Origin of the sequence: Micromonospora sp. WMMD1219 (assembly GCF_049315215.1) — a bacterium.
In the GTDB taxonomy this organism is placed as follows: Bacteria; Actinomycetota; Actinomycetes; order Mycobacteriales; family Micromonosporaceae; genus Micromonospora; species Micromonospora tulbaghiae.
In genome coordinates this window covers 4,496,585-4,554,255 of the sequence record NZ_CP186057.1, presented here as the reverse complement: position 1 = coordinate 4,554,255, position 57,671 = coordinate 4,496,585, and the positions used below count along the sequence as shown (strand labels likewise).

The following is a 57,671-nucleotide window of genomic DNA, read 5'->3' as shown; positions in this document are numbered from 1 at the left end:
AATTGTCGAATCAATGAGGTGCGGTGGTGCCGCGCGGACGGCACGGACCGGGATCAGGTGACGGCGCGGCCGGCCGTCAGCAGGCTTCGACCGGATCGGGCGCCGGGCGGCCCATGACGACGTCGGCGGCGGACGGGAAGCATCCGACACAGGCGTCGTTGATGCGGTAGTGGCGTGCGGTGCCGACCGGCTCGACGAGCACGAACCGCACCTCGGTGAGGATCTTCAGGTGCTGGGAGACGGTGGACTGGGCGAGCCCGACGGCGGCGACGATCTCCCCCACGCTCATCGGCCGGGCGTGGCGGGCCAGGTACTCCACGAGCTGCACCCGCGTCGGGTCCGCGAGTGCCCGGAACCACGAGGCGTAGGTCTGCGCGGTGCCGCGGTCGAGGAGGTCGCCCACCATCACTCCCTCTATCGTTCATCGCCGATTAACGATCGAAGTGTAGCAGGCGCGGGAACGGTGACCCGCAGGGCGGTGGCCCCTTCTCAGCGGGGAGCGGTCAGCGCGTAGGCGGCGGTGCGGGCGCGGTCGTGGAGGCGGTCGATCCGCTGCGCGGTTGTGGACACCCGGGCACAGGAGTCGCAGAACCGGACCCCTGCCAGGACCGACGGCCGGCGGCGCGGGAAGCCGAACATGGCGAGCCTCATTTCCTCGGGGCACCCTGTCTAGATGCCTGTCTAAACAGAGATTTGCACGCTGATTAGATAGATGTCAACCTAGGGGCATGCCGAAGCACCAGGCGCCGATCCCACTCGTCGACCTCGACGCCGACGTGCCGTGCTGCCCCCCGCTGGCGCAGCGCCGGGTCCCGGCCGAGACGGCCGCGGTGCTCGCACCCGCGTTCAAGGCCCTCGGCGATCCGGTACGGCTGCAGCTCATGTCGATGATCGCCTCCGCCGACGGCGGCGAGGCCTGCGTGTGCGACCTGACGCCGGCGTTCGACCTGACCGGGCCGACGATCTCCCACCACCTCAAGACCCTGCGCGAGGCGGGCCTGGTGGACGCCGAGCGGCGGGGCACCTGGGTCTACTACCGGGCGCGGCCACAGATCCTGCGCCAGCTCGCCGGCCTGCTGTCGATCGAGCCGACCGCCGCGACGCAGCGGTAGACCGCCGCGCGGCGCCCCGCGCTTCGATCCGCTCGATGCCGGCTTGACGCTTCCAGATTGCTCAGCGATGATTGAGTCAATGGACATTGATCCTTCATCCCTCGCCGCCCGTGCGCGGATCCACGCCGCGCTCGGCGATCCGGCCCGCCTGGCCATCGTGGACGCGCTCACCCTGGGCGACGCCTCCCCCGGGGAGATCGCCCACGCCCTGGACATGCCGACGAACCTGGTCGCCCACCACGTCAAGGTCCTCACCGACGCCGGCCTCGTCGCCCGGGGCCGGTCGGAGGGCGACCGGCGGCGCACCTACCTGCGACTCCGACCGGCCGCCCTCTCCGCTCTCACGCCGCCGCCGCTGGCGGCTGCGCATCGGGTCGTCTTCGTCTGCACCCACAACTCCGCCCGCTCGCAACTGGCCGCGGCGCTGTGGAAGCGACGCACCAACGGCGACGCCGCGTCCGCCGGCACCAGGCCGGCGCCCCGGGTCCATCCCCGCGCGGTCGCCGTGGCCCACCGCCACGCCCTCGACCTCGACCCGGCCGGCACCGCACACGTCGACGACATCGTCCGGGACGACGACCTGGTCATCGCCGTCTGCGACAACGCCCACGAGGAGCTCACCGGGCCGGTCCGCCCCCGTCTGCACTGGTCGGTGCCGGACCCCGCCCGCGTCGACACCGACGAAGCGTTCGAGGCGGCCTACGCCGACCTCGCCGACCGCGTCGACCGCGTCGCCCCGCACACCGCGGCGACCTCACCCGACGCGCACGCGCCGGCACCGACGACCCACGGGAGACACCCATGAGCACCGCGACCAGAGCCGACCACGCCCCACCGGTGGTGGCCCGCCTGTCGCGCCTCGACCGGTTCCTGCCGGTCTGGATCGGCCTGGCCATGGTCGCCGGCCTACTGCTCGGCCGGATCGTCCCCGGACTGGACGACGCTCTCGACGCCGTCGAGGTCGGTGGCATCTCCCTACCCATCGCTCTCGGCCTGCTGATCATGATGTATCCGGTACTGGCCAAGGTCCGCTACGACCGCCTCGACACCGTCACCGGTGACCGGCGTCTCCTGGTCTCGTCGCTGATCCTCAACTGGATCGTCGGTCCCGCCGTCATGTTCGCCTTGGCCTGGGTGTTCCTGGCCGACCAGCCGGAGTACCGCACCGGTCTGATCATCGTCGGTCTGGCCCGCTGCATCGCGATGGTCATCATCTGGAACGACCTGGCCTGCGGCGACCGGGAGGCAGCGGCGGTCCTCGTCGCCGTCAACTCGGTGTTCCAGGTCCTCGCCTTCGGCCTGCTCGGCTGGTTCTACCTGTCGGTACTGCCCGGCTGGCTGGGTCTGGACGGCGCCGCGCTGGAGGTCTCCGGCTGGGACATCGCCGGCAACGTGCTCGTCTTCCTCGGCATCCCACTGCTCGCCGGCTACCTCTCCCGCCGCCTCGGCGAACGCGCCAAGGGCCGCGACTGGTACGAGCAGCGATTCCTGCCCAGGATCGGGCCCGTCGCCCTGTACGGACTGCTGTTCACCATCGTCGTCCTGTTCGCTCTGCAGGGCGAGGCCATCACCGGCCGACCGGTCGACGTGGCCCGCATCGCCCTGCCGCTGCTGGCCTACTTCGCCCTCATGTGGGCCGGTTCCTACCTGCTCGGCCGGGCCGTCGGCCTGAACTACGAACGCACCACCACCCTGGCGTTCACCGCGGCGGGCAACAACTTCGAACTGGCCATCGCGGTCGCGATCGGCACCTTCGGGATCGCCTCCGGTCAGGCCCTGGCCGGCGTCGTCGGCCCGCTGATCGAGGTCCCGGTCCTCGTCGGCCTGGTCTACGTGTCGCTGTGGGCCCGCGCCCGCCTGTTCCCCGCCCCGGAAACCCGGCCATGAGACGCCTCGACTGCGCCGCGGCACGCCGCGCGGCGACCACCGGAATCAGGGAGACCCGATGAGCGACAAGCCCAGCGTCCTGTTCGTCTGCGTGCACAACGCCGGTCGTTCCCAGATGGCCGCCGGGTGGCTGCGCCACCTCGCCGGCGACACCGTCGAGGTCCGCTCCGCCGGCAGCGCACCCGCCGGCGAGGTCAACCCTGCCGCCGTCGAGGCCATGCGGGAGGCCGGCATCGACATCACCGACCAGACCCCCAAGCTCCTGCGGTACGAGACGGCGGAGTCCTCGGACGTCATCGTCACCATGGGCTGCGGTGACGCCTGCCCCGTCTTCCCGGGCAAGCGGTACGAGGACTGGAAGCTCGAAGACCCCGCAGGCAAGGGCCTCCACGCGGTACGCCCCATCCGGGACGAGATCCGCACCCGGGTGGAACGGCTGCTCGCCGAACTGCGCCGCAGCGCCTGACATCCGCCCTGACTGTTCCGCGGCCGGACGGCGGTCGTCAGCTCCCGGCGTGCAACTGACGGTGATCCGCTCCTGGTTGCACCGGCAGGCGGCCGCCGTTGGTGCAACGATGCAAGCGTGGGAACTGCGAAAACCTCCACCCCTGCCATCTCGCCGCTTGCCGGCGAGCCGATCAAGCGTGCCGATGCCGAACGGCTCGCGGGAGTCCTGAAGGCGTTCGCCGACCCGGCTCGGTTGCGCCTGCTCAGCCTGATCCAGTCCGCTCCGGAGGGCGAGGCGTCCGTCAGCGACCTCACCGCGCCGCTCGGTCTCTCCCAGCCGACCGTCAGCCATCACCTTCGGATCCTCACCGAGGCCGGCCTGCTCGAGCGTGAGAAGCGGGGTGTGTGGGCGTACTACCGCCTGGTGCCGTCCGCGATCTCGGCGATCGCCGAGTCGTTGACGCCGCCTCGTAAACGGCCGACGAAGAAGGTCCGCTGAGCGGGGGACTGCCGGGCTGCCGCGCGTGCCCGCCGGCCTGACCGGGTCGTGCCCCGGAACGTCAGCCGGCCACCGGGAAGTTGGATCGGACGAGCGCGTCCGGGTCGTGGCGGCGCTTGACCGCCCGGAGCCGGTCGAGGGCGGGAGTGAACGCGTCGGCCCGATCGCCCCGCTGCTGAGCGTCCAGCCCCGGCACCTGGGCGGCGCCCTCGCCCGGGCCTCCGACAGCCCGCACGGCCCCGTACGCGCTCTACCTGTTCGGTGTCGCCACCGACCCGGCGGCGGTCACGGCGCGCCAGCGGGACCTGCCGTCGGCACTGCCGCTGGCACCGTGCCCGTTGGGCTGCGCGGCGATGCCCAGTCCGACCAAGCGGGCATACCGGACGAGCGCGACGACGTCGTCGGCGAAGGGTGCATCCGCATGACGGATTCGTGGGCCAATCCGGCGCGACTGCTCGGCAGCGACCTGCATCTGGAACTGGCCGGCGCCGGTGGCCGCCGGTCCGCGCTCACCCGTGCCCTGCAAGAGGCCGTCCGGGACGGGAGGCTGGGCGCCGGCACCCTCCTGCCGCCGTACCGTTCCCCGCTCCCCCACCGGTCCGGCGGGCCGGCCCTTGAGGACCGCGGCCCGACCCGGTAGAAACGGCGGGGCCGACAGGAGAATCAGCCATGACCGATATCGACGGGCGGTTGTCCGCGACGCCGCGTACGACCCTGCGCCGGATGAAGGAGAAGGGGCACCGCGACCGCGCCGCCCTCTTCGACGTGGTGCGGGCCGCCTTCGTCTGCCATCTCGGGGTGATCGTCGACGGCGGCCCGATGGTGGTGCCGACCGTCTACGGCTTCGACGACCGGCACCTCTACCTGCACGGCTCGGTGGCCAGCCGGAGTCTCACCACCGACGCCGAGGTCTGCGTGACCGTCACAGTGGTCGACGGCCTGGTCCTGGCGCGGTCGGTGTTCGAGCACGGGATCAACTACCGCAGCGCGATGATCTACGGCCGGCCCCGGTGGGTGACCGACGCCGAGGAGAAGCTGCACGGCCTGCGGCTGCTGACCGAGCACGTGGCCCCGGGCCAGTGGGACCACGCCCGCCGGCCGAACCGGCGGGAACTCGCGGCCACCACGCTGCTGGCGCTTCCGCTGGCCGAGGCGTCGGTCAAGACGCGCAGCGGCCCGCCGGACGACGGCGACGGCCCGGACGCCGCCCTCGGGCTGTGGGCGGGCGAGCTTCCCCTGGTCGCGCGCTGGGAACAGCCGGCGACCGACCCGGCGCTGCCGCCGACGACGCCGGTGCCGGCGCACGTCGCCGCGCGCGCCGGCACCCGCGCCGACCAGGCCTGACCGGCCGGGCGGCCCCCGGCCCGCCTACCGGAGCTGGCGGGCCACCTCCGCCAGCGGCAGGCGGGGCTGGACGGCCGCGCGGGCGGCCACCACCGCGAGCGCCCGGGGCACTCCGGCGCAGTACGCGATGATCTCCCGCACCGCCGCGCGCTCGGCGGTGAGGCGACGCTCGCCGAGGCGGGCGGCCAGCAGGTCCCACGCCTCGCCGGCGGCCAGTTCGTCGACCACGACCGGGCACGCGGCCTCGCCGACGACCAGGCCGGTGAGGCGGTCCCGGCTGGTCACGACCACCATGCAGCCGGGTACGCCGGGCAGCAGCGGCCGCACCTGGTCGGCGTCGCGGGCGTCGTCGAGCACGATGAGCATCCGGCGTCCGGCGAGCGCGCTGCGGTAGAGCCCGGTGCGCGCCGCCGGTCCGCACGGGACACCACCGGGGACGTCGAGCGCCTCGATGAGGCCGCCGAGCGCCTCCGCCGGCGCCACCGCCGCTCTGCCCGGTTCACTGCCGCCGAGCTGGACGTGCAGCACCCCGTCGGAGAACCGGGCCGCCGACCGGTGCGCCCAGCGCAGCGCCAGCGCCGTCTTGCCGATGCCGGACCGGCCGGACAGGACGCACACGACCACGCTCGACATCCGCCGCGGTCCGCCGTCGAGCAGCCGGTCGAGTTGCCGCAGTTGTGCCGTACGGCCGGTGAAGCCGGGAATCTCCAGCGGCAGTTGCATGGGGCGGATCCGGCCCGACGGCGCCGGGTTGGCGGGCAGGCCGAGGACCTCGCGGAGCAGCCGGACGGTCGCGGGCCGCGGACGGGTCACGCGCGACGACTCCAGGTTGCGGATGCTCCGGACGCTCAGTCCGGTACGGGCGGCCAACTCCTCCTGTGTCAGGTTGGCCAGTCGCCGTGCGGTAGCGATTTCATGACCCAACGTATCCATGTAGCCGATCACAGCGTCGTCTCCGTACCGGTTCTGGTGGATTCATGCCGGTGGACCACCGAAGCCGAGGCTGCTGAGCGGGCAGTCAGCAGCGACATTGCCGGTGATCTGCCGGTGAAGCTCCTGTTGGCCAGACGAGGTTAAGTCCACAGTGGGTCCGACGCTATCGACCGGAGTCGAATCGACGGTCGACGAGACGGGCCCTTCCCGGCATCGGTGCAGCGTCGCAGAAGCAGCACTTCCGGTCACTCTCCGCAAACCTCAGAACCGTCCGGCGCGGGCCCGGAGGGCAGCGCGCCGACCAGGAGGACGAACATGCGAAGGTACGTCAGCGACACCGCCGAACTCACCGACGAGTACGGCATCCGGATCGGCCGCTGGACGCAGTACCGCGATCTCGGCCCGTTGCCGTTCGACGCCATGTGGTGCGTGATCCCGCCCGGTGGCAGCAGCAGCGAGGACGTCCACCCGGAGGTCGAGTTCGCCGTGGTGACCCGCGGCACGGCCATCTACGAGGCGGGCGGCGAGAAGGTCGAGGTGCCGACCGGCGGCGTGATCCTGCTCGAACCGGAGCAGCGGCACGTCATCCACAACCCCTCGCCGGAGCAGCCGCTCACCATCCTCAGCATCTACTGGATGCCCCGGCCCGACGAGGCCGGGCAGGCCGGTGCGGACGGCGGGCAGAGCGGGGCGGACAGCCGGCAGAGCGGGGCGGACGGCGGAGCCGGCCGTGACTGACGCCGCCTCCGCCGCCGGGGCGGTGCTGGTGGTGACGCCGCCGCCGACGCCGAACGGGCCGCTGCACCTCGGGCACCTCAGCGGCCCGTACGTCGCCGGGGACATCGCCGCCCGCGCGCTGCGGGCCGTCGGCCGGCGGGTGGTGACCCAGTGCGGCCTGGACGCGCACCAGAACTACGTGCTCGCCCGGGCGCAGGCGCTGGGCGAGGCTCCCGCGGACACCGCCGCCCGCTACGGCTCGTCGATCCACGCCGCGCTGCGCGCCGCCCGCATCCGGTACGACGTCATGGCCGACCCGCTGGCCGACGCCGACTACCGCCGGGCGGTGGCGAGCCTGCTCACCGAGCTGGTGGAGGCCAAGGTGGTGGAGGTCGCCCCGGTGTCGCTGCGCGCCTGCGCGGCCTGCGGGCGGACCCTGCACCACGTCCGGGTCGCCGGGCGCTGCCCGTCCTGCGGCGCCGGCGCGAACGGCGGCACCTGCGAGGGGTGCGGCGGCTTCTGCACCGCCGCGAACCTGGTCGACGCGCGGTCGACCTGCTGCGACGCGGCACCCGAGCCGGTCACCCGCACGGTCCCGGTGCTGCGGCTGGACGAGCACCGGGAGCGGCTCGCCGAGTTCTGGTCCCGCGCGGTACTGCCGCCCCGGCTGCGGCGCCTCGTCGCGTCGTACCTCGACGGCGGGCTGCCGGAGGTGCCACTGGCGTACCCGTCGGACTGGGGCATCGAGTGGGACGACGGCCTGCGTATCGACGTCTGGGCCGAGATGGCGTTGGCCAACCTGGTGCTGCCCGCCCGCCACCTGCGGCCGGACGCGGACACGCTGGCCGGGTACCTGGACGCGTGGCGGGACGTGGACGAGCAGTGGATCTTCCTCGGGGTCGACAACGCGTTCTACTACGCACTGCTCATCCCTGCGGTGCACCTGGCCGCCGGGCTGCCCGACCGGCCGACCGGGCTGGTGGTCAACGAGTTCTACCGGCTCACCGGCGCCAAGTTCTCCACCAGCCGCGAACACGCGATCTGGGCGCACGAGTTCCTGGCCACCGAGGACCCGGCGGTGGTCCGGGCGTTCCTGAGCTGGGACCGGCCGGACAGCTACGAGTCGGACTTCCGCCCGGAGGCGTACGAGGCGTTCACCGCCCGGTACGCCGCGACCCTGGCCGGCACCACCGCCGGCCTGGACGGCGTACTGGCCGACACCGAGCTGACCCGCGGCGAGCAGGCGCTGCGCCTGGAGCACTTCGACCCCGCCACCGCGGTCCGGGCGGCGCTGGCCGCGTACCCCGGCCGGCCGGAGCGGGCGGCCCGGCTGCTCGGCATCGTCGCCGGCGCGGAACCGGCGGAGTCCGATGGGTGAGCCGCGCGTGCTCGTCGTCGGCGCGGGCGTGAGCGGTGTCCTGCTGGCCCGGCGGCTGCGGGACGCGGGCGCCGAGGCGGTCCTGATCGGCCCGCACGGCGGCGGCCCGGACGGGCGGCCCGCCGACGCGACGGCCGCGTCCGGTGGGCTGGTGCGGGCCTTCGAGCCCGATCCGGCCGCCCGGTCCCTGGCCGCCGCGAGCCTCGCCGAACTGCGGGCCGATCCGTCCCTCGCGACCGCCGCCGGGTGGCGGCGGACCGGCTCGCTCTACCTGCTCGACGCCGGGTCGGCGGCCGGCGTGGACGGCGCCGAGGTGCTCACCCGGGACGAGGTCGCCCAGCGGTTCGGTTTCGCCGGGCTGCCGGACGGCACGGTCGGGATCTGGGAGGACCGGGCCGGATACCTGGACCCGGACCGGCTGCGCCGGACCGTCCTGCGTGGCCTGGACCGGACCGAGACGACACCGGTGGCCCGCCTCGACGATCGTGCGGTCGAGCTGCGCGACGGCCGCCGGCTCACCGGCGACCTCGTCGTCGTGGCCGCCGGGGCCTGGACCCCGCGGCTGTTGCGCGCCGCCGGGTTGCCGACCTCGCTGCGCACCAAGCACATCCAGTACGCCCACCACGCCACCGGCCGGGACGACCTGCCGTGCTTCGTGGACGAGAGCAGCGGCCTCTACGGCCGGCCGGCCGGTCCCGGGCGCGTGCTGCTCGGGCTGCCCAGCGACAGGTGGGACGTCGACCCGCCGGCCCCCGAGCCGGACGCCGCTCTGGCGGCACGGGTCCGGGCGGTGGCCGCACGACGGCTGCCCGGCGTGGACCTGCGACCGGCCGGGCCGCCGGTGAGCGCCGCCGACTGCTACAGCGAACCCGCCGGCCTGGCCCTGCGCCACGTGGCCGGCGGCGTGCACACGTTCACCGGCGGCAGCGGCGGCGCCGCCAAGACCGTCCTGGCCGCCAGCCGGCTCGCCGCCACCGCCCTGCTGAACACCCGAACCGCGATCCCTGTCCCCCACGGCCAGACAGAGGCAGACTGATGACGCAGACCTTTCACACAGTGGGAATCGGCGCCGGGCCGGCGAACCTGAGCCTCGCGGCGATGTACGACACCCTCGCGCCGCACGACATCGCGCTGTTCGAGGCGCGGGACCGGCCGGGCTGGCACGACGGGATGCTGCACAGCGGCGTCCGCATGCAGACCGGCTGGGTCAAGGACCTGGTCTCGCTCTACGACCCGACCCACCCGCTGTCGTTCCTCAACTACCTGGTCACCACCGGCCGGGTGTACGCCCTGCTGGGCGCCGGGTTCGACACCATCCCCCGGATCGAGTACCAGCAGTACCTGGTGTGGGCGGCGGGTCAACTGCCGCGCATCACGTACGGCACCCGCGTCGACCGGGTGGAGTTCGACGGCGCGCTGGTCAGCCGCAGCGGCGGTGCGGCTCTCGCCCGCTCCCGGCACCTGGTGCTCGGCAGCGGGACCGTCCCCTTCGTACCGGAGTTCCTGGACGCCCTCGACCCGCGGCATCTGTTCGTCGCCGACGAGCTGCACCAGCGCCTCGCCACCGTGCCGGACGAGCCGGACCTGCCGTGGATCGTGATCGGCAGCGGCCAGACCAGCGCGGAGTGCGTCGCGGCGCTGCTCGCCCGCGGGTGCCGCGACATCAGGTGGATCGGGCGGCGGTCGTGGTTCGCCCCGCTGGAGGACTCCCCGTCGGCGAACGACCTGTACCGGCCCGCCTACCAGGAGGCGTTCCTCACCCTGTCCCGGGACGTGCGGGAACGCCTCGTCTCCGGCCAGATCCTGACCAGCGACGGCATCTCCCCGGGCACGTTGCGCGGCATCTACCAGCACAACTACGAGGAGCGGCTGCGTACCGGGCGGTTCCCGGTGACGATCATGCCGAGCCGTACCGTGACCGGCGCCCGGCAGCTCGACGGGGAGGTCGAGCTGGAGTGCCTGACCGCCGGCAGCGGCGAGGAGCGGCACCGGGCGGTGAACCTGGTCGTCGCGGCGGGACGCCGGCAGGCGCCGCTGCCCTTCGACCCGGAGCTGACCGCGCTGATCGACCTGGACGAGCGCGGCGAGCCGGTCATCGAGTCGGACTACTCGATCCGGTGGAAGCACGCCGACGACCACAAGATCTTCGTGCTGAACCGGGGGCGGTACGTCCAGGGGCTCGTCGACTCCAATCTGAGCATCCTGCCGATCCGCAGCGCGATGGTCCTCAACTCGATCGCCGGCCGTACCGTCTGCCGGTTCCGCGACGACTACCTCAGCACCCGATGGGCGTGAGCGCGATGACCACATTCGACTACGACGACCGGATCTTCGTCTCCGTCGACCACTCCGGTGACGCCGACCCGCTGCGGGGGCACTACCACCAGCGCGGCGACCTGGTCTGGGCGGAGATCTCCGGCGGTCCGGTCCGGCACGGCCGGCTCGCCGGCACCTGCGACGCGCAGGGGGTGGTGCGCTTCGCGTACGTGGAGGTGCTCACCGACGGCAGCATCGTGGTCGGCGAGTGCGAGTCCCGGCCCGAGCGGCTGCCGGACGGCCGGATCCGGCTGCGCGAGCGGTGGCGCCGGCACGGGCCGCGTCGGGACAGCGGCGTCTCGGTCATCGAGGAGGCCGCCCCGGCGCGCGTCGAGGCGAGGGAGGAGCAGCGTGTCTGACATCCAGATCGTCAGCTTCGTCGCCGCGAGCCTGCTCATCATCATCGTGCCGGGCGTCGACTTCGCCCTGGTCACCCGGCAGACCGTCCGGTACGGGCGGCGGGCCGGATTCGTGGTGCTGGCCGGGCTGTTCGCCGCCGCCCTGGTGCACGCCTCGCTCGCCACCGCCGGCCTGTCCGCCCTGCTGGTCTCCTCACCGGCGCTCTACACGGTGCTGCGCGTCGCCGGCGCGCTGTACCTGCTCTACCTGGGCGGCACCATCCTCTGGGCCACCCGGCCGCGCCGGAGCGCCCCGGTGGCGCAGCCGGTGCCGGTCGGCGCGGGTGGGGCCGGTGCCGGCACTGAGGCCGCCGCGCCGGTCCGGGACGTCCCGGCCGCCGACGAGCCGCACGTGGCGCGCCGCTCGTTCGTCATGGGCGTCACCAGCCAGCTGCTGAACGTCAAGGTGGTCGTCTTCTACGTCTCGTTCGTGCCGCAGTTCGTCAAGCCCGGCGACGGCGCGGCGGCCCGCACGGCGGTGCTGGCCGCCACGTTCATCGGCCTCGCCGTGCTCTGGTGGGCCTGCTACATCCTGCTCATCGACCGGTTGCAGCCCTGGCTGACGCGGCCGTCGGTGCTGCTGGTGATCGAACGGCTGACCGGGCTGATCCTGATCGTCCTGGCGGTGCGGATCGCGCTGAGCCACTGAGCCGCACCACAGGCGCCCGCCGGCCCGGCCGCATCCAGCCGGGCCGGCGGCGCTGTGGTGTCAGGCGTTGCGCGGACGGTGGGCGACGGTGAGGACGTGGGTGGTCGGCCAGTCCAGCGGCCGGCCGTCCAGGTCGGTGAGGGACGCGACCGGTGCGATCCGGTTGTCGATCACCCAGTCGTTGCGGACCGGCGCCGAGGCCGGGCCGATCTCGAAGCCCGCCTCGGTGAGCAGCGCCGTCCAGTCGGCGAAGCTCAGGCCGCAGAACTGCTCCTTCGTCTCCGACAGCCAGTTGTCCGTGTAGTCCTTGCGGGTCAGGTAGTCCATCGCCGCGCCCAGGCCGAGGCGTACCGCGCCGTCGGCGAGCGGCTCGTAGTCGAAGCCGAACGCGAAGTCCACGGCGAACTGGTCCAGCCGCGCCCGCGTCGACAGTCCCGAGACGTACCGCCGGACCTCGGCCGAGGTCAGGTCGGCCAGGTCACGGCGGGGCGAGGCGGGGTTGTCGCCGTCGTCCGCGGTCAGCCGCAGGATCACCGGCCGGCCGGGGTCGTCCGGTCCGCACACGTCGCTGTTGATCCAGACGCCGCCGGGCACCGTGTGGTCGTGGATGCGACGGGCGAACTGGAGCAGCGACTCCCGCTGCCGCCCGTACGACCAGATCTCGTGGGTGAGCGCGAACGTGAGCGTGGTGTCCACCGACCGGTCCTTGAACACGGCGCCGCCGAGGACGTTGCGGTGGAAGAAGTAGACGTTGGCGTTGCGGAACACGCCCTGCGCCTTCTTGTGCAGGCACTCCTGGTAGAGGTGGCGGGCCACCTCCACGCCGATCAGGTCGCTCTCCCGCAGCGCGGCCTCCCGGTCGGCCAGCTCCAGGACCGCGCCCGCGCCGCAGCCGATGTCCACGATGCGTCCGGGCTGCACGTACCGGCGCACCGAGTCCCACTTGCGTTGCGCGGCCGAGGCGAACGCCTCCACGTAGGTCCGGTAGTCGCGGGTGACCGTGAGGCCGCCCTCGTCGCCGACGAGCGGGTCGTTCACCACCGACCGGATCGCCTCGACGAGGCGGTAGCGCTCGAACACGTCGATCGTCGCCGGGTGGGTGAGCGTACGCCAGGTCTCGTCGCCGGCGGCCAGGCGCAGCAGCACGTCCCACGGCCGCTCGGGCGCCTCGCTCAGGCCCGGGTCGGCCTCGACCTGCGCGATCGCGAAGCCGAGCCGCTCGTACAGCTTCGCGACCTCCGGCGTGGAGCAGGCCACCACCGTGTCGGCGGGCGTGAGTTCGAGCCCGGTGGCCACCGCGATGCTCTTGAGCGTGACCTCCGCGAACGCGTCGGTGTACGCGGTGTCGAAGATCGGCACAGCCAGCGAGCGCAGCCCGGTCAGCACGCTGAACCGCTCGATCGCGGCTTCCCGCCTGTGGTACGCGACCGGGTTGCGCCGGGTGTTCTCGTGGTTGGCCGACGTCACCGCCCAGACCACAGTGGCCTCGTCGCCGGCGAGCCGGCTCAGGTAGTCGGCCTGGAACCGGGTCAGCAGGTGATGCCGCCCCGGGAACAGCACGAAGCGGGTCGGCAGGTCGGTCATGGGCACCTCGCCTGGGCCGTGGAGCGGTCGGTGATCATACCGGGACGCGCCAGGACCGCCACAGATGGCCGTACCGGCCGTCGGCGGCCAGCAGCTCGTCGTGCGTGCCCTGCTCCACGATCCGGCCGTGGTCGAGCACGACGATCCGGTCCGCGGTGACCGCCTGGCTGAGCCGGTGCGCCACGATCAGCGTGGTACGCCCCCGCGTCGCCGCGAGGGCCGCCCGGTCCAGGTCACGCGCCCCGGCGCTGCCGGCCTCGGCGGTCGCCTCGTCCAGCACGGCGACGGCGGGCGCGGTCAGCACCAGCCGGGCCAGGGCGACCTGCTGGGCCTGCGCGGCGGTGAGCCGGTGACCGCCCTCGCCCACCGGTGTGGCAAGACCCTCCGGCAGGGTACGCAGCCAGGTGGTGGCGCCGACCCGGTCCAGCGCGTCGAGCAGCTCGGCGTCGGTCGCGTCCGGGGCGGCCAGGCGCAGGTCCGCGGCGAGCGGCCCGGCGAAGACGTGCACCTCCTGGCTGACCAGTGCCACGTCGCGCCGGGAGACGGCCTCGTCCGCCCCGGTCAGCGGCGCGCCGTCCAGGCGTACCGATCCGTCGGTGGGCGCGATGATCCCGGCGGCGATGCCGGCGAGCGTGCTCTTGCCGGCGCCGCTGGCGCCGACGAGCGCGACCCGCTCCCCCGGCGCCAGGCGCAGCTCGACGTCGGCGAGCACGAGCGGTCCGTCGTCGTAGTGGTGGCGGCGCACCGTGACGTCCAGCGCCGCCGGGCCGCGCGGGCCGGTCGGCGGGGCGGCCGGGCCGGAGGCGGTGGCCGGGCCGGTGTCGGGCAGGTTCGCCACGCCGACCAGGCGGGCGAGGCTCGCGCCGGCCTGCAGCACCGAGTCGGACTCCAGCAGCAGCAGGCCGATCGGGTTGAACAGCCGGTGGAAGTAGAGCGCGGCGGTGGTCGCCGCGCCGACGGTGACCAGGTCGTCGCGGACCAGGAAGAACCCGGCCACGAGCACGGCGGCCAGGCCGAGGAACTCCGACCGGTTGATCCGCAGCCCGAAGCGGGTGTGCAGGTTGAAGATCTCCAGCGACAGGTCGCGCGCCACGCCGGAGCGCTCGGCGATGGCCGCCACGTGCGCGTCCTCGGTCCGGTACGCGCGCACCGTCGCCGCGCCGCGCAGCGCACCGGCCATCGCCTGCGTCCGCTCACCGGTGGCGACCCGCTCGCGGGCGTAGTACGGCATCGAGCGCCGCAGGTACCAGCGCAGCGCCAGCGCGTACGCGGGCGCGGCCACCAGCCCGGCGAGGCCGAGCCGCCAGTCCAGCGCGACCAGCCCGAACACGGTGAGCACGACGGACAGCAGCGCGCCGACGAACGCCGGGCCACTCACCGCGATCACGTTCGTCACCACCGCCACGTCGTCGCCGACGCGGGCCAGCAGGTCGCCGGTGCCGGCCCGCTCCAGCGTCGCCGACGGCAGGTGCAGCGCCCGGTCGAGGACGCGCTCGCGCAGCCGGGCCAGCACCGTCTCGCCGAGCCGGGACGCGAGCGCGGCGCCGAGCGCGGTGAGCAGGCCGGTGAGCACGGCGGCGGCGGCGATCACCGCCACCCGGCCGGCGATCCGGGAGACCGGGGCGTCGGCGATGACGTCGTCGACCAGGCGGCCGAGCACCCACGGCGCGACCAGGCCGCCCGTGGCGGCGGCGACGAGCACCGTCGCGGCGGCGGCGCTGAGGCCGGGCCGGTCGCGGAACTGGGCGCCGAGCGTGGTCCAGGTCTGCCGGGCGGACGCGACCGGCAGCAACGTCCGGCCGGGGGTACGCGGGTCAGCGGTCACCGCAGTGTCTCCTCGCGGTAGCGGGCGTCGGAGGCCAGCAGGCGTTCGTGCGGTCCCTCGGCGGCCACCCGGCCGTCGGCGATCACCACCACCCGGTCGGTGATCCGCAGCAGGGCCGGGCTGCTGGTGATCAGCAGCGTGCCCCGGGGCACCACCCGGCGCGCCTCGGCCAGTCCGTCGGCGAGCTGCGCCTCGGTGGCCGCGTCGACGGCGGTGGTGGGATCGTGCAGCACCAGCACGGGCGGGTCGGCGTGCAGCGCCCGCGCCAGCCCGAGCCGCTGGCGCTGTCCACCGGAGAGGTTCGCGCCCCGCTCGACGAGGCGGTGGTCGAGGCCGTCGGGGTGCGCGTCCACCACGTCCTCGGCGGCGGCGGCCCGGACGGCGGCGTGCAGCCGCGCCTGGTCGGCGGGGGCGCCGGCGGCGAGGTTGGCCGCGACAGTGCCCTCGAACAGCGTCACGTCGTGCGGCTCGACCAGCACGGTGCGGCGCAGCGCGTCGACGTGCAGCTCGTCGGCGGGTACGCCGTCGACACGCACGGCGCCCCGGCGCGTGTCCGACGGCACCCGCCCGGACAACAGCGCCACCAGCGCCTCGGCGTCGGCCGGGTCGTACGCGAGCACACCGACCACCTCGCCGGGGCCGACGCGCAGGTTCACCCCGTCCAGTCCGGCGTGCCCGACGTCGTCGAGGGTCAGCCGCGGCCCGTCCGGGTGTGCCGGGGCCGGCGCGTCGCCGGGCCGGGTCAGCGGCTCGGCACCGAGCACGCGCGCCACCCGGGCGGCGGAGGCGCGGGCCATCGCGAACAGCTGCACGCACCAGCCCATGGTCTGCACCGGCTCGGCGACGAACTGCGCGAGCCCGACCACCGTGACCAGCTCGCCGATGGTGAGCCGGCCGCGCAGGGCGAGCCAGCCGGCCACCCCGGCGACCGCCGCGAGGAACAGGCCGTTGGCGGCGGTGGTGAGCCCGAGGTGCAGTCCCTTGGTGTTGGCGGCGCGCAGCGTGACCGCGAGGGCGTTGCGGCTGGCGGCGGCGTACCGGCCGGCGGCGTGGTGCTGGGCGCCGATGCCGCGCAGCACGCGCAGGCCGGAGACGAGGTCCACGGCGAGCGCCGTGGTCTCCGCGAGGGCCTCCTGCTGGGAGGTGCTGCGCCGGGACAGCAGCGGCGCCATCCGTTGCAGGACCAGGACCAGGACCGGTACGCCGACGAGCACGCCGAGTCCGAGGGGGACGTCGATGACCAGCAGCGCGGTGGCCGCGACGGTGAGCGCGGTCACCGCGGCGACGCCGAACCCGGCCACCCGCACCACGAGCGCGGAGAGTTCGGCGTCGGAGGCGGCGACGGAGAGCAGTTCGCCGTCGCGCAGGCCGGAGCGGTGCCCGCGCGGGTCGAGCGCGCGCTCGGCGATCTCCACCCGCAGCAGGTGCGCCTCCCGCTCCACCGCGGCGTACGCCTGGCGGGCGCCGTTGCGGTAGGCGAACGCGAGCACGGCGAACAGGGCCGCGAGGCCGGCGACCGAGTACGCCAGCGCCCACGGGTCGCCGGTGACCACGGCGCGGTCGATGATCAGGCCGATCGCCACCGGCACGAGCGCCTCGGCGACCTGGTGCAGGCCGAGCAGCGTCACGCCGATCAGCACCGGCCGTCGCTGGCGGCGCAATGCCTGACGCAGCACGTACCGGGCCGTGACGGCGCCGCCGGCGGGGAGCGGGGACACGAGGGGATGCCTCCAGTGATCGAAGTGAGGACAGCCTAACCTCAGCCTCGGCGGCCGAGTCGGGTGGCACGGCTCACCACGCTCTCCGCCAGCGGGGCACGGTGACCGCCGGTAATGTTGATCAGGCCGAGAGTGCACCCATATGTCCGCTGCCCCGAGGAGCGACCATGCTCGATCACGCGTCCCGCCGCATCGACATCGCCCGCCTTCAGGAGACGCTCGACGGACCGTGGGCCGAGGTCCGTCAGGCTCACCGCAAACACCTCGACGAGCGGTTCCTCCCTGTGTACGGGGAGACCGGTGACCAGGCGCGCGAGCGGATCACCCGGCTGCTCGGCGAACTGCCGGTCGAGCTGGGCATCGCCGCGGGCTTCCCGCCCGAGTACGGCGGCCGGTCCGACATCGGCGCCTCGATCGTCGCCACCGAGATGCTCGCGCAGGTCGACCTGTCACTCATGGTGAAGGCCGGCGTGCAGTGGGGCCTGTTCGGCGGCGCGGTCGCCGCCCTCGGCACGAAGCGGCACCACGACGCCTATCTCCGGGACATCGTCGAGGGACGGATCTTCGGCTGCTTCGCGATGACCGAGACCGGCCACGGCTCCGACGTGCAGCAACTGCGCACCACCTGCGAGTACGACCCGCAGACGCAGACCTTCGACCTGCACACGCCGCACGAGGCGGCGCGCAAGGACTACATCGGCAACGCGGCCCGGGACGGGCGGATGGCTGTGGTCTTCGCCCAGCTGATCACCGGCGGGCGCCGCCACGGGGTGCACGCGTGGCTGGTGCCGATCCGCGACGAGCACGGCAACCCGATGCCCGGCGTGACGATCGGCGACGCCGGCCCCAAGGCCGGACTGCTCGGCGTGGACAACGGGCGGCTCAGCTTCGACCACGTACGGGTGCCGCGGGACATGCTCCTGGACCGGTACGCGCAGGTGGCCGAGGACGGGACGTACTCCAGCCCGATCGAGAACGACTCCCGCCGCTTCTTCACCATGCTCGGCACGCTGGTGCGGGGCCGGGTCAGCGTGGGTGGCGCCGCGTCGGCGGCCACCAAGGCGGCGCTGGCCATCGCGGTGCGGTACGGCGACATCCGCCGCCAGTTCAGTGACGCCGAGGGCGACCGCGAGGTGCTGCTCAACGACTACCTGGCCCACCAGCGCAAGCTGCTGCCCGCGCTGGCCACCACGTACGCGCTGCACTTCGCCCAGACCGAGCTGGTCGCCGCGCTCGACGAGATCCAGGGCGGCGACGGGCCGGTCGACGAGCACCGGCAACGGGAGCTGGAGTCGCGGGCCGCCGGGCTCAAGGCGGCGCAGACCTGGCACGCCACACGCACCATCCAGGCGTGCCGGGAGGCGTGCGGCGGGGCCGGCTACCTGTCCGAGAACCGGCTGCCGAGCCTCAAGGCCGACACCGACGTGTTCACCACGTTCGAGGGCGACAACACGGTGCTGCTCCAGCTCGTCGCCAAGGGGCTGCTGACCGGCTACCGGGACGAGTTCGGCTCGCTGGACGGCTGGGGACGCGCGTCCTTCGTCGCCGAGCAGGTACGCGAGATGGTGCTGGAGCGCACCGCCGCCCGGGCGCTCATCGCGCGGCTGGTCGGCGCCGTGCCCGGCCGGGACGACGAGGTCGCCGTCACCGACCGGGGCTGGCAGCTCAAGGTGTTCGAGGACCGGGAGGAACACCTGCTGGACAGCGCGGTCCGCCGCCTGCGCGGTGGCGCGTCCAGCAAGAAGGACCGCCCGTTCGACATCTTCAACGACGTCCAGGACCACGTCCTCGCCGTCGCCGCCGCGCACGTCGACCGCGTCACGCTGGAGGCTTTCGTCGCAGGCATCGACGCCACCGCCGACCCGGCGGTCAAGGAACTGCTGTCGCGGGTCTGCGACCTGTACGCGCTGAGCGTCATCGAGGCGAACAAGGGCTGGCTGCTGGAGCACGGCCGGCTCACCCCGGCCCGGTCGAAGGCGATCACCAGCGTGGTGAACGGGCTGCTCAAGGAGCTGCGCCCGTACATGCGCACGCTCGTGGACGGTTTCGCCATCCCGGACGCGTGGCTGCACGCCGCGATCCTGCGCGAGGAGCCCGCCCGGCAGGACGAGATGGCCGCGCACGACGTCGCTGACCCGCAGGCCGCCGGCGCCGACTCGCCGGGCGGCGTCGCCGACTCGCCGGCCGCCGCCCCGTAGCCGTCCGGCCGGCCACACCGGCGCTGCCACGGCCCCCGGTCAGCCTCCGGGGGCCGGCGCGGGGCGCGTCCGTGCCGGTGGCCCGGGTGTCCCGGCCGGTTCGCCGTCGGCGGTCCGCGACGCGGCGTACCCGCCGGCGCCGATCGCCAGGTACAGCCCGCCGAACAGCCAGAACGCGGCGAACAGGAAGCCGCGCTCGGCCATCGCGAGGATCATGACGAGCGCGCCGGCCAAGGCGGTCACCGCGTATCCCGCCCGGATGCCGTACGCGCACAGCGCGCCGGCCGCGATCGGTCCGGCGAGGGGTCCGCGGCAGGTCCCGCACGGCCTACCGGACCGGCGTCGCGGGGTCTGCCAGAGCGTCCGACACGAGCCCGAGGCATCGACCGACGTATATTGACACATTTCGTTGCGGCGGTGATAGTAACTGCAAAAGCTCCCGCCGGTCCCCCGCGGGGACGCATCGCGGCGGCGCCACACCGACGTGGCCGACACACCGCCACCACCACCATCCAGGGAGCGCCGTCACGACGTCCCCCGGAGGGCGCATGAGAAGACGATCGAAGATCTACGCGGGCCTGGCCGCCGCCCTCGTCCCGCTCGCCTCCGTGGTCGTGGCGCTCGGCGCGACACCGGCCGGCGCCGCGATCGGCGGCTCGGGCCCCTACCCCGCCGACTACGAAACCTCGTCGAGCCTGCCCAACCACACCATCTTCCGGCCCCAGACGCTCCCGTCCGAGCGCCTTCCCGTCCTGGTGTGGGGCAACGGAGCGTGCTCGGCCAACGGGCTGTCGCAGGGCACCTTCCTGCGCGAGATCGCCTCGCACGGCTTCCTCGCCATCGCCAACGGCGCGCCGAACGGCTCCGGCTCCACGAACGCCCAGATGCTCACCCAGTCCATCGACTGGGCGGTGGCGGAGAACTCCCGCTCGGGCAGCAAGTACTACAACCGGATCGACACCACGAAGATCGCCGTGGCCGGGTTCTCCTGCGGCGGCCTGGAGGCGTACGCGGTCTCCAACGACCCGCGCGTCACCACCACCGGCATCTTCAGCAGCGGCCTGCTCAACGACGCCGACGACTACCAGTTGCGGCGACTCACCAAGCCGATCGCGTACTTCGTCGGCGGGCCCAGCGACATCGCGTACCCGAACGCCATGGACGACTGGGGCAAGCTGCCGTCCGGGCTGCCCGCCTTCATGGGCAACCTGAACGTCGGGCACGGCGGCACGTACGACCAGCCCAACGGCGGCGAGTTCGGCCGGGTCGCGGTGCTCTACCTCAAGTGGCGCCTGAAGGGCGACGTCAGCGCCGGCGCCAGCTTCGTCGGCCCGGACTGCGGCCTGTGCCGCACACAGTGGAGCGTCCAGCAGAGGAACCTGACGCTGGACGGCCCGCCGCCCACCACTCCCCCGCCCACGACCCCGCCGCCGACCACTCCGCCGCCGGGCGGGGCCTCCTGCACCGCCGTCTACGCCGTCCAGGACCAGTGGAACGGTGGCTTCGTCGCCAACGTGACGGTGACCGCCGGGAGCACCGCGCTGACCGGCTGGCGGGTGACGCTCGCCCTGCCGGGCGGCGCCGCGATCAACTCACTCTGGAACGGCGTGCCCAGCGGCACCAGCGGCACCGTCACCGTGGCCAACCAGAGCTACAACGGGCGGCTGGCCGCAGGGCAGACCACCGCCTTCGGATTCCAGGGCACCGGAACCGGCGGTGGCGCCACCGCCACCTGCGCCGGTAGCTGAGCACTCATGTCGGCGGGCCGGCGCCGGAGGCCGGCCCGCCGAGGTGAGTGTCGCCTCGCCGAAACACCCGGCGGGGCTGACCGACCCGGCCGCCGACCGCGCCGGGTGCCGCTCCGCCACGGGCAGGGGCCGCCCGCGCAGAGGGCCGGGTACGCGCGCCAGGATCGGCGAGCCGGGGCTGAAGTCGTCCTGCCGGTTCCACTCGGCCGGGTCGATCGGCACGCCGAGCACGTTGGCGGGCATCGCGGAGGCCACGAACCGGACCCGCTCGCCGGTCGCGGTGCCGCGGTGCCGCGGTCCGGCACGGTGAAGTAGTCGGTCGGGAACGGCAACAGGCAGGCCGCCGGGTCGACCGGGTCGCAGGACCACTGCCCGGCCGGCGCGGGAGGTGCGGCCGGCGCCGGCGTGGCCCCACCCGGCGGCCTGCGGCGGCTGTCGCTGCGCCCTCCTCGACGCGAGCACGACACGAGCGGTTGTGACCGCCGCCTCCGCTCGGTCACCAGCCGCCGGCATCACGGCCCTACACACATCGTCAGTGGTCAACGAACCATCCCGGGCACCCCCGGCGGGCCGCTCACGCCGCCCGGCACCAAGTAGACAATCGCCGGTCCCGGTGCAAGTCTTTGCCGCGTGCGACCCTCCCCAGAAGTCAGCGGTGCCGGCGGTACGGCAGCTGACCCGCGGCCCCCTGTGGACGGTCCGGCTCCCAGCACCCAACGCCCCGAGGACCTCACCGCCCTACGCCATCTGCAACAGGTCCACGCGCCCGTACTGCTGGCCTTCCTGACCCGCCTGACCCGCGGCGACATCCACCGCGCCGAGGACATCGTGCAGGAAACCGTGCTCCGGGCCTGGCGCAACCCCGAAGCGCGCAACGCCCAGGGCCACTGGAACCGAGCCTGGCTGTTCACCGTGGCCAAACGCATCCTCATCGACCAGATGCGCTCCACCGACGTCCGGCCCACCGAACTACCGGTCAGCCACATCCAGGATCACGCACACCCCGACGACGCCATCGAACGCCTCCTCGACGCCCGCGAGGTCCGGGCCGCACTCGACTCCCTACCCGAACGACTACGCATCACACTGGTCGAGATCTTCTTCCGGGAACGGTCCGTGTCCGAAGCCGCCGACGCACTCGACGTCCCCGCCGGCACCGTCAAATCACGCACCTTCTACGCGCTACGCGCCATGCGGGAAGCACTCACCAACCGCGGCTTCGACTTCGGACACCAGCAACAACCAGCCGACCACCACAACCCGGACAAGAAAACGCCAAAAAAATCCAGAAGGACGTGAACCCGAACGGCCGCCGAACCGTCATGTGCGCGAGACCTCTCCCCCACCACTGAGCTAAGAGTGAGTCGATGAGAAAATCCGCAAGTGGCCAGCGCCGCCCGTGGCAACGGCTCGTTTCGTCAACGCGCAGACGCGTCGAGATCGTGGCACTGGTCGGCATCATCGTGGCGTGCGGGGCCGTCGGCCTGGAAATGGCCGCCACCGCGGACCCGGACAAGCTCGCCGGTGAGCCGGTGCCGGACGGCGACGTGCCCGCCATCGTGGAGGCGGCCCTGTCCTGCCCCACCCTCAACCCGCCGAAGCTCGCCGCACAGATCATGGCCGCGTCCGGTTTCAAGGGCAGCGCCGAGCGGATCGGCGGCCTCGACGACGCCGCGTGGCAGAAGTGGCGGCCCTCGCCCAACGCCAACCGCGGCGACCGGCGGGCGAACATCATCGCGGTAGGCCACCGGACCTGCGAGAACGTCGGAAACCTGCGCTCAGCTGACATCGACGGCGACCTCTGGCCGGCCGCTGTCGCGGCGGAGCAGACCGGGGTCAAGGCGGTGCTCGACGCCCGCGGCGTTCCGAAGGAGGCCAAGCCCTACGTCGACAAGGTAAAGGCGTACGCCGCCTGGTATGCCGAGCAGCCGCAGTTCTCCGAGCAGGCCGTCACCCGGCCGGTCAGCACCGCCGCCGCCGAGGCGGTCGAGGTGCCTGCCGCCCTGGTGGAGCCGATCAAGGCCGCCGGGAAGATGTGCCCGCAGATCACGCCGGCCCAGATCGCGGCACAGCTGCGGACGTTGTCCGGCTTCGACGTGAACAAGCGGACGTCGGACCGTCAGGGCGTCGCCCAGTTCACGACCGCCATGTGGGAGCAGTACCGGCCGGGCACCAACACGTCGGTGTGGCGCCCCGCGGACGCGATCGCGGCGCTCGGCGTCGCCATGTGCGACATGACGCAGCAGTTGTCCGAACTCGACAGCGGGGACCCGTACCGGCTGGCGCTGAGCGCGTACCAGTGGGGAATCGACCCGGTGCGGCGGGCCGGCGGCCTGCCGCGCGTCAACGTCAGTCAGCTCGCCGACGAGGTTCCGGCCCACATCGCGGAGTACGAGAGGGATGGCCGGCTGTCCGTGACCTCCGCGAAGCCGAGCCCCTCGCCGTCGGCGAGCCAGAGCCCGCAGGCCTCGGCGAGCCAGAGCCCGAGCGTCCGGCCCTCGTCCGAGCGCAGCAACCCCGCCGAACAGCAGCCGAAGGGCCCGAAGCTGTTCGCGTACGAGGCGGGTGCCACCTATCGGCTGGTCAGCTCGTGGGCCGGCGCGGTCGTGGAACTGCCCGGCATCAACATGGACCTTCCGGAAGGCACCCGGGTCCACCTCTGGAACGATGAAGGGTACGCCGACCAGCGCTGGAAGCTGTACCCGGCGCCGGACAAGCGACACGTCATCATCGTCAACGCCTGGAGCAAGCAGGCCCTGGGGGTGGAGGACCGGTCCCTGCAGCAGAACGCGAAGATGGCCGTGTACGCACGTGACGACAACGACGAGAACCAGCAGTGGCTGCTGGAGGACGTCGGCGCCGGGAACGTGGTCATGACCAACCGGCGCTCCGGCCAGGTGATGGAGCTGCTCGGCGAGGACCTGGGACCGACGAGAGACAACGGCACCACCTGGAACGGATACTGGGTCGAACAGTTGGAGCGCCGTGACAACCAGAGAGACCAGAAGTGGCGATTCATGAAGCAGTGACGCCGACCGGCCGCGGGCCGGGAAGCTGATCGGCATGACGGACGTACCCGCCGTGGACGGCCATGTGACGGACCTGCTGGGTCCGCACTACATGGGTGCCCTCGATCCGGCCGAGAGCGACGCCGTCGACCGGCACCTGCGCGACTGCGCGCAGTGCCGGTCGGCGGCCCGCGAGGTGTGCGAGGTCGTCGCCGCCCTCGCGCTGCTCAGCGACGATGTGGCAGTCGAGCAGGTGCCACCGCCGGTCACCCGGCCGGCGGTGCCCGCCGCGCGCCGCGGTCGCTCCGACGCCTCCCGGCCGGCCGGGAGGCGTTCGGGCTCGGCCGGGCCCGGGCGGCAGCCGCGGACCCGACGCCAGCAGCTCGCGCTGATGCGGGTCGGGCTTGCGCTCGCGGTGGTGCTGTTCGTCGGCTTCGGCACCCTCTTCGTGCTGGACCGGACGACCGACGAGCCCGGACCGGAGGTGGTGACTGTCGCGGCGACCGGGAGCGAGCCCCGCACCGGTGCGACCGCCTCGGTTTTCGCGTCGGAGAGCGACGGCAGTGTGCTCGTCCGGGTCACCGCCACCGGCCTGCGCGCGGGCACCCGCTACGAGCTGTACGCGGTGACCCTCGACGGCCAGGCCCGCAAGATCGCGGAGTGGACCGGCACCGACACCGTGCAGGAGTCCTCCGGTGACCTGCCGGTGGGCTTGGCCGACCTGGCGTTCGTGACGATCCGCGTCGTGGACGGCCCGCCGGCGGTCACCGTGCAGCTTCCGCGGCCCACACCCGCGACACCACGCTGAGAGACGCCGCCCTCACCGGCGGCGCCCTGGCGCGTCGGCACCGCGGTGCCGACGCGAATTCGTCCGGCCGTGAACCGCGATCCCGTCTCGGCCGTCGTGTGTGCAGATCCGCCCTGGGCGACGACAAAGGGAAGTAGAGAATGTTCTGGATCACCCGGTCGGCACGCGGTGCCTGCCTCGCGGTGTGCGTCATGATTGCCCTGGTCGTGGGAACCATGACCCCGGCCTCGGCCGCCGACGAATACGTCAAGTTCTACGCCGTCCAGTCGTCGTACCAGGGTAAGCCGGAAAACCTCACCAGTATCGCCACCCGGCTGCTCGGCGACGGGGCCCGGTCCGTCGAGATCCGCAACCTCAACGCCGGACGACGCCAACCCGACGGTCGCACCCTCAAGGACCCGGACCAGTTGCGGGCCGGTTGGCTGCTGGTGCTGCCCTGGGACGCCGTCGGCGAGGGCGTCAGGTACGGCGTCCTGCCCGACAAGGCACCGACCACACCGGTCGAGACGAAGCCCGGCACGCCCAAGGCCACGCCCAGCGGCAAGGCCAGCCCTGTCGTCCCGCCCGCGCGGGTCGCCGGGGCCGGCGCGGTCCCGGGCAAGCGGCCGCAGCAGCGCCGTCCGAAGGCGGGCGAGTGCGCGACCATCGCGGCGTCGAGCAACCGGTCCGACTGGGCGAGTCTGCGCCTGGCCGCCGACCAGGCCTGGCCGCAGAGCCGCGGCAAGGGGCAGCTCGTGGCGATCATCGACTCCGGTGTGGACGGCAGCCTGCCGGCCCTCAGCGGTCACGTGGCGGTCGGGATGGACATCGTCAGCGGCAGCGGGCGTGGCGACACCGACTGTATCGGCTCGGGCACCGCCATGGCGGGCCTGGTGGTCGGGCAGCCCGCAAAGGGCAGCGACGTCAAGGGTGTCGCCCCGGACGCCACGGTGATGCCGGTCCGCCTCGTGGCCAACGACACCAAGGTCCAGCCCGCCGACGGCGCATCGGCCATCGAGGCCAGCGTCCAGGCGGGTGCGACGGTCATCGCGCTGGGCAACTACGTCGACACCACCAAGCCGGAGGTGGCCGAGGCCGTCATGGCCGCCGTGGAGCGGGACGTGGTCGTGGTGGTCGGCGCTTCCCGTGCGTCGGTTCCGGTCAACCCGGAGGCGAAGATCGGCCCCGGCGTCCTCCGGGTGGCCGGCGTGGCAGTCGACGGCCAGCGTGCCGCCGACTACCGCGGGGGTGGCATCGACGTGGTCGCCCCGGGTGTCAACGTGAGCAGCGTCGGGATCACCGGGACCGGCGCTGTCGCGGGTAGCGGCACCCAGTACGCGGTGGCCTTCGTCGCCGGCACCGTCGCGTTGGTCCGGGCCGCGTACCCGGACCTGAGCCCGGAGCAGATCGCGCATCGTCTCCAGGTGACGTCGGACAAGATGGGCGCCGGCGCACAGCCCGACGGCCGGTACGGCTGGGGCATGATCAATCCTGCCGCAGCGGTGACGAAGGTGCTGCCCGAGGAGGCCGAGGCCGCCGCCTCGGGACGGGAGTCGGGCGGGCAGCTCACCTCCGGCAGCTCTAGCGGACGGTCGACGTTGCTGGCCATCGTGACGCTGGTCGCCCTCGCGGCGGCGGTGCTGCTCGTGTTCCGCATCCGCCGGCTGCTGAGCGACGACAAGGGGGACGGTGGTGGTGAGGGCGACGACGACTCTCGTCCGGTGACCGCCGTGCCGCCGGTTCGCGGCGGTGCGCTGCCTCCCATATCCGCGCCCCGGATGCGGTCGGTGTCCGGTAGGCCGGACACCGCTCCGCCACTGCAGGAGAGCGGCAAGCCCGCCCCGGACGATGAGCAGGCCGGTGGCAGCGCCTCCACCGCCAGCGACCGCCCGGGCACACATCACGAGACCGTGGCACTGCCGAAGGCGTCGATCGGAGCCAAGTCGCCCCAGCAGCGTCCAGACGCGTCATGACAGGCACCGGGCCTGCCGCCGTGCCGCCACCGCGACGCTGACTCCTGCGCCTGTTGCGGGCGTGGGGACGTGGTGGTCGTCCCCACTTGGAGGACTACAGCGCGGTAGCTCCCGGTGGAAGGCTCGGCTGTGAGTGAACCGCGGGCCGACAGGGCACGTTTCACACATCATTGGTGGAAAGTCGGGTGAACTGAGGGTCTGATGCGGGTGGACGATGTTTCCGGTACCGACGCCCATGTGGCGGACCTGCTGGCCCTCTATCATCTCGACGCGCTCGACCGGCGCCACGGGGAGCAGGTCGGCCGCCACCTCGAGTCGTGCCGGCAGTGCCGGGCGGCGGCGACCGAGGTGTGTCAGGTACTCGCCGCCCTGGCCCTGCTCGGCGACGACAAGGATCAGCTGCTCAACCTCTACGGGGCCCTGGGAACGGCGGTGCCGCCGGCCTTTCCGGCCCGGTTCGCACCGCAGGAGCCGGCAGACCCGCCGCACCGCGACGCCCGCGAGACCGACCGACGCCGGTTCCGGCTGCGACGCGGTGGCGCGCGACCCGGAACGGCCACCGGGGAGGCGCCGGCTGCCGCTGAGCCCGGCGTCGGTCGCGGGAAGCCCGCACCGCAACGGGTGGAACCCTCGCCCGCACCGCCGCCCCCCGCGCCGCCACCGGTCGCTCCCCCGCGGCTCGTGCCGCCACCGGCACTCTCCCTACCGGCCGCACCGCCGCCACCGGCCACGCCGTCACCGGCAGCGCCCCCACCGGCACCGGCCACGCCGTCTCCGGCAGCGTCCGTATCCCCACCGGCGGCGCTGGCGCACAGGACTCCGCAACGGGCCGCGCCTCCGGCCGTACCCGGGTCGCAACCGGCCGTCCCACGACCGGTCGCGCACCCGACCCGCCCCGACCTGGACCGCTCGCCGGAAAGCCGGCGTTCGGACGGCGGCCGGCGGGCCGAGTCCGCACCGAAACGTCTTCTCCCCCGGCGGGCGGTCGCCTTCGCGGGCCTGAGCGCCCTGCTCGCAGGCACCCTCACGGTGGCCGGAATCTCCGCCAAGGCCCTGCTCACACCGCCGGGCCCGGAGGTGCGGACGGCCACCGTCCGGACCGCCGCCGCCTCCGCGATGGACCAGGACTCCGGTACGAAGCTGTCGGTCTTCGTCACCCAGGAAGGCGACCGGGTCACCGTACGGGCCACCCTGAGCGGCCTGGACGAAGGCGCCGGCTACCGGCTCTACGGCTACACCTTCGACGGCCGGCAGCGACCGCTGGTCAACTGGACCGGCCGGGCCGGCGTGCAGGAACTCGACGGTGAACTGCCGGTCGGCATCGCCGACCTCTCCCACTTCGCCGTGACCCGCGGCGCACGGGTCGTCGTCACGGCATATCTGCCTCGCGACGCGGGTACGGTGGCCACCACCGGCAGCTGAGCCGGGCCGCGATCTGAACCGGCCACCTGCCCCGTTCGCCCGGGGGATGTCACAACTCTGACGACCACGAACGATCCGGTTCGACTCGTCGAGAACTACGCAGCCGTGCCGCACCTGTGCGGCGGCCGGCTCGACCTCATGCTCGGTCGGGGCATCTTCCGGCCCGACCAGGACGACCCGCGGAATCCAGGTCGGCCCGGTCGGCACTGACGGCCCGCCGGCGCAAGGAGAGGGGGGAAGGCCGCGGGCCGTCAGCGGCTCATTCCCGGTTCAGCAGGTACGCCCGGTCCGCGACGACGGCCACGTCCACGTTGGTCCCCTCGGCCAGTGCGTCTCGCGGGTCCTTGCCGGACTCGGTCACCGTGATCGTGCCGCCGGTGGTCTCCACCTCGTAGTCGATGCTCGGGCCGTGGAACGTCGAGCGCAGCACCACGCCCATGCCGGTCCCGCCGTCGACGACCGGCGACAGCGTCACCGTCTCGGGACGGACCATGAGGTAGGCGTCCCCCGACCCGGCCGCCACCGTCGAGTGCGCGGGGACACTCATCGGCCGGCCGAGCACCGTCACCGTCGCCGTGCCGTCGGCGATGCTCTCCGGCACCGTCTCGATGAAGTTCGCCCGGCCGATGAAGTCGGCCACGAAGACACTGGCCGGGCGGGCGTAGATCTCGCCGGGCGTCGCCACCTGCTCGACCTTGCCCTTGTTCATCACCACGATCCGGTCGGACATGCTCATCGCCTCGTCCTGGTCGTGGGTTACGTAGATGCTGGTGATCCCGAACATCCTCTGGATGCGACGGATCTCGGCCCGCATCGCGTCGCGCAACTTCGCGTCCAGGTTCGACAGCGGCTCGTCGAACAACAGCACCTTCGGCTGCACCACGAGTGCCCGGGCCAACGCGACACGCTGCTGCTGACCGCCGGAGAGCTCGTGCGGGCTGCGGTCCTCCAGGCCGACGAGGTTCATGCTGGTCACCGCCATCCGCATGCTCTCGGCGATGTCGGCTTTGCTACGCCGTTGCAACCGCAGCCCGTACGCGATGTTCTCCGCGACTGTCATGTGCGGGAACAGGGCGTAGCTCTGGAACACCATCGCCATCGGCCGGCGCTGCGGCGGCATGTCGTCGATGGCGTTGCCGTCGAGCAGGATGCTGCCGCTCGTGGCGTCCTCGAAGCCCGCCACCATGCGCAGCGTGGTGGTCTTGCCGCAGCCCGACGGGCCCAGCAGGGTGATGAACTCCCCCGGCAGGACGTCGAGCGACACGCTGTCGACTGCGGTGACGTCCCCGGTGCGGCTGCGGAAACGCTTGGTCAGGGCCTCGAGTTGCAGGCGCCCGGTGCTGGCCTCACCACGGCCGGCAGGTGCGAGCGCAGCGGCGTCGGTGGGCGCGGCGACGGTCATCGTTTCGGCCTTTCAGACTTGGCGGTGCGGTGCAGCGCGGCACCACCGCCGACGAGCAGTCGGATGATCGCGAAGGCGACCAGGACGAGCGCGGTCAGCACCGTGCAGTAGGCGAACGCCACCCCGTACCGACCGGTGCTCGCGGCGCTGAGCACCTGCGAGGTGATGATCTTCGTCTCCGGCGTGACCAGCAGCACGATCGTCGATACCGAGGTCATACTGCGGGCGAAGCTGTAGCTGAGCCCGGTGAGCATCGCCGGCTTGATCAACGGCAGGGTCACCCGGCGGAACGTCTGCATCGGGCTGGCCCCGAGGTCGGTCGACGCCTGTTCGATCTGCGGATGCAACTGGGTGAGCGCACCCACCGCCGTTCGCTGCCCCGCCGGCACGCTACGGATCACGTACGCCACGACGATCGCCATCGCACCGGCGGCGATGGCGCTGCCGCCCACCAGACTCGGGAACACCAGGTAGTCGCCGATGTACCGCTCGGGCCGATAGGCGAGCACGAAGCCGATGCCCAGCACGGTGCCCGGCACGGCGACACCCAGCGTGCCGCCGAGGTCGAGCAGCCAGGCGGTACGGCGCAGGTGACGAACCACCAGCCAGGCGATGACCAGACCGAGGACGGCGGCGATCGGCGTGGCGATGACCGCGAAGGTCAACGTGTCGAGGACGGCTTCCACTCCCACCCCGACCAGTACCTCCTTGAGGTACTCCAGGGTGAACGTGTTGTCCACGCCGAACACCTTCGTCACCGAGCCGACGATGACGGTGCCGTAGACGCTCACGATGATCGCGGCGGCGAACAGCGCCAGGCCGTAGATCGGCCACCGGCTCCAGCCGGTGACCAGGTGCACCGAGCCGGACGGTCGCCCGGTGATGGTGGTGCGCACCTTCCGGCTGAGCCACCATCGCTGGCCGAAGTACATGGCCAACGACGGCACCAGCAGGATCACGCAGTACACGGCGGCGCTCGTGGTGTCGTACTCACCCGTCACCGCCAGGTATGCGCGACTGGCCAGCACGGTGTAGTCGCCGCCGAGCACCAGCGGATTGGCCAGATCGGCGATCGCCTCCACGAACAGCAGCAGGAACGGGGCGACGAGCCCGGGAGCCAGCAGCGGCAGGATCACGCGACGCATGATCTGCCAGCGACTGGCACCCATGTTCATCGCGGCCTCCTCCAGCGCCGGGTCCAGGCCGCGGAGCATGCCGAGCAGGCCCAGGTACGCCACCGGGAACAGCGACAGCGACAGCACGAACACCAGACCGTCAAGGCCGTAGATGTCGTACTCCAGCCCGAAGAGCCCGTTGCTGATCACGCCGCGCCGGCCGTACAGCACGACAGTGGCGGTGGCCACCGCGAACGGCGGGCTGACGATCGGCATCAGGGCGATCAGGTGCAGGATCTTCTTGCCCGGAACGTCGAGGCGGGCCTGCACGAACGCGAACAGGAAGCCCAGGGCGGTGCCGCACACCCCGACCAACGCCCCGAGCACCAACGTGTTCCGCAGGATGCCCAGGTCGACGGAGGAGGTGAAGAACTCGGCGTAGCGGGGCAGCGCGTCCGGCGCGAACGCCGTGGCGAGCACCGCCACGAGCGGGATCACCGCGCCGAACCCCACCACCGCCGCGCAGACCGCGACCAGGATCCGCAGCCCTCCGCCGAGCCGGCGGCGCCGCTTGCGCGGCGCGACCGCTTCGGGTGGGGGCGGAGTGACCACTCCGGGATCGGACAGCAGCGTGGTCATGACTTCGGCGCCTGCGCGACCTCGGCGTCGAACCGCTTGTTGAGCGCCGACTTGGCCTTACCTGCCGCCACCGCGTCGTACTCCACCATCTTGATGCCGGAGAGCGGGAGGACCTTGGACGACACCTTCGCCTGGGGGTTCGTCGGGAACTGGTACGCCTTGACGCTCGGGCCGACCTCCTGCGCCTCGGTGGTGAGGGCCCAGTCGACGAACTTGCGGCCGCTGGTCGGGTTCTTGGCGTTCTTCACCAGGGCGACACCGCCGGTCTCGTAACCGGTGCCCTCCGTCGGGAAGCTCACCCGCAGGTCGGGGAAGCCTGCCTCCACGGTGGCCACGCAGTCGTGCGCGAAGATGATCCCCACCGCGACCTCACCGCGGGCGGTCATTTGGGCGGGCGCCGAGCCGGACTTGGTGTACTGCAGGACGTTCGGGTGCAGCTTGCGCATGTAGTCCAGCGCCTTGGTCTCGTCGCCGCCGGCCAGCTGCACCTGCGTCCAGAGCGCGGTGTACGAGGTACCCGAGGTGGACGGGTGCGCGATGCCGACGTCCTTGGCGAGCTTCGGGTCGAGCAGGTCGGTCCACGAGTCGGGAACCTGCAGGCCCCGCTCCGCCAGCAGCTTGTTGTTGCTGCAGAAACCCAGGGCACCGACGTAGACGCCGGTCCAGGTGCCCTGCGGATCCTTGTACTTGGCCGGGATGACACCCGCGTTCGGCGAGACGTACGGCTCCAGCAGCCCCTCCTCGCCCGCGGAGGCGTACCCGTCGGCGGGCCCGCCATACCAGACGTCGAACTCCGCGTTGCCCTTGCCGGCCTTGATGCGCGCCAGCGCCTCGCCGCTGGAGAGCCGTACGAAGTCGGCCTTGACGCCGGTGGACTCGGTGAACTTCTTGGTGGTGGCCGCGCACCAGTCCTCGGTGGCGCCGCACACCACGTGCACCACACCGCTGTCCTTGCCGGCCTCGGCGCCACCCTCGCGGGCGCAGCCGGCCGCACCCAGCACCAGCGAGGCCGCCATCGCTGTCGCCAGCAGCGCCCGGTTGGCCGTTATCTTCTTCGTCACCATGACGCGTTCTCCCCTGCTGAAGCCGCCGGAATGTGTGGCAGTGTTGTGACGGCCACGTTAAAGGCGTGTCAACGACGCATCGGTGACGGCGGTGTAAGTGTTGGTAACGCCGCCGTCACCTGGCTGCCGGGGAGTCGTCCCCGTCCTCGGCGGCGCCGCCGGCCATCTCGGGCATCAGGTAGCCGACCCCGCGCAGCGTACGCACGTACGCCGTCCCGTTCGGCGTCCCCGCGAGCCTCGACCGCAGCCGGTAGACGGCGGACTTCACCACGTCGCGCCCACCGATCAGGTCCGTGGTGCCCCAGACCTCCCGCAGCAGGTCCTGCCACGACTGCGGCACACCCCGGCGCACCGCCAGGTGATGCAGCAGCTTGAACTCCGTGAACGGCAGGTCGAGCCGGTGCTGTGCCAGCGTCGCGGTCTGGGTGGCCGGCTCGATGACCAGATCACCCACGCGGACCGTGGTGCCCGCACCCCGGCGGCGACGCACCAACGCCTGCGCCCGCAGCGCCACCTCCCGGGGGTGGAACGGCTTGGTGACGTAGTCGTCGGCACCGTGCTCCAGCCCGGCGATGACGTCGTCACGCTGGGCCAGCGCGGTGAGGAACATGATGGGCGCCTCGGAGCGGGACCGAATCCGCTGGCACAGGTCGAGCCCGTCCATCGTGGGCATCATGACGTCCAGCACGACCAGGTCCACCGCGTGTGTCCGCAGCAGGTGCAGGGCGGTGGCGCCGTCGTGGGCGCTGAGGACGGTGAAGCCCTGGGTCTGGAGCGCGAACTCCACGATGATCGTCATCTGCGGCTCGTCGTCGACCACGAGCGCGGTCGGCCCGCCGCCGGGCTGCTCGCCGGCGCTCGTCACGGCCGCTCCGGCAGGGTCAGGAGAACGGTGGTCCCCCGGGTCGACGCCGTGTGCACCATTATCTCGCCTCCGTGCAGTTCCACGATGGTCTTCGTGATCACCAGGCCGAGGCCGGTGCCGTCAGCCAGCGGCCGGCCCGTGGCGAATCGGCGGAACAGGCGGTGCCGCTCCGCCTGACTCATGCCCGCACCGTCGTCGGACACGTACACCGCCACACCAGTGTCGATCAGCATGACCCGCACGTCGAGGTTCCCGCCGGTCGTGGTGAACCGGCTGGCGTTCGACAGCAGGTTGGTCAGCGCCTGGGTCAGCAGCATCGGGTCCGCTCGGATGCGCGGCATCACCTGCGGCACGTCGAGGCTGATGCGCTGTTGCCGCTGCCCGCACAACGGGCGCATCGCGGTCACCACCTCGCGCACCACCACCGACACGTCCACTCTCTCCAGGTGTGGCGTGAACAGCCCAGCCTCGATCTTGGCCTGAATCAGGAGACTTTCGCACAGCCCGATGACCTGCGTGGATTGCTGATCCAGGACCTGCAGGAAGCGCGCCTGCGCAGCGGTGAGCGGCCCCGGGGTGCCTTCCCGCAACAGATCGACCGCTCCCTTGATCATGCTCAACGGCGTCCGCAGCTCGTGGCTCAGCGCGGTCACCTGCTCCGCCCGCCGCTCCACCAACTGTTCGAGCTGCGTCAGCTCGTTGCTCCTCACGGCAGCCGTGCGGCGCATACTCAGCGCCATGATCGACGCGCCGACGAGACCGCCGACCACGGAAGCCACCGCGATCAACCAAGCGGTGCCCATGCTCGCCCTCCTCGAATCGGTGGCCCGCCGAACCCGTCCGGTCCGGCAGCGACGCGGCGCGTGTCGGGACGTGTCTATCGCCGAGTGAACAGTGGACGTAGGTTAGCTGCCCCGGGCAACGGCTCGGCGGGCGCGTGACCCCGCACAGTTCGCGCTGGTAGGGCGCTCTCCCAGTCGGAGGTCAGCCAGCCGAACGCCCCGACATCGTCGTCACGTTGCGTGAATGAACGGCGGGCGGCACCACGCCGCCGGACGGCACGCCGCGATCGACGAAGAGCCCGGGCACCGACCGGCCGGACTGTCGTCGTAGTGTCGCCGAGTAGACAATCGCCGGTCCCGGTGCAAGTCTTTGCCGCGTGCGACCCTCCCCAGAAGTCAGCGGTGCCGACGGTACGGCAGCTGACCCGCGGCCCCCTGTGGACGGTCCGGCTCCCAGCACCCAACGCCCCGAGGACCTCACCGCCCTACGCCATCTGCAACAGGTCCACGCGCCCGTACTGCTGGCCTTCCTGACCCGCCTGACCCGCGGCGACATCCACCGCGCCGAGGACATCGTGCAGGAAACCGTGCTCCGGGCCTGGCGCAACCCCGAAGCGCGCAACGCCCAGGGCCACTGGAACCGAGCCTGGCTGTTCACCGTGGCCAAACGCATCCTCATCGACCAGATGCGCTCCACCGACGTCCGGCCCACCGAACTACCGGTCAGCCACATCCAGGATCACGCACACCCCGACGACGCCATCGAACGCCTCCTCGACGCCCGCGAGGTCCGGGCCGCACTCGACTCCCTACCCGAACGACTACGCATCACACTGGTCGAGATCTTCTTCCGGGAACGGTCCGTGTCCGAAGCCGCCGACGCACTCGACGTCCCCGCCGGCACCGTCAAATCACGCACCTTCTACGCGCTACGCGCCATGCGGGAAGCACTCACCAACCGCGGCTTCGACTTCGGACACCAGCAACAACCAGCCGACCACCACAACCCGGACAAGAAAACGCCAAAAAAATCCAGAAGGACGTAAACCCGAACGGCCGCCGAGGTGAGCCGCTGCCTCGGGCCCGACCGAGGCCGGTTTCGGCTACGACCCGGCGGCACGGCCCCGGGGGCGGCCACCGGGAGGCACCGGCCGACGTCGGGCCCGACGTCGGTCGAGGGGAGGCACCGCCACCGGCTGCGCCCTCGCCGGCCGCGGTGCCACCGTCTGCCGCTCCGCCGCCGGTTGCGCTGGTTGACGAGACCAGTCCTCTACCCCGGGACGCGGGTCCGGGATCCACCACCGCCTGATGAGCCGGGCAACCACCTGAACCGGCCACCTGCCTCGTTCGTCTGGGGGGTATGCAGATCGGTGTCTACAGTCTCGGCGACCGCACTCCTGACCCGCTGACCGGCCGGTCGCCGACGGATCACGAGCGGCTACTCAACACGGCACGGATCGCCGAGCACGCCGAGGCGGCCGGGTTCGACGTCTTCGCCGTCGGAGAGCACCACGCCACGACGTACGCGGTCTCCGCCCCGGCCGTACTGCTCGGCTACCTCGCCGCGCGGACGAACCGGATACGGCTCTCCACGGCAACGGCTCTGATCACCACGAACGACCCGGTCCGGCTCGCCGAGGATTACACGACGGTGCAGCACCTGTGCGGCGGGCGGCTGGACCTCATGCTCGGCCGAGGCATCTACGGCCCGGTGTATTCGTGGTTCGGCCGCAACGCGGACGACAGCCGGCGGCTGGCGGCCGAGAACTACCGGCTGTTGCGCCGGCTGTGGGACGAGGACACCGTCGACTGGTCCGGCGAGTTCCGTACGCCGTTGCGGGGTTTCACAGCGATGCCGCGACCGCTCGCGGGCCGTCCGCCGTTCGTCTGGCACGCGTCGGTGTCCAGCGAAAAGACCGCGGAACTGGCCGCGGCCCACGGTGACGGCTTCTTCGCCAACCACATCATGTGGCCCTGGCAGCACACGGCCCGGCTGGTCCGGACCTTCCGCGAGCGGTATGCGGCGCACGGCCACGGCAACGCCGAGCAGGCGGTCGTCGGGCTCGGCGGACATGCCTTCGTCCGGCCGAGGTCGCAGGATGCGGTCCGCGAGTTCCGGCCGTACTTCGACAACGCGCCCCTCTACGGCCACGGGCCCTCGCTGGAGGAGCACATGGAGATGACACCGATGACGGTGGGCAGCCCGCAGCAGGTCATCGACGCGGTCCTCGGCTACCGGGAGTACGCCGGTGACTATTCCCGGCAGCTCTTCCTGATCGACCATGCCGGGCTGCCGGTGAGCACCGTGCTGGAGCAGCTGGACATCCTCGGCGCCGAGGTGCTGCCCGTGCTGCGTCGCGAGCTGGCCGGCAGCCCTCCGCCCGCCTGATCCACCGCTCGTCGGTGCCCCGCGGCCACGTTGGCCGCGGGGCACCCGATCAGCAGTTGAGGACCGCCGACTGCACCGCTTCCAGTTGCACGCCTTCGTCGGCGTCAGTCATGACGGCATGGAGGGCACCAAGCTCCTCTACCAGGATGTGTTTCTGCTCCCCGCTGAGCCGTCCGGTGTTCTCCTCGATGAACTGCGTAGCGCCGGTGAAATTGCGGGCCTTGACCTGGGCGATGGCCTTGAGCACAGCAACCGTGAAGTCGAACCGGTCGTGCTCCGCCTCGTCCGCACCCAGCCGGGCCGCCTGGACCACATCGATGAAGTCGCCGATGGCGTCGCCGGACCGGTGCGGGTCCAGCTTGCCTCCCTCTTCCAGCCGGGTGACGGCTTGCAGCAGCGTTTTCGACTGCTTCTCCGGCGGGGACGCTGTGAACGCGGCTACGAAGTTGTCGTCCGGCCCGAAGCGCAGCAGGGGCCTGACCAGTGCGATCTTCATACTGGTCGGAACCCGCTTTGCCATCTCGGCGGCCTGTGCCTGGTATGCCGGGTCCTGCAGATCCGCCCACCGCGACTTCAGCAGGCTGAACTGCCCGCCTACGTCCGGCGTGTCCCATACCAGCCTGCCGAACAACTCGGACACTCGGCTGACGATCGGCCGGGTCAGGCTGCGGGCGGCTGCCACCACCGCCGGATTGATCCTCTCCCAGGTGGCGTTCTCATCCCGGCCGACTGTTGACGCGGGGATGGCTCCCTTCGCAGCCCAACTGTTGCCGAAGTTCAACCCACCAGCGAGTCCGGAACTGCGTGGCACCTCGTGCATGACAGCGGCACCGTACATTTTGATGAGTTCGATCAGGCTTCGCGGCTCGCCTGGGACGCTCTGTGAGCCGCCGGGCGTATTGAGCTCGGGCCGGCCTCGGGTCACCACGATGGGTGTCCTTCCGGCATGGGCGAGTTGTTCCAACCGCTCGTTGAGCCACCCGAGCACCCGCCGGTCCACCGCCGCGCCACGCGCCGTGCTGAGCCATATGAAGTACTGCTGCGGTTGCCGGGATGCGACGGCCTGAAGGTCCGGTGGCGGAGCCTGCGACTTTCCACCGGTCACCGGCATGTCGGAGAGCAGGTTCGGGATCTCGGCGTCCGGCACCATCGCGGCGAGAGACATCCGCAGCCAATCCGGCTCCGTGTCGAGGACGCCGCCGCCCACGTCGAGGTCGCTGACCTCTCCGACATCGCTACCGCCTTCCTGGAGGACGCCGGTCGGCCCGACGGCGTCACCACCCTGCGCTGCTCCCGGCCTGACCAGTGCGGCCCCGGGAACAGCGCGCCACGGCCACATCGGCTCCAGGACATCCATGATCTGCCGGAGGTCCGCAGGCCGGACCAGCCGCGATGGACCCGCCGCGCCCTCGTCGCGCGGCAGTTGACGGTCGGCCGCGCCGATGGCACGCAGCACCTTGAGCGCGTAGTACGCCGGAGACTGACCCGATACCCAGGCTCTCGCGAGATCAACGTCAGCCGAAACCACCGGGACTTCCATGTGCGCCCGTTCGGCATCGACGAACTGCACGTCGACCCGTAGCTGACGGCCGGCCATCGGCAGCCGATGTTTCGGATCGTTGAGGTGGGACTGCACTCCCTTCTTCGTCAGGTTCTTGACCTTCGCCACGGCGTCCGGGTGGCCGGTCAGGTGCACCCGCAGGACGAAGATCAGTTCCTTGTCGCTGCGCGTGATCTCATACCACACGACGGGGTGCCCAGACCCGTTCGGGAGCAGAAAATAGTTGGTGATGTCCACCCGGCTCACGATGCCGGGAGGAGGTTGAGCCGCGAACGCCCCAGCCTCCTGCAGCCGGACCGCGGTGTGGAGCCGGTGCGCGGCTGCGCGAGGGGCCGTGGACAGTCTGTCCGCCCGTTCTGCATAGCGCGGGAACTGCTTGGCGCGGTTCGCCGCCGGCACCGCAGCCGCCAGCGTATCGTCCGGAATTCCCAGCGCTCGGGCGTCTTCCTTGGACAGCAACATTTCGGTGCTGCCGATTGACTGGATCTTGGCTGTCCCGTTCCCCTTGGGCCACTCGACGTAGAAGTGCAGCCTCGCTTGCAGGACGAACAGGGGGCCGGTTATACGCACCCAGGCGCGGTGCTCGTTCGAACGCACCTGATCCGCACCGGTGGTCGTGCTTGCCTGTCTACCGCCGGACACAGTGACGCCGAGCCAGTGGACGGGGTCCACCGGGACGGCGACCGTGGCCGAAACGCCGGTGTTCGTGCGGATGGAGTCGCGCGCGGCCTGGCCGAAGATGTCGGTGCCGTGTTTGTACTTCTCGATCTCCGACTTCTCCAGCCAGTAGAGATTCTCAACCTCGGCGAAGCGGGCCCTTACCACGAAGCCTTTCGGACCAGCGCCGAGGTGACCCATCCCTGTCAGCAGCGACTTGAACTTGGCCCCCTCGTCCGTGAGCATCTTGCTGAGACTCTCGGGTAACGTCTCGTACCTCAGTTCCCCGCTGGTGTCGTTCGGCTTCACGAGACTGAGGCCCTTTTCAGCCGTGATTGCCGCGTGCAGGTCAGCGAGCCCGTACACGGAGGCGACCGATGCGCCCGCCGGCAGTGCCTGCCTCAGGCCGAAATTGAGAGAGCGCTCCTCTGCCCCCAGTGCGGTGGAGCCGCCCCTGGGCTCGTTGAACAAGAGCCGCACAGTGGCACTGAATTCCTGGACCTTCCGAGCCTCACCAGCGACCCCGAGCGCAGCCGGAGTCGCCGCGAGGACGAAATTCTTCAATTTCTCTCTCGTCCCAGGTGGCGTGGTCTCCTCGATCGAGCCGAAGAACCGCACGTTCTGGTAGTAACCGAGCAGGTCGTTGGCGCGTACGCCCTTCATCGTCAGCAGGTTTGAGCCCTGAATATCACTGCGTCCGGTGGTCCGGCTGCGTCCGTGCGCGAGGGCACCAGCCACGAGCCCGCCCTCGAAGCCCTTCGGATCGGTGGCGTCTTCCGGCGCAGTCGGCCGGCCCATCGCACCGACTCCGACAGTCCAGGAATGACCGTGGTCAAAAAGGCGGGATCCGAAATCTGCGTCGTTCCGCCGGGTGTAGGACTTGGTCCCACTGCCGCTGTCATGACTGCCCGAGGCAGGACCCACCAGCTCGGCCTGCAACACGATCATGAATGTTCGGGAATCTGAACTGCGGAAGGGCATGGTGGCGCCACCGTCGAGCGCTTTCCCCATGAAAGGATTCATCAGAGAGGGCACCGAGGTGACGTACGTGGCGAGCTCGTCGGAGTCGTGCGCCCTTGCCGCGGAGGCCAGCTCCTTGACCAGTGAGGCAAAGCCTGTCTGCTCGCTGCCGCCACTGAGCAGCATCTGCCACAACGTCACACCTTGGGGCGAACGTTTGTGACCGCCCGACGGCCGCACCGTAGACGTCATGGCGGCCGCCGGGGGCGGGGTGATTTTCTCTCCCACCTTTGCTACTTGGTCGGCAAGCGCCTTGTTCTTGTCAGTGAAGAGAGCGGCATACGGGAGCACATCTGTGGACTTCATGTTCAACAGCACTTCGCCCGCCACCCACCGCACAGATTGGCCCACCCGGATCTGGTGCACCACTGCGGAACGGACGAGCACGAAGAAGTCGTCCTGAAACAGGCCCGAATACTTACCCACCGTGCTCGACGTACCGGATACCTGTCCCCGTCCATGCAGCAGGGTGTAGCCGAAGGAGCCGATCGCCACTTCACTGTTTCCAGCGTCGCTCTTCGGGGCGTCCGCGATAACGGGCTTGAAGCCGCTCTTTCCGACGAAACCGCCGGCCCCGAAACCCGCTTGGTACCTACCCTCGGCGCCCGACTCCTTGCCCGCCTGAGCTTCGGTGACCTGCTGGGTGTAGGGCTTCCACGATTGCAGGATCTCTGGAGTACCCACCAGCACTGCTCTCAGGTCCATAAGCTGGTCGCCGAGCGGAATCGCCACGCTCGCCCCCGTCAACGCCCTGAGCAGGGCGCCGTTGTACGCCTGCCGGCTCAGCGCGGTCGCCAGAAAGACGTGCAACTGCTGCGACCGTTTCATCGGATCTGAGTCCACGTATTCGACAGCCTGAGTGAACCATCTGCTCTTCTTGGTGGCGAATACCCGCTCCCGCTCGGCCAGCGCCGCCTGCTCCGCCGCGGTTCGCAACCTTCCCGCACCCCACGTGCCGATCACGGTGTAAGCGCTGGCGTTCATCTGGGTTATCGGAGATTGTAGGGCTGGATCATTCAGGGCGCGCTTCATGAAATCAACCGACAGGTTGTCGGTGGCCCTCGGCGCGTTACCGTCAGTAGCCGGTTCGACGACGAGCCTGCCCAAATCTGGAATTCGTCCGGTTCCGTCGAGAGCGTCTTTGCTTCCGTCGTCGTTGAGCACACCCGGCTGCAGCACACTGGCTTCCGCGGCAAAGGTGCCCTGAAAGGTCCGATCAGCGATACTCGGCGTCGGTGGGTAAATCCTCTTCCGCGTGTCGGCAGGGCCAGCAGGCTTAATCGACCAATGCCAGTCGAAGGTCAACGTGAAACGGCGACTCTTCATCTTTTGACCGTCGGTGTCGGAGAGCAGCGAACTGGACTGCGTCTGTCCGCTGTTCTCAGACTTCCTGGAGCCATACTGCGCGTTCGCGGTCAACTGCATCGAGGCTTTGATGTTCGCACCCGCGCCGGCAGAAAGTCCGGCTTCGACGGCCGATACCTTGGCGTCCTTGAGGGTGGTCGCCTCGGTGTTCATGTGACCGTACTGCAACTCGTAGACAGTGTCTTCTTTGAACTCGGATTTGACGATCTCGGCCGCGAGGCTGACGGTGACGGCATCTTCCATGCGGACCGGCGATCGAGGATGCGGGAAGGTCCAGACGATACCGGGGATGTCCACGCTGGAGCCCAGCACCTCGTCCGCTCTCGGCAGGAGACTTTCCTCCGACAGCTGGTCGATCAACGTCTGCCAGTTGCGATACGCCAGACCGGGCCTGTTCACCGTCTCGCCGGTGGACGGCAGGGCTTGCAGGATGTCCCACGGCGTGGTGGCGGCACCGGGTGCTGCCCGCGCCGCCTCGGGAAGGTGCCCGCTGTCGACCAGACGCGGGACGATCTCGTTGTAGAGCCTTTCCACGCCGCCCAGACGATCGACGACGTCCATCGTTATGCCCCAGCCCGGGCCCGGCGTCCACCAGCGCGGCGCAGGGTTCTCGTCGATCGTGATCGCGGGCTTACTGGACGGGGAGGTGCCCACGCCGCTCAAGTTGCCGAAATCGGTCTTGTGCACCATGACGTGCGCGTAACCCGACAGGTCCCTGACGTCAGAGTAGGATTCACTTCCGTGGTGATGGTGAAGCTGAAGCTCCAGATCGAAGTCAATCACCGCCACTTGCAACTGGTCGACAACCCGGGTGGCACGGGTGGTGAATGTCCTGGTTTGCTGGCTGTACTGGTCGTTTTTATGGCCGAAAGGCTTCGAAAACCGCCCGCCGGCACGACCGAACCGTGAAGCCGGAAACCGCACCAACTCGTTGACCGTGAAGCGGTGCGTGGAGTCCTGGTTCTGCGTGACTTGAATCCTTTTCACGGAGGCTCGCACCACGTCCATTCGAGTCTCTCCGCTGGTGCTCACCTGACTTGACTTGGTGACGGTACTGATCGGCCGGTCACCCTTGGCAACGATACTGAAGCTGAGGCGGCGGCCATTGCTCTGGAGTACCACGCGGAAAGTCTGCTGGTAGCTGCGTTCTTTCCGGGGGCGCACGAGATTCGCGAACTGCAGAGCAAGCTCATCGTTGGACAGATAGCGCTCGACGTAGGTTTTCCAAAAAGCGTAATCCTCTGGCTTGAGAATGTCCCGGACGCCGGCGATCACCTGATCCGCGACCTGGACCCGGGTGACGGCATGATCAATCCGCCATACCGGGAATTGCTCCGGATCGGTAATCGAGATCGTCTTCCGGTAGTCAGGATCAGTCTTCTCTTTCAGCTCTTCACTCTTGGCCTGCGCTAGAGAGTAGGGAAGATTGAACTCCGGCACCGCGTATCGAATCGTATGGGTGACCGCCGCCCCGTTTTGGTCCGTGAAGACCCGCTCGGTCCACCGTCCGCCATCTCCACTTCCGGGAAGGGTCTCCTCTCGCAGAGCATTGACCGCGCGCGACACTCCTTTCACCTCGGCCACGGCGTCGCGCCTTCGGTGGTATGTCCTGCGCTCCTGGATCCGCAGCACCCAGTTCACGTCAAGGCCCGCCCAGCCCATGTTCTCCTTGACTCGAACTTGCTGATACCTGGCCGTGGTGTTGCTGGCGAGGACCCGCCTCCCCGAACCGTTGCTCTGACCATAGGTGGCCGTCAAGTCGTGCCGCACACCCGCCAGGAATCGATGGGCAAAACCGAAGTCAAAGAATATCCCATCCATCCGCGTCGACCAGTCGGCGCGTTCGAAGAAGTTGTAGGTACGGCCCTCCAGCGCGCCCGCGAACAGGCCGCTCTGTGCGGGCAGGCTCTTGAGCTCGACCTGCGGGCCCCGCACCGGAATCGCCCACAGCCGGATGTCGTAGGTTGTGTCATCGACGACAATCTCCAGCGGCGAACCATCGTCAAGCGTCTGCCCAAAAAGAGACTCAATCTTACCTCTGAGAACATCCTCGGTGATCTGCGCGTCGGCAAACGGCACCGACCGATTGACCCAAGCGGTCAGATCGGCTATGTCCCGCTGCTGCACGTCGATGGTGTGGAAAGCCGTTACCATGCGGCTGTGATCCTGGCCGTCGCCCAGCAGGTTTGGCCGAGGGCCGGGCTTGACCGTTCCGGGCTGCCACTTCTGGAGCGCCTTATCGGTGATCTCTTTCCGGACTTTGTTGTGGTTGAATCGCTCGTTGACACCCCCGAAGCGCAGGGGGGCCTCGGAGTGCGCCATTGCGGCGAGCTCCCGCAACACAGCCGGAGTCACCTGGCCACGGCCCAGCAGCTCCTGCGCCATCTGCCCGTAGTGGGACAGGCCGCCCTCGGACGTATAGCGCCGATCCCACTCTTTGGCGTAGAACTCCCGCCGTATCGCGACCAGTCGTTCGAGGTCCTTGACCGAGACGCTCGCCGAAGGGGGTGCCGCCTCCAGCAGGGCGCGAAGCGCCGCCACCTCGAGGTTTCGCGCTCGGGGCGTGTCGCCGTCGTCAAACTCTCGCGCGATCCGTTTCGCGTGCAGGGCAGACGCAGGTTTGGCCACCATGCCGAGCCCAGGCGCACTGGCCACCCGGCCGACTACTTCTCTCCGGACAGCCGAATGCCTCTGCCACCAGGCTTGCCGGGCGTTGCTGCGCGGGCCGATGTACTCGACTTCCCACAAACGCAAGGAGGCTCCGGGACCCAGCTTGTCACTAATCAGATCGTGCAAGACCTGCCAAGACAGAGGGCCGGGTGAAAAATTGCCGACGGTTTTGAGGTAGCGACGATGAGCCCAGTCAAGAAACTGGTTCGCATGACGGATTATGCCGTCGTACATCCGCTCGGAGACGTTATTCTCTTTACCCAGAAGATGCAGCACGAGGCTACGCAGCTCGTACGCTCGGTAAGTCCCATAGAGCGCCGATTCATTCAAACTTCGAGTGAATCTCTCAACTTTACGCTTGATCTTGGCCGTCAGTTTCCCCGGCTCAACCATCTTTTCGAGTTCGATACCCAGAGCGGCGTAGCCGTGCGCGCGGCGTAGCGCATCCAGCCCCACAGGTTTGGGAACCAGTTCATCCTCGTACGCCTCATTGGCGTACGTCCTCAACTTCGCCATATGCTCGTCGGTGACCTGAGCGGCCGAGGGATCGAGGATCATCCGGACCAGCGGGATGAAGCCGTCGCGGTCGACAGCCGTCGATGATCCAGGGGCAATAGGCGTCAGTGGTATGGATGCGCCATGGCCCCCTCCGGCAGGGGATAGGACGGTCGACTGGCCGCTGTCCGGCTTCCCCTTCGCGGCCCCTAGCGCCTGGCCTTCGAGCCAAAACTCACGGTGCAACACGCTTTCGAGCAGGTATCTGGCTCGCTCCTGGGGGTTGGCCGCGCGTTCCGCCTTACCCACGAGCGACTGGGCTATACTCTCACCCTTTTCTTGCCAGTTTCTCAGCTCGCCTTTCTTGTTCGCCTCGAAGATCGCTTCGAGGAAGGGTTTCTCCGGCAACTGGAGGGCTGCTCGGGCTGCTTTGACCTCCGCAAGCTGGTCATTGATCTCGTCGTCAATCTTGACGTCGGGGTTGTCAGGGGATCCGTCCTGGGGCGGGGTTCAGCCGCGCCTTGATGGCGGAGGCCACGTCATCGAGCCAGTTCAGATCTCGCTCCGACAGCGCGGCGGCAGGAGCCGGAAGTGTCACCGAGAGGTAGCCGGGCCGACGAGGTAGCGGTGCTGATACCGCCAAGCCCCATCCGTGCATCGTCGCCGTCACCTGGCGCCTGCCTTCGGCAGTCATTGCGGTGATCGTCGCCTGCTGCCCCTTTTCGAGGCCGTCAAGAAGCGACATCAACTCGGCGTAGCTTTGGACGTCCAACTCCTGGACGGCCCCCGACCCACCGGTCGGGCGCGACGGCCCCTTGGCCCGACTCAGCACCGCGTCGGCCACGGAACGCGGCACGCCGATTTCGACGCTGTCCGAAGTCAGTCGCAGTTGACCGCGCATCGGCTCATAACCGGTGGCTGCTTGCGGATCGACAGGTGTCGTGAGATCTCCCAGCAGATGCCTCTGAGGTATCACCCGCACACCGGTCGCGGAAGCCGCACTGGTGACGCCGCGCTTGCCGTTGATGGGTAACAGCCGGTCATCGGTCGGATCGATCAGGTCGGCACGTTCGGGCAGATCGAGATATACGCCAAGGTCATCGGCGATGAACAATGCCGTCTCGCGGTCGACGGCACTGCTGAATCCCGGCGGGAGACTTACCGACAGACGCGCGACAGTCGACGGCTCTTGGCGCAGCAACGCCGACCGCACACTTTCCGAACCCAGCGCGTCTTTTTGCAGGTGCAATTGCACCAAGCCAGAGACCGGCGCGGCATCTCGCACGTGAGGAGGCAGCCCTGGAGTGGCGCGATCGAGCTTGAGGGCCAGGCCGGAAGAAAGGGGTACGAACCCGTCCAGGCAGATGGGATCAACGGTGGCACCGAGCATCACGAATCCACCTTATCAATGACAAATGATCATGAAATCGCGAATTCTTTCGAGATCTGTTCGGCTCTCCGGAAACGTTGGTATGAAGAAATTCTTGATCACATAGTGCCAGAGCAGGCGGTCAGCTCCGGTGAGACAGTCCGCGACCTTGAGCCGCTCGCGCCAATCGGCTGGGGCCCTCCCGAGGCGTTCGAACTCGGCAAGGACCTCCAGCAGCGCGGCATGCGCCCGGAAGATCTCGGGCTGGCCCGGGCGGCGGGCCGCCCGTTCCCCCTCCATTTCGCCCTTAGCTCTGACCACCGCCAAGACGTCGGCGAGGCTGACCTTCGTCACATTGGAATTTCGCGCCGTCTCCAGTGACTCCCGCAACCACATGAGGCCCGCTCGGTAGTCGCCGAATCTTTCACGGAAGCTACCCGGATCCAGGCGGCGCGAGGTGAGGTAACCGAGGAACAACGCGCTCGGGTCGACCGGTTTGGTGTACGAATCAACCTCGTCTGCCAGGTAGGCCTGCTGCGGTTCTTTCGGCTGCTCACCGTCAAATTTCGGGTCCTCTCCCCGCAACCCGTGCTCGATCAGGACCCGCAAAGCCGGCAAGGTCAGGTTTGGCCGGTAGAAGGGATCGTCCCCGACCCGCCCGTTGCCATACCGAGACCTGTTGTTACTCTTTTCTTCCATATCTTTCAGCTCCCGCAGGACCTCTGGGGTGAGCAGCTTCGACCGGTTCTTCTCCAGATACGACTCGACGGCCTCCCACGTCGGCTTGGTGATGAGGTCCCTCACCAGTGCCGAAGGACCAGCCTCTGGCTCATCGGCAGCTTGCACAGCCCGTACCACCGCACCTTCGGTGAGGCTACGGTAGTTTTCCAGATAGCCTGGCCCCTCCACGACCCAAAACTTCTCTAAACCGATCATCGTGGGTTGCACCGACGACCGACCGTGCTGGTTGATAACGATTGATTTCAGTTGGTCGTTGTCTTCCGTGGCGATCACCGCGCGGATTTCGGGATTATTTTGCAAGGTGTGGTGCAGGCTGTTCGCGGTGAGTTCGTCCAGGGTGGTTCGCTGCCGGAACGGAGCACCGCGGCGTACGTTGACCACGACAATCAGGCCGAGGTCCAGGCCACCGATTCTAGTCATGATCTCGGTGATCGCCGGAGAACGGGAGTCCGGGCCGAGCAAAATCGTGTTGCCCTTCTTGCGGGCCTTGGCCGACAACCACGGCTCCCAGGTCTCCGCGGCCGGCAGTTTCGGCCGATACGGTTTTCCGGCCGGGTCGACGACCACGAATTCGCTGTGCGGGTCCTCCAGGGTCGCCGCTCGTTTGTCGAGGGCTCCGTCCTCGACCACCGGAGCGAGCGGCTGGGTTCCGCTCGCCCACCACAGCGTTCCGGCCTCGTCCCGCACAATCCAGAACGAGCCGGGCGTACGGGTCCGGTAAGGAGCGTGAACCAGTACGGCGGCCGCCCGACCCGACGTGAGCTCCTTGAGCACGTTCGCCCGCGGCATGGGCATCGAGTCGAAGCCGAGGGCACCATTCAGGGCCTGCCGAGACAGCGAACTGTTGGAGGCGAGCAGTCCCCCGAGGGGCAGCTTTGGCGGGTGGTCACCGAACCTCGCGTAGTACACGCCGGCCAGAGGCGAGAGATCGTCCGCTACAAGGCCGTCACCACCGGCTGTCGGGCTCACACCGGCCGCGGAGTATCGGCGTAGCCTTGCCATGGCGTCCAGTTCGCGCCCCTCGGGCGACGCTCCGCGCTTCGGGCGGGGAAGCTCCAGAAGCTTGGCGAGCTTTTGGTGGTTCGCCGCCAGCGGCTCAGGCAGCAGGCGGTAGGCGACAGCTGACCGGCCGGCCGTGCCAGGCCCTTCCGGCGAGCCGACCGGCAGGAGACGGCCCTCCAGGCCCGGCGGCACAGCCGCCACGGCACTTGCCGGCACGGCCGTCACGAGGCCCAGCTGCTCCTGCACCCTAACGGCCCTGGGCAGATCCAGGAGCCCGGAGGTCGCGGTCGAGAACGGCACCACCACCACCCGGCCATCGGCGGCTACCAAATCCTGAAGATAGGCACGAAGGCTGTCGGAGGGGCGGTCGGGAACGAGCAACGCGACCCCGCCCGGAGCCGTGGCCTGCCGGGCAAGTTCGTAAACCCCACTGTCGATCACCCTCGAGGGTGAACCGGCATCGCGGTACACGAACACGCCGAGCCCAGCCTTGGTGAACCATTCCAAGCACTCCGCCAGCACATCCACAGCCGCACCTCTCCCACTCCACCGGTCATGGTCGACGCTCGTCCAGCCACAGGGACGCCAGCAAGTCCTTCTTCACACGACACCAGCACGGCCGGCCCGGTCTCGGGGTCGTCGCAGTCGATGAGCCGGGCGACCAGCACCCGCCCGGTGCCGCCCGCCGCCCCATGACGAGGCCGCGCTCCGCTCGACGGAATCACCGCCGGGCTCTCCATTGGGGCGTCGCGCAATCCGGTACGCGAGTGGACGGTGGTGAAGGCTCGACTTGTTTCCCGGGGCTTCCGCGAAGCGCGGACCCTTCTCGACCACGTCCGGGCGACCGAGGGCCGCCGCAGCGACGTGTCCGGCGAACACATCGAGATTCACGCCCACGCCGGCGGCGGTCCCGACGTCACGGAGCTGGTTCAGGCCGCTGTGCGGCTCAGCCGGCGAGGATGGTTGAAGTGGCCCAGTTCGATCGCCATCCGGGTCAGCTCCGCCTTGTTGCCGACGTTCAGCTTCGCCCGGATCCGCTTCGCGTACGTATTGACCGTCGCCTGTGAGAGGCCCATGCGGGTCGCGATCTGCGCGTGTGTGAAGCCGGAGGCGATGAACCGCAGCGTCTCAACCTCCCGCGGCGCCAGCCCGTTCTGCTCCTCGCCTCCGCCCCGGGCAAGCTCGCCCTGAAACTGATCGACCAGTCTCGGGCAGACGTAGAAGCCCCCACGGACGATGACCCGCACCGCCTCCCGCACGTCACGTTGCTCGCTGAGGCTGCTGAAACAGCCCCGCGCCCCGGCCCGGACGGCGGCCAGCAGGCTCGGTGACCGGTCCCACGCTGCGCTCACCAGCGGCCGGCCCACCGTGGCCGCCCGCGCGATGCTGTCCGTGCCGCCGGTCGACAGCTCCAGCACTACCGCGTCGAACGTCTGACCACCGGCCAGCAGCTCGTCGATGTCCGCGGTGGTGGCTGTGACGCGCAGACCGCCATCGTCGGATGCCAGCTTTTCCAGGCCGGCCCGGGAGATGGGCTGATCGGAAACGATGGCCACTGTCAACACCGGCTCCTCCAAGCTGTCGGGCCCGTGTGCACGGGCGCCACTGAGACGGATGCCGGCCCCGCCCGGTTCACGAACGACGGAAACTCGTCGCCGTCCCGGTGGACTGCGGCCAGGTGCCCCCGATGAGGGACTTTTCCGCCCCCGCACGGATCGAGCATGCTCACCTGGTGCCTCGAGGCCCCTCGGGGTTCGGCGAGGGTGGGCAGGGAACCCGACGAGGGTTCGGACCAGCGGAAGCGGGACCGGGATTGAATTCTGTGGACGGCACCGGGCACGTCAAGGAGTCACTCGGGCTCTACTACGTCGATGAACTAGACGCGGCCTCGGCCCAAGGGCTGTGCGCCCACCTCGACGCGTGCGTGACATGCCGCGACGAGGCGGCGCAGGTGTGTGAGTCGCTCGCCGCGATGGCCCTGCTCCTCGACGACCGGGAGAAGCTGGCCAACATGTACGGCGCGCTGGGCACGTCGGTGCCACCGGCCGTCGCGCCTGCGATTGCCGTCGCCGAGGCGGCTGCCGCGCCAGAGATGCCCGAATTCTCGCCGGAGGTGCGCACCAAGCCCGTAGAGGGGCCTGCGCCGTCGACCGTGCCTGCTCTGCCACACCTGGCCCCGCAACCGGGTGGGGAAACGCGACCGGTCCGGCGTACGTGATCGCTGGCTGTCTCGATCGGGATGCTGGCCGCGACCGTCACTCTCGGCGGAACCGCCGCGACAGTGCTCCTGCGCGAGCATGGCGGTGAGCCCAGCACCCCGACCGTCCTGAGCGCGGCGGCCTCGATGACCGACGCGGACAGTGGGGTGCGCATGACGGTGACGTGCCCGCCACGATCGCCGGAATCTCGCACCTGGCAGTGCTGCGCAGCGACCGCAGGACCGTGGCAACCGCGCACTTCTCGCGCACCGGAGTTGAGACCCGCCCCGACGGCGGCTGAGGCTCAGGCGGTGCTGGTGCCGTCCGGGACGGTGGAGTTGATGTCCGCGCTGGCGTAGATCTGGGCGGCGTTGTTGAGCCTGCCCACGAACTGGCCGACCAACTCGAGCACGCCGCCGCAGCCCTGCAGCAGCTGAATCTGGGCGTACTGCAGCTCCTGGGTCTGCTCCGGGTGCGGATCCTTGTACGAGGCGTAGATGCCGTCGGTGCCGTCCGTCTGCGTACCCTGCCAATGTTGGTTGGGCGGATTGATATGCATCGCGTTGTGCTTGACAAGCTTCGCGTCCTCCTCCGAGGAGGCCCAGAAGATCCAGTTTGCCTTGGCCATCGCGCTGTCGCGGAAACGCTCGAAGTCTTCGATCTGAGTGGCGGTGGCCATGAGGATCGCTGTCTCGGCATCGCGTATCTGGCCAGGGCTGACGTCAAGGAAGCTCAGGTCCGGTTGTTGAGGCCCGTTCGGCGCAATTTTGGTGAGTCTGTCGTCTCCGCCTCCGCCCCCGCCTCCGCCTCCGCCTCCCTGGTCGCTCGTGAAGCCGACGAGATCCTCTTCCTTCCCGGTGACGGCTTTGCCCCACCGCCAACTCTGCTCCAGATCAACCGGAACGAAATCGGTCAAATCATGCGGAACCTCGTCCTTGTCGTACTCGCCAACCTTCTGTTCATCGCTCATACCTAGACACTGCGCGCGTGTCGGGGTGGCGGCAACGTCCCTCTTGATGCGACCCACCGGTGCCGCAAGAGGGTCTGGGACGCAGCTCACCAACCTCGCTACGGTCGGGCAGGGAGAGTAGAGCGCAAGCTACGGAGCGTGCATGGTGAGTGACGATGCGACCAACTACAGCGCCTCCGGTGTGAATTGGGACCCATTCGAGCACTCCGCCTTCATCGGTTCGCTGATCGCCAGCCTGCAGGGCGACCCCAACGCGGCCGACTACAACCCCTCCGGTGTGCAGATCGACGTAAACATGCACGACATGTATGGTCACGCGGCCGTCTTCCTGGCTTCGCTGGTCGACAGCCTGCAGGACGACTGGCTGGCAATCGCCAACATTTGGGATCAGCTCAAGATCGGCTGGGTCGGAGAGAGTGCCGATGCGGCCGACGCGTTCAACACGCGCCTCGAAGACGTGCAGCAGCGCCTGTTCGGCACCCCGGACCCGGACAACCCGACCATGGTGGAGACCCCAGGCATCCTCGACCAGGTGCGCTACGGCGCCATGATGGCAGCGGCGAACTACAACAGCGCCGAGCACACCGTGACAGACATGTTCAACGCTTTTCTTGCGTCCATGAGCGGCGAGATGGAGGGGGAACCGCAGGACAGCACGATGGAGCCGATCACCGTGGACTACACCGCCAACCCGATTCCCGCGCCGCCGAAGAGCAACGGCTAAGGACGCACCGTGGGAGACAAGAAGAGGCAGAAGGACGGGCGCCCGAACCCTGAGGAACTGCGCGATCTCGCGACTGGCTGGGACGAGCAGGCCGCTCGACTGGAGGCGCTGGGTGACACGGTCATCGGGGCCTTCGACAGCATTCGATGGTCAGGGGCCGCTTACTTCCCTGCCTCCCTCTCCGCGCTCGGGGTGAGAAGCAAGCTGTCCGAGATGGCCTCGGCGGCACGGGAATTCGCGACGGTCCTCAGGGACTACGCCGACAAGGTCGAAGAGCAGATCCAGCGGGAGAAGGCGGCCAACATCGTCTCGATCGTGCTGGCCCTTCTCGGTCTGCTCACGATCGGCCTCGCGTTCGTTTTGGCACCCGCTCTCGCCGCCCTGTCCAACCTGCTCGCCAGCCTGCTGCCGGCCATGAGCGCCGCTGCCAGCCGCATCGTCACCATGGTGCTCGACTTCGCGCTCGGCTTCCTGACGTACGGTTCGATGCAAGTCGTGATGGAGATCGGCGTCCGGGGGGTCGTCTCCGCAGCGAAGGGCCTGTCGCTGGAGCTGCACGCCGCGGAGATCCTGGCGGGCGTCCTGGGCGCGGGCGCGCTGGGCGGGCTGTTCTCGATGCGGGGTGTCCGCGCAGCGCCGATCCGCGGAGCCAACGGCGCCACTCCCCCGCCGGTCCCCAAGATGCCGCCGGCGACGAAGGCGTCGGCGGCCACCACTGTGGACAACACCGGTGTGCAACTCAACAACCCGACGCAGGTCAAGAACGCGGGCGTCACCAATACACCCCGCGTCAACGAAGCGACGCCGGCAACGAGCGCCAGCGACGTGCCGGTGGTGCCGGCCGCGAACCGCGCCGCACCGGTCGCGTCAGCCTCGTCGGCCGGCGGCGCAAGCCGCCTCGATGTCGGTGTGCCGGGTGGTGGCAAAGCGGTCAGCGCGTCCACCCAGGCGGCCACCGGCCACGTCAACCAGCCGCTCGCCGCACCGCGCCCCACCACGGCAACACCACCGAATGGCGTGCTCCGCGACGGGCCGGGCAAGGCGAATCTCGACCGCACCCCTCCCACCGTCGGCACGCGCGTCGATGCTTCTCCGCAGGTCAGCACCCCGGCGTCGAACATCGTCCACCAGCCGACCCAGCCCAACGTGGCCGTGCGGGGCTCGGCCGAGACGGCCCAGGGCAACAACAGCATTTCCAAGGCGCCGGCCGTCGGCCCCACGATGCACGTCACCCCGTCCACCGGTCCGGCCCCTGTGCCGCACGGGCCGTCGCTGCCGCCGGCCATGCGCCCGGGCGGCCTGCCCGAGACCTCGGTGCTGAACGCCGGCAACCACCTGATGCCGCCGACCGCCCGGCCCGGCGGCGCGACCTACGCGCCCGCCATCCCGGAAGCCTTCGCGCCAGCCACAACACCCCGCCCCGCCCGCATGTTCGACGACGCCGCCTCCATAAGCTCCCTAAGCTCCGTAGACTCCGTAGGCACCCTAAGCTCCGTAAGCTCCCTAGGCTCCGCAGCAGCGCGCACCCTCGGCCAACCTGCACCCCACCCCACCACAACACCCGGCCCCACGCGCATGTTCGACGACACCGCCTCCGCCGCAAGCTCAGCCGCAGCAGCAGCAGCGCGCACCACCGGCCAACCAGCACCACACGCCACCACGCCTGCCACACCACACGCCGTCACCCCAGCGACACCACACGCGCCCGGCCGCATGCCCGACGACACCCCCACCACCGCAAGCACCTCCACCGCTAGCTCCGCAACACCAACCCGCACCGCCGGTCAAACTGCACCACACACCACCACCCCAGCCACACCACACGCGCCCAGCCGCATGCCCGACGACACCCCCACCACCGCTACGTCGGCCGGCACCATCCGGGACAAGATCGCCAAACTCTTCAAAGACCCCGACGGGCACCCCACCGACACCGGCCAATCAGTCAGCAAGGAAGTACACGAAGTACGCGCAAAGTGGGCCAACCGCACACTCGCCGAAGCCCCCACCAGCGCCCGCACCACAGAACCCACCACCACCCCGAGCAACACCACCAAAACCGCAGGAACGCCTGCCCAGGAAGTACGCGCAAAGTGGGCCGGCTCCGAAAGCGAACGTCCACTAGGCGAAGCCCCCACCAGCACCACCACCCCAAGCAACACCACCAAAACCGCGAGCACCTCCACCGCTAGCTCCGCAACACCAACCCGCACCGCCGGTCAAACTGCACCACACACCACCACCCCAGCCACACCACACGCGCCCAGCCGCATGCCCGACGACACCCCCACCACCGCTACGTCGGCCGGCACCATCCGGGACAAGATCGCCAAACTCTTCAAAGACCCCGACGGGCACCCCACCGACACCGGCCAATCAGTCAGCAAGGAAGTACGCGAAGTACGCGCAAAGTGGGCCGACCGCCCACTCGGCGAAACCCCCACCACCAGCAGCACCACCACCACACCAGCCCGCACCACAGACCCCACCACCCCAAGCAACACCACCAAAACCGGAAAAACACCTGCCCAGGAAACACGCGACTTCTGGGCCGACCGCACACTCGCAAAAACCCCCACCCCCGCAGCACCAAACAAAGCCCAAAAACAACCCACCGAACCCGCCGAACCGACCGCCCTCAACAGCGAACGCCCACTCGGCGAAACCCCCACCACCAGCAGCACCACCACCACACCAGCCCGCACCACAGACCCCACCACCCCAAGCAACACCACCAAAACCGGAAAAACACCTGCCCAGGAAACACGCGACTTCTGGGCCGACCGCACACTCGCAAAAACCCCCACCCCCGCAGCACCAAACAAAGCCCAAAAACAACCCACCGAACCCGCCGAACCGACCGCCCTCAACAGCGAACGCCCACTCGGCGAAACCCCCACCACCAGCAGCACCACCACCACACCAGCCCGCACCACAGACCCCACCACCCCAAGCAACACCACCAAAACCGGAAAAACACCTGCCCAGGAAACACGCGACTTCTGGGCCGACCGCACACTCGCAAAAACCCCCACCCCCGCAGCACCAAACAGACCCGAACACCCTTCTCAGCACCTGTCTCCGGCCACGCCCCAGCTCGGTGCCCCGAAGCCCGGACGTCAGTTGCTGCAGATCGGTGACGGGCGTGCAGATTTTGTGCGGGTCGGGGAGCCGTCGAAGCTCACGGGTGAAGGGCGACGAATTGACGGCTCCCCCGCGGGCCCGGCCCACGAGCAATCGAACCCTGGCTCTAACGCGGCCTACGCCTACGTCGAGCTGCGCGCCGACGGCACGATGGCCCCGACCACGCTTAGCCCGGGCGAGAAGGTCCTTCACTCGCAGCCGTTGAGCGGCAAATCGCAGGACCGGATCCTCGGCTCTTCCACCGAAAACGAGCCCCAGAAGCCGCAGACCAGCAGAGTGCAGGACCGAGTCCACGGCTTCGCCACCGAAAACGGGCCCCCGAAGGCGCAGACCAGAACATTGCAGGGCCGCGTCCACGGCTTCGCCACCGAAAACGGGCCCCCGAAGGCGCAGACCAGCAGAGTGCAGGGCCGAGTCCACGGCTTCGCCAAGGAAGACGGGACTCTGAAGCCCCAGACCAGCACTCCGCAGGACCGGATACTCGGCTCCTCTGCCGGAAACGGACCCCAGAAGCCGCTGACCAGCAGTCCGCAGGAGCGGATCCTCAGCTACTCCGCCGAAAGCAGATCGTGGGACGTCATCCCGATTGCACCGGCGGCCCCGGCGGCGAAGGTCGACCGGCCCGTGCAGATGCTCCGGCAAAACCCCGACGGAACCGTCGACCTGCTGACGTTCGAGAAAACGCCGACGCTCGCGTCGGGGCCGCCGGTCAAGCCACGGCCGGGTGAGACAAGCTTCCACGACCTGGATGGACCGGGGGTACACCACGGCTGGCAGTCGCGATCGATCGGCCCGGATGAGAAGTTCACGGCTTATCAGGTAAGCAAGCCGCAGCGGATCGGAGACCACCGGTTCGACGGCAAGATTCCCATCTTCCAGCGTGAGCCCAAAGCCCTGCTGCTCAAGGACCAAGCGACCCACCAGTGGACGCCGCTGGGAATGACCAAAGGCGAAGAGGCGCTGCCGAAATCCTGGGGGCGCGATCCCTCCGCACCGCCCCTTGAGGTTGGCAAGTTCAGATTCAGCACAGGGCCCACCGGCCAGGGCAACGCAACGGGCGACGTCCACTACCGCTGGCACAGCCCGTCGGGCAACCCAGTCCCGGTGAAGGCGCCAGCCATGTCCATCGAAATAGCCGAGATTGGGGCGCAGAGCCGATCGGTGACAATCAGCGAGTACGTGGGCACCGGCGGCAAGGGCGCCGGCATCCTCACCGACTCGTTGCGCATGCTGCCGGACGGCACTCTCGTTCCGGCTAAGGCGATCACCTCCGAGGAGCTCAAGTTCGATCCGAAGTCCGGTGCGATCACCATGGATGGTGCCCGTCGCACCGATACATCGGCTCCGAGTGGCGGCGGTACCTCAGGTTCGGGAGGTGGCGGCGCCCCAGATCCGAGGGGCGGCGGTTCTTCAGGATCCGGGGGCGGTTCCGTGTACAGCCGCGGCCTGTCTCGCGGATCGGCAACCCAGACCCAGACCGTCGACAGCACGGTGACCTTTGTCAAACGCAACGATGTCAAGCATCTGCCCAGCGAGCCGCCGGAGCTGGGTCGCGTTCTGGGCAGTGGCGAACGCGCGACGGCTTCCGGTGCCGGCACCGGCAGTTCGGCAGAGGCTGCGGCGGCCCGGGTAATGAGTAAGGACGGTGTGCTCGGCAAGCCGCAGCCCGGGCAGGCGTCCAGCACCGAGGTGAAGACGGCCGACCCGAAGCCCAGCGCAAAGATGGCTGATCCCTTTGGCCGGAAAAAACCCATCTTATCCCCGCCTCCCGGCGGCACCGATATACCCGACGGCGTTTTCCTGACACAAAGGGAAAACGTTTTGCACTTCTCCGCCGGAGACGTACCCCCGTCCCCCACCAGCCTACAATCGGAGGCCGGCAGGCCGGGCGTGGATTTCACCTTCGGAAACGGAGTAAACGACGCTCAGGCCATCGCGATCCTGGACACGGTGAGGCGAGGCAGGATACACGCGCCAGCCTACCTGCGAGCCAACAACGACCCCATTGATCTTCGTCTACCCCCTCGTGACATTGATGTGGCCGTCGTCAGATACAGTCACACCGACGGCAACGGGAACGCGCTGCCTGCGCGCTCACCCCAACTCTGGCAGGAATGGGCGAACAGAATCCTGCGGGACCTGTCAGGAAACCCGTCACTCGTCGTTCCCGAACGCGCGGTCATCGGCACTCCGGCCGAACAAACGCGCGCAGCCGAATACCACTTCCAGCCTGCCGCAACGCCAACCGTTCGGATGCGGGAAGCGCTCATCCACGAACAGTCCTTCGCCGACACTCTCCCCGCCGCGTACACGACGTACAAAAAGGGCGATGTCATCGCTCTCACCACAGGAAAGCCACCCACCAAAGAACAAATGGGCCCGCACCCGGAAAACCCGGGCTTGACCATCAAACTCTTCCAGAAGATGACCCCGGCCGAGATTTGGGCGCTCCTGGACGAGATCAAAAAGAAGATCACCGGCCCGATAACCGTCATGTACGGGGTCTCCTCGACGAAGCCGACCACGCCGGAACACCTGGAAGCTTTCGTCCGCAAAGCCTTCGCCGGCATGCCCGACGTGACCCTCCGAGTGCCCAGATCCGACCTCACCACACACCCAGCCGGACAGCCCGAACAAGCCTCATACGAATTCCGCACCACCAACACCGCCGGCCCGACCCTCACCCCCAAAAAAATCGACGTCACACTCCGAGGAACAGGAACACCAGGCCGAGGGATCGGCAACGAAACCGATGTACCCGACGGCGTTTCCTGGCAAAGAGACGGAGACGTCCTGCACTTCTCCGCCGGCACCGTGCCCCCGTCTCCCGCCGACCTCCGCCCGACCAGCGGCAGACCCGGACTCGAGTTCAACCTAGGAGACGGAGTAAACCTCGTTCACACCGCCAACATCCTGAACCCGGTAGGACGAAGCGGATCACGAATCCCAGGATTCCTCCGAAACGACAACGAACCCAATTACCCCTACCTCGAAGACGACCCGAACGGCGGACTCACCAGAAGTGGTCACCCAAAACAAAGGGTCGTGGAACGTCCAGACATTGATGTCGCCGTCGTCAGATACAGTCACACCGACGGCAACGGGAACGCGCTGCCTGCGCGCTCACCCCAAGAGTGGCAGGAATGGGCGAACACCATCCTGCGGGACCTGTCAGGAAACCCATCACTCGTCGTTCCCGAACGCGCGGTCATCGGCACTCCGGCCGAACAAACGCGCGCAGCCGAATACCACTTCCAGCCTGCCGCAACGCCAACCGTCCGGATGCGGGAAGCGCTCATCCACGAACAGTCCTTCGCCGACACTCTCCCTGCCGATTTCACGACGGCCGCCAGGGGCGACGTCATATACGTCTCCACAGGAAGGCCGCCCACCGAAGAGCTAATGGCCCCGCGCCCGGACAACCCGGGATTGACCGTCACCCTCGGTAGTAAAGTTGACGCCACGAGACTTAATCTTTTCCTGCAACGGATGCGGGAAGCGAATGGGGACAAACCGATCTTCGTCGAAGACGGCCGCCCCTCGGCGAAGCCGACCA

At 69.7% G+C, this 57,671-nt stretch carries 43 protein-coding genes (1 of these 43 cut by a window edge); 25 read left to right on the top strand and 18 right to left on the bottom strand.

The annotated features are described in order from the left end of the window. Positions 1–76 precede the first annotated feature (76 nt). The gene (locus tag ACN27C_RS21260) at positions 77–406 is read right to left on the bottom strand and encodes an ArsR/SmtB family transcription factor (protein ID WP_422747645.1); all 330 of its coding nucleotides are present in this window, start codon (positions 404–406) and stop codon (positions 77–79) included. An 83-nt stretch (positions 407–489) separates the two neighbouring features. After that, positions 490–651 carry a hypothetical protein gene (locus tag ACN27C_RS21255; RefSeq protein WP_158614806.1) on the bottom strand — a complete coding sequence of 54 codons (162 nt, stop codon included), beginning with the start codon at positions 649–651 and terminating at the stop codon, positions 490–492. 77 nt (positions 652–728) lie between these two features. Here ACN27C_RS21255 and ACN27C_RS21250 point away from each other — a divergent pair, with 77 nt between their 5' ends. The 5 genes from ACN27C_RS21250 to ACN27C_RS21230 all read left to right on the top strand — a co-directional run bounded on the left by ACN27C_RS21250 (position 729) and on the right by ACN27C_RS21230 (position 3,945). Further along, positions 729–1,112, top strand: coding sequence for an ArsR/SmtB family transcription factor (locus tag ACN27C_RS21250; RefSeq protein ID WP_121685380.1), 384 nt, complete (start codon positions 729–731; stop codon positions 1,110–1,112). Between the two features lie 79 nt (positions 1,113–1,191). After that, positions 1,192–1,917 (top strand): helix-turn-helix domain-containing protein, encoded by a 726-nt coding sequence (locus ACN27C_RS21245; protein WP_422747642.1) that lies wholly within the window; start codon positions 1,192–1,194, stop codon positions 1,915–1,917. Continuing rightward, on the top strand, positions 1,914–2,999 hold the full coding sequence (gene arsB, locus ACN27C_RS21240; RefSeq protein ID WP_121685381.1) for an ACR3 family arsenite efflux transporter: 1,086 nt from the start codon (positions 1,914–1,916) through the stop codon (positions 2,997–2,999). The genes ACN27C_RS21245 and arsB overlap by 4 nt, the downstream gene beginning before the upstream one ends. A 58-nt stretch (positions 3,000–3,057) precedes the next feature. Beyond that, positions 3,058–3,465 carry an arsenate reductase ArsC gene (locus ACN27C_RS21235; protein ID WP_121685382.1) on the top strand — a complete coding sequence of 136 codons (408 nt, stop codon included), beginning with the start codon at positions 3,058–3,060 and terminating at the stop codon, positions 3,463–3,465. 117 nt (positions 3,466–3,582) lie between these two features. Beyond that, positions 3,583–3,945 (top strand): ArsR/SmtB family transcription factor, encoded by a 363-nt coding sequence (locus ACN27C_RS21230; protein ID WP_121685383.1) that lies wholly within the window; start codon positions 3,583–3,585, stop codon positions 3,943–3,945. 61 nt (positions 3,946–4,006) lie between these two features. Here the strand turns inward: ACN27C_RS21230 and ACN27C_RS21225 are convergent, their stop codons facing one another. Further along, entirely contained in the window at positions 4,007–4,180 is a 174-nt protein-coding gene (locus tag ACN27C_RS21225) for a hypothetical protein (protein ID WP_162958995.1), read from the bottom strand. A 186-nt stretch (positions 4,181–4,366) separates the two neighbouring features. Between ACN27C_RS21225 and ACN27C_RS21220 the strand changes: the two genes are divergently transcribed. Together ACN27C_RS21220 and ACN27C_RS21215 are read left to right on the top strand one after the other, a co-directional pair. Then, entirely contained in the window at positions 4,367–4,585 is a 219-nt protein-coding gene (locus tag ACN27C_RS21220; RefSeq protein ID WP_422747639.1) for a hypothetical protein, read from the top strand. A gap of 29 nt (positions 4,586–4,614) precedes the next feature. Then, positions 4,615–5,289 carry a pyridoxamine 5'-phosphate oxidase family protein gene (locus ACN27C_RS21215; protein ID WP_422747637.1) on the top strand — a complete coding sequence of 225 codons (675 nt, stop codon included), beginning with the start codon at positions 4,615–4,617 and terminating at the stop codon, positions 5,287–5,289. Between the two features lie 24 nt (positions 5,290–5,313). Here ACN27C_RS21215 and ACN27C_RS21210 read toward each other — a convergent pair whose 3' ends face one another. Continuing rightward, complete coding sequence (locus ACN27C_RS21210) at positions 5,314–6,222, bottom strand: NB-ARC domain-containing protein (RefSeq protein ID WP_233586076.1); 909 nt, start codon at positions 6,220–6,222, stop codon at positions 5,314–5,316. A gap of 315 nt (positions 6,223–6,537) precedes the next feature. Here ACN27C_RS21210 and ACN27C_RS21205 point away from each other — a divergent pair, with 315 nt between their 5' ends. From ACN27C_RS21205 to ACN27C_RS21180, 6 genes are read left to right on the top strand one after another with little or no spacing between them, the layout of a single operon-like run. Beyond that, positions 6,538–6,960 (top strand): cupin domain-containing protein, encoded by a 423-nt coding sequence (locus ACN27C_RS21205; RefSeq protein WP_350814742.1) that lies wholly within the window; start codon positions 6,538–6,540, stop codon positions 6,958–6,960. Next, entirely contained in the window at positions 6,953–8,317 is a 1,365-nt protein-coding gene (locus tag ACN27C_RS21200; RefSeq protein ID WP_422747634.1) for a class I tRNA ligase family protein, read from the top strand. The genes ACN27C_RS21205 and ACN27C_RS21200 overlap by 8 nt, the downstream gene beginning before the upstream one ends. Next, positions 8,310–9,353 (top strand): NAD(P)/FAD-dependent oxidoreductase, encoded by a 1,044-nt coding sequence (locus tag ACN27C_RS21195; protein WP_422747632.1) that lies wholly within the window; start codon positions 8,310–8,312, stop codon positions 9,351–9,353. The genes ACN27C_RS21200 and ACN27C_RS21195 overlap by 8 nt, the downstream gene beginning before the upstream one ends. Further along, a complete protein-coding gene (locus ACN27C_RS21190) occupies positions 9,353–10,612 on the top strand; it encodes a lysine N(6)-hydroxylase/L-ornithine N(5)-oxygenase family protein (protein WP_422747630.1) in 1,260 nt (419 codons plus the stop codon). Before ACN27C_RS21195 ends, ACN27C_RS21190 begins: the two co-directional genes overlap by 1 nt. 5 nt (positions 10,613–10,617) lie before the next feature. Continuing rightward, complete coding sequence (locus tag ACN27C_RS21185; protein WP_244933317.1) at positions 10,618–10,992, top strand: hypothetical protein; 375 nt, start codon at positions 10,618–10,620, stop codon at positions 10,990–10,992. Then, positions 10,985–11,680 (top strand): LysE family translocator, encoded by a 696-nt coding sequence (locus ACN27C_RS21180; protein WP_120569426.1) that lies wholly within the window; start codon positions 10,985–10,987, stop codon positions 11,678–11,680. Before ACN27C_RS21185 ends, ACN27C_RS21180 begins: the two co-directional genes overlap by 8 nt. A 60-nt stretch (positions 11,681–11,740) precedes the next feature. Here the strand turns inward: ACN27C_RS21180 and ACN27C_RS21175 are convergent, their stop codons facing one another. From ACN27C_RS21175 to ACN27C_RS21165, 3 genes are read right to left on the bottom strand one after another with little or no spacing between them, the layout of a single operon-like run. Continuing rightward, positions 11,741–13,264: a class I SAM-dependent methyltransferase gene (locus ACN27C_RS21175; RefSeq protein ID WP_422747628.1), complete on the bottom strand. Its 1,524-nt coding sequence runs from the start codon at positions 13,262–13,264 to the stop codon at positions 11,741–11,743. Between the two features lie 34 nt (positions 13,265–13,298). Further along, positions 13,299–15,089 (bottom strand): ABC transporter ATP-binding protein, encoded by a 1,791-nt coding sequence (locus ACN27C_RS21170; protein WP_422747626.1) that lies wholly within the window; start codon positions 15,087–15,089, stop codon positions 13,299–13,301. Next, on the bottom strand, positions 15,086–16,807 hold the full coding sequence (locus ACN27C_RS21165; RefSeq protein ID WP_422747624.1) for an ABC transporter transmembrane domain-containing protein: 1,722 nt from the start codon (positions 16,805–16,807) through the stop codon (positions 15,086–15,088). The genes ACN27C_RS21170 and ACN27C_RS21165 overlap by 4 nt, the downstream gene beginning before the upstream one ends. A 167-nt stretch (positions 16,808–16,974) precedes the next feature. On the opposite strand from ACN27C_RS21165, the gene ACN27C_RS21160 reads away from it, so the two are divergent. Next, on the top strand, positions 16,975–19,005 hold the full coding sequence (locus tag ACN27C_RS21160) for an acyl-CoA dehydrogenase (protein WP_422747622.1): 2,031 nt from the start codon (positions 16,975–16,977) through the stop codon (positions 19,003–19,005). Between the two features lie 39 nt (positions 19,006–19,044). Here the strand turns inward: ACN27C_RS21160 and ACN27C_RS21155 are convergent, their stop codons facing one another. Then, positions 19,045–19,248: a hypothetical protein gene (locus ACN27C_RS21155; protein WP_422747620.1), complete on the bottom strand. Its 204-nt coding sequence runs from the start codon at positions 19,246–19,248 to the stop codon at positions 19,045–19,047. Positions 19,249–19,553: 305 nt separating this feature from the next. Between ACN27C_RS21155 and ACN27C_RS21150 the strand changes: the two genes are divergently transcribed. From ACN27C_RS21150 to ACN27C_RS21125, 6 genes are all read left to right on the top strand, one after another. Further along, complete coding sequence (locus tag ACN27C_RS21150; RefSeq protein ID WP_422747618.1) at positions 19,554–20,753, top strand: cellulose binding domain-containing protein; 1,200 nt, start codon at positions 19,554–19,556, stop codon at positions 20,751–20,753. A 690-nt stretch (positions 20,754–21,443) separates the two neighbouring features. Next, a complete protein-coding gene (locus tag ACN27C_RS21145) occupies positions 21,444–22,052 on the top strand; it encodes a sigma-70 family RNA polymerase sigma factor (RefSeq protein WP_422747598.1) in 609 nt (202 codons plus the stop codon). A 143-nt stretch (positions 22,053–22,195) separates the two neighbouring features. Next, the gene (locus ACN27C_RS21140) at positions 22,196–23,782 is read left to right on the top strand and encodes an RICIN domain-containing protein (protein ID WP_422747616.1); all 1,587 of its coding nucleotides are present in this window, start codon (positions 22,196–22,198) and stop codon (positions 23,780–23,782) included. A 34-nt stretch (positions 23,783–23,816) separates the two neighbouring features. Further along, positions 23,817–24,569, top strand: coding sequence for a zf-HC2 domain-containing protein (locus ACN27C_RS21135; RefSeq protein ID WP_422747614.1), 753 nt, complete (start codon positions 23,817–23,819; stop codon positions 24,567–24,569). Positions 24,570–24,760: 191 nt separating this feature from the next. After that, positions 24,761–26,521, top strand: a complete 1,761-nt coding sequence (locus tag ACN27C_RS21130; RefSeq protein WP_422747612.1) for a S8 family serine peptidase — start codon at positions 24,761–24,763, stop codon at positions 26,519–26,521. A gap of 201 nt (positions 26,522–26,722) precedes the next feature. Further along, on the top strand, positions 26,723–27,943 hold the full coding sequence (locus tag ACN27C_RS21125) for a zf-HC2 domain-containing protein (RefSeq protein ID WP_422747610.1): 1,221 nt from the start codon (positions 26,723–26,725) through the stop codon (positions 27,941–27,943). Positions 27,944–28,202: 259 nt separating this feature from the next. Here ACN27C_RS21125 and ACN27C_RS21120 read toward each other — a convergent pair whose 3' ends face one another. From ACN27C_RS21120 to ACN27C_RS21100, 5 genes are all read right to left on the bottom strand, one after another. Further along, positions 28,203–29,345 (bottom strand): ABC transporter ATP-binding protein, encoded by a 1,143-nt coding sequence (locus ACN27C_RS21120; protein ID WP_422747608.1) that lies wholly within the window; start codon positions 29,343–29,345, stop codon positions 28,203–28,205. Further along, the gene (locus ACN27C_RS21115) at positions 29,342–31,099 is read right to left on the bottom strand and encodes an ABC transporter permease (protein WP_422747606.1); all 1,758 of its coding nucleotides are present in this window, start codon (positions 31,097–31,099) and stop codon (positions 29,342–29,344) included. The genes ACN27C_RS21120 and ACN27C_RS21115 overlap by 4 nt, the downstream gene beginning before the upstream one ends. After that, on the bottom strand, positions 31,096–32,163 hold the full coding sequence (locus ACN27C_RS21110) for an ABC transporter substrate-binding protein (protein WP_422747604.1): 1,068 nt from the start codon (positions 32,161–32,163) through the stop codon (positions 31,096–31,098). The genes ACN27C_RS21115 and ACN27C_RS21110 overlap by 4 nt, the downstream gene beginning before the upstream one ends. A gap of 115 nt (positions 32,164–32,278) precedes the next feature. Next, complete coding sequence (locus ACN27C_RS21105; protein WP_422747602.1) at positions 32,279–33,028, bottom strand: response regulator transcription factor; 750 nt, start codon at positions 33,026–33,028, stop codon at positions 32,279–32,281. Then, positions 33,025–33,831, bottom strand: a complete 807-nt coding sequence (locus tag ACN27C_RS21100) for a sensor histidine kinase (RefSeq protein WP_422747600.1) — start codon at positions 33,829–33,831, stop codon at positions 33,025–33,027. Before ACN27C_RS21100 ends, ACN27C_RS21105 begins: the two co-directional genes overlap by 4 nt. A 416-nt stretch (positions 33,832–34,247) precedes the next feature. On the opposite strand from ACN27C_RS21100, the gene ACN27C_RS21095 reads away from it, so the two are divergent. Both ACN27C_RS21095 and ACN27C_RS21090 read left to right on the top strand, forming a co-directional pair. After that, on the top strand, positions 34,248–34,856 hold the full coding sequence (locus tag ACN27C_RS21095) for a sigma-70 family RNA polymerase sigma factor (protein ID WP_422747598.1): 609 nt from the start codon (positions 34,248–34,250) through the stop codon (positions 34,854–34,856). Between the two features lie 314 nt (positions 34,857–35,170). Beyond that, positions 35,171–36,199: a CE1758 family FMN-dependent luciferase-like monooxygenase gene (locus ACN27C_RS21090; RefSeq protein ID WP_422747596.1), complete on the top strand. Its 1,029-nt coding sequence runs from the start codon at positions 35,171–35,173 to the stop codon at positions 36,197–36,199. A gap of 49 nt (positions 36,200–36,248) precedes the next feature. On the opposite strand, the gene ACN27C_RS21085 is transcribed toward ACN27C_RS21090, so the two are convergent. The 4 genes from ACN27C_RS21085 to ACN27C_RS21070 form a co-directional block, all read right to left on the bottom strand. Next, on the bottom strand, positions 36,249–44,375 hold the full coding sequence (locus ACN27C_RS21085; protein ID WP_422747594.1) for a hypothetical protein: 8,127 nt from the start codon (positions 44,373–44,375) through the stop codon (positions 36,249–36,251). 76 nt (positions 44,376–44,451) lie between these two features. Continuing rightward, positions 44,452–45,360: a hypothetical protein gene (locus ACN27C_RS21080; protein ID WP_422747592.1), complete on the bottom strand. Its 909-nt coding sequence runs from the start codon at positions 45,358–45,360 to the stop codon at positions 44,452–44,454. Between the two features lie 12 nt (positions 45,361–45,372). Next, positions 45,373–47,607, bottom strand: coding sequence for a hypothetical protein (locus ACN27C_RS21075; protein WP_422747589.1), 2,235 nt, complete (start codon positions 47,605–47,607; stop codon positions 45,373–45,375). A gap of 401 nt (positions 47,608–48,008) precedes the next feature. After that, positions 48,009–48,635, bottom strand: a complete 627-nt coding sequence (locus tag ACN27C_RS21070; RefSeq protein ID WP_422751663.1) for a response regulator transcription factor — start codon at positions 48,633–48,635, stop codon at positions 48,009–48,011. A 266-nt stretch (positions 48,636–48,901) separates the two neighbouring features. On the opposite strand from ACN27C_RS21070, the gene ACN27C_RS21065 reads away from it, so the two are divergent. Beyond that, positions 48,902–49,297 (top strand): hypothetical protein, encoded by a 396-nt coding sequence (locus ACN27C_RS21065; protein ID WP_422747587.1) that lies wholly within the window; start codon positions 48,902–48,904, stop codon positions 49,295–49,297. Between the two features lie 284 nt (positions 49,298–49,581). On the opposite strand, the gene ACN27C_RS21060 is transcribed toward ACN27C_RS21065, so the two are convergent. Continuing rightward, the gene (locus ACN27C_RS21060; protein ID WP_422747585.1) at positions 49,582–50,247 is read right to left on the bottom strand and encodes a hypothetical protein; all 666 of its coding nucleotides are present in this window, start codon (positions 50,245–50,247) and stop codon (positions 49,582–49,584) included. A 142-nt stretch (positions 50,248–50,389) separates the two neighbouring features. Between ACN27C_RS21060 and ACN27C_RS21055 the strand changes: the two genes are divergently transcribed. Together ACN27C_RS21055 and ACN27C_RS21050 are read left to right on the top strand one after the other, a co-directional pair. Further along, positions 50,390–50,971, top strand: a complete 582-nt coding sequence (locus ACN27C_RS21055) for a hypothetical protein (protein ID WP_422747583.1) — start codon at positions 50,390–50,392, stop codon at positions 50,969–50,971. A 9-nt stretch (positions 50,972–50,980) separates the two neighbouring features. After that, positions 50,981–57,671, top strand: the 5' portion of a protein-coding gene (locus ACN27C_RS21050; RefSeq protein ID WP_422747581.1) for a hypothetical protein. Its footprint extends 1,754 nt past the window's final position; the window shows 6,691 of its 8,445 coding nt (coding positions 1–6,691); the start codon lies at positions 50,981–50,983; its stop codon lies beyond the right edge, outside the window.

Coding starts and splice junctions, on each gene's coding strand:
- ACN27C_RS21260 (WP_422747645.1), bottom strand. CDS start 406: ATGGTGGGCGACCTCCTCGACCGCGGCACCGCGCAGACCTACGCCTCG.
- ACN27C_RS21255 (WP_158614806.1), bottom strand. CDS start 651: ATGAGGCTCGCCATGTTCGGCTTCCCGCGCCGCCGGCCGTCGGTCCTG.
- ACN27C_RS21250 (WP_121685380.1), top strand. CDS start 729: ATGCCGAAGCACCAGGCGCCGATCCCACTCGTCGACCTCGACGCCGAC.
- ACN27C_RS21245 (WP_422747642.1), top strand. CDS start 1,192: ATGGACATTGATCCTTCATCCCTCGCCGCCCGTGCGCGGATCCACGCC.
- arsB (WP_121685381.1), top strand. CDS start 1,914: ATGAGCACCGCGACCAGAGCCGACCACGCCCCACCGGTGGTGGCCCGC.
- ACN27C_RS21235 (WP_121685382.1), top strand. CDS start 3,058: ATGAGCGACAAGCCCAGCGTCCTGTTCGTCTGCGTGCACAACGCCGGT.
- ACN27C_RS21220 (WP_422747639.1), top strand. CDS start 4,367: ATGACGGATTCGTGGGCCAATCCGGCGCGACTGCTCGGCAGCGACCTG.
- ACN27C_RS21215 (WP_422747637.1), top strand. CDS start 4,615: ATGACCGATATCGACGGGCGGTTGTCCGCGACGCCGCGTACGACCCTG.
- ACN27C_RS21210 (WP_233586076.1), bottom strand. CDS start 6,222: ATGGATACGTTGGGTCATGAAATCGCTACCGCACGGCGACTGGCCAAC.
- ACN27C_RS21205 (WP_350814742.1), top strand. CDS start 6,538: ATGCGAAGGTACGTCAGCGACACCGCCGAACTCACCGACGAGTACGGC.
- ACN27C_RS21195 (WP_422747632.1), top strand. CDS start 8,310: ATGGGTGAGCCGCGCGTGCTCGTCGTCGGCGCGGGCGTGAGCGGTGTC.
- ACN27C_RS21190 (WP_422747630.1), top strand. CDS start 9,353: ATGACGCAGACCTTTCACACAGTGGGAATCGGCGCCGGGCCGGCGAAC.
- ACN27C_RS21185 (WP_244933317.1), top strand. CDS start 10,618: ATGACCACATTCGACTACGACGACCGGATCTTCGTCTCCGTCGACCAC.
- ACN27C_RS21175 (WP_422747628.1), bottom strand. CDS start 13,264: ATGACCGACCTGCCGACCCGCTTCGTGCTGTTCCCGGGGCGGCATCAC.
- ACN27C_RS21160 (WP_422747622.1), top strand. CDS start 16,975: ATGCTCGATCACGCGTCCCGCCGCATCGACATCGCCCGCCTTCAGGAG.
- ACN27C_RS21150 (WP_422747618.1), top strand. CDS start 19,554: ATGAGAAGACGATCGAAGATCTACGCGGGCCTGGCCGCCGCCCTCGTC.
- ACN27C_RS21135 (WP_422747614.1), top strand. CDS start 23,817: ATGACGGACGTACCCGCCGTGGACGGCCATGTGACGGACCTGCTGGGT.
- ACN27C_RS21130 (WP_422747612.1), top strand. CDS start 24,761: ATGATTGCCCTGGTCGTGGGAACCATGACCCCGGCCTCGGCCGCCGAC.
- ACN27C_RS21125 (WP_422747610.1), top strand. CDS start 26,723: ATGCGGGTGGACGATGTTTCCGGTACCGACGCCCATGTGGCGGACCTG.
- ACN27C_RS21120 (WP_422747608.1), bottom strand. CDS start 29,345: ATGACCGTCGCCGCGCCCACCGACGCCGCTGCGCTCGCACCTGCCGGC.
- ACN27C_RS21115 (WP_422747606.1), bottom strand. CDS start 31,099: ATGACCACGCTGCTGTCCGATCCCGGAGTGGTCACTCCGCCCCCACCC.
- ACN27C_RS21110 (WP_422747604.1), bottom strand. CDS start 32,163: ATGGTGACGAAGAAGATAACGGCCAACCGGGCGCTGCTGGCGACAGCG.
- ACN27C_RS21100 (WP_422747600.1), bottom strand. CDS start 33,831: ATGGGCACCGCTTGGTTGATCGCGGTGGCTTCCGTGGTCGGCGGTCTC.
- ACN27C_RS21090 (WP_422747596.1), top strand. CDS start 35,171: ATGCAGATCGGTGTCTACAGTCTCGGCGACCGCACTCCTGACCCGCTG.
- ACN27C_RS21060 (WP_422747585.1), bottom strand. CDS start 50,247: ATGAGCGATGAACAGAAGGTTGGCGAGTACGACAAGGACGAGGTTCCG.
- ACN27C_RS21055 (WP_422747583.1), top strand. CDS start 50,390: ATGGTGAGTGACGATGCGACCAACTACAGCGCCTCCGGTGTGAATTGG.